This window comes from Pseudomonas sp. TH34, assembly GCF_016650865.1.
Lineage (GTDB): Bacteria > Pseudomonadota > Gammaproteobacteria > Pseudomonadales > Pseudomonadaceae > Aquipseudomonas > Aquipseudomonas yamanorum.
This window is the reverse complement of the sequence record NZ_JAEKFB010000022.1, coordinates 230202-285648: the sequence shown is the minus strand read 5'-3', so window position 1 is coordinate 285648 and position 55447 is coordinate 230202. Positions and strand designations below refer to the sequence as shown.

General features: G+C 62.3%; 55 protein-coding genes (2 of these 55 only partly in view). 24 read left to right on the top strand and 31 right to left on the bottom strand.

The genetic code is table 11. The features are described from left to right. The 10 genes from sctQ to JFU58_RS18050 form a co-directional block, all read right to left on the bottom strand. On the bottom strand, positions 1-259 hold the start of the coding sequence (gene sctQ / locus JFU58_RS18095) for a type III secretion system cytoplasmic ring protein SctQ (RefSeq protein WP_093208147.1). It extends 743 nt beyond the left edge of the window; 259 of the gene's 1002 nt are visible here — the first part of the coding sequence; the start codon lies at positions 257-259; its stop codon lies beyond the left edge, outside the window. After that, the gene (locus tag JFU58_RS18090; RefSeq protein ID WP_017477027.1) at positions 256-705 is read right to left on the bottom strand and encodes a hypothetical protein; all 450 of its coding nucleotides are present in this window, start codon (positions 703-705) and stop codon (positions 256-258) included. Before JFU58_RS18090 ends, sctQ begins: the two co-directional genes overlap by 4 nt. Further along, a complete protein-coding gene (locus JFU58_RS18085) occupies positions 695-1249 on the bottom strand; it encodes a hypothetical protein (RefSeq protein ID WP_201141466.1) in 555 nt (184 codons plus the stop codon). Before JFU58_RS18085 ends, JFU58_RS18090 begins: the two co-directional genes overlap by 11 nt. A 533-nt stretch (positions 1250-1782) precedes the next feature. Next, a complete protein-coding gene (locus JFU58_RS18080) occupies positions 1783-3105 on the bottom strand; it encodes a FliI/YscN family ATPase (protein ID WP_201141464.1) in 1323 nt (440 codons plus the stop codon). Then, positions 3102-3680, bottom strand: a complete 579-nt coding sequence (locus JFU58_RS18075) for a FliH/SctL family protein (RefSeq protein WP_201141462.1) — start codon at positions 3678-3680, stop codon at positions 3102-3104. Before JFU58_RS18075 ends, JFU58_RS18080 begins: the two co-directional genes overlap by 4 nt. Beyond that, a complete protein-coding gene (locus tag JFU58_RS18070) occupies positions 3673-4290 on the bottom strand; it encodes a type III secretion protein (protein ID WP_201141460.1) in 618 nt (205 codons plus the stop codon). The genes JFU58_RS18075 and JFU58_RS18070 overlap by 8 nt, the downstream gene beginning before the upstream one ends. After that, positions 4287-5069, bottom strand: coding sequence for a type III secretion system inner membrane ring lipoprotein SctJ (sctJ, locus tag JFU58_RS18065; RefSeq protein ID WP_177026133.1), 783 nt, complete (start codon positions 5067-5069; stop codon positions 4287-4289). The genes JFU58_RS18070 and sctJ overlap by 4 nt, the downstream gene beginning before the upstream one ends. A 4-nt stretch (positions 5070-5073) precedes the next feature. Next, complete coding sequence (locus tag JFU58_RS18060; RefSeq protein WP_093208136.1) at positions 5074-5511, bottom strand: hypothetical protein; 438 nt, start codon at positions 5509-5511, stop codon at positions 5074-5076. Between the two features lie 9 nt (positions 5512-5520). Continuing rightward, positions 5521-5751 carry a hypothetical protein gene (locus JFU58_RS18055; protein ID WP_003208330.1) on the bottom strand — a complete coding sequence of 77 codons (231 nt, stop codon included), beginning with the start codon at positions 5749-5751 and terminating at the stop codon, positions 5521-5523. A gap of 31 nt (positions 5752-5782) precedes the next feature. Continuing rightward, on the bottom strand, positions 5783-6349 hold the full coding sequence (locus tag JFU58_RS18050) for a type III secretion protein (protein ID WP_201141458.1): 567 nt from the start codon (positions 6347-6349) through the stop codon (positions 5783-5785). A 48-nt stretch (positions 6350-6397) separates the two neighbouring features. Between JFU58_RS18050 and JFU58_RS18045 the strand changes: the two genes are divergently transcribed. Continuing rightward, a complete protein-coding gene (locus JFU58_RS18045; RefSeq protein WP_201141456.1) occupies positions 6398-7162 on the top strand; it encodes a tetratricopeptide repeat protein in 765 nt (254 codons plus the stop codon). Positions 7163-7770: 608 nt separating this feature from the next. Here the strand turns inward: JFU58_RS18045 and JFU58_RS18040 are convergent. The 7 genes from JFU58_RS18040 to JFU58_RS18010 form a co-directional block, all read right to left on the bottom strand. Next, complete coding sequence (locus tag JFU58_RS18040) at positions 7771-8151, bottom strand: hypothetical protein (protein ID WP_063033936.1); 381 nt, start codon at positions 8149-8151, stop codon at positions 7771-7773. A gap of 14 nt (positions 8152-8165) precedes the next feature. After that, positions 8166-9446 (bottom strand): type II and III secretion system protein family protein, encoded by a 1281-nt coding sequence (locus JFU58_RS18035; RefSeq protein ID WP_063028749.1) that lies wholly within the window; start codon positions 9444-9446, stop codon positions 8166-8168. Further along, a complete protein-coding gene (sctV, locus tag JFU58_RS18030; protein WP_201141453.1) occupies positions 9443-11581 on the bottom strand; it encodes a type III secretion system export apparatus subunit SctV in 2139 nt (712 codons plus the stop codon). The genes JFU58_RS18035 and sctV overlap by 4 nt, the downstream gene beginning before the upstream one ends. Next, complete coding sequence (locus tag JFU58_RS18025) at positions 11578-11913, bottom strand: tetratricopeptide repeat protein (protein WP_017477037.1); 336 nt, start codon at positions 11911-11913, stop codon at positions 11578-11580. The genes sctV and JFU58_RS18025 overlap by 4 nt, the downstream gene beginning before the upstream one ends. After that, positions 11913-12269 carry a hypothetical protein gene (locus tag JFU58_RS18020; protein ID WP_017477038.1) on the bottom strand — a complete coding sequence of 119 codons (357 nt, stop codon included), beginning with the start codon at positions 12267-12269 and terminating at the stop codon, positions 11913-11915. Before JFU58_RS18020 ends, JFU58_RS18025 begins: the two co-directional genes overlap by 1 nt. Before the next feature lie 28 nt (positions 12270-12297). Further along, the gene (locus JFU58_RS18015) at positions 12298-13191 is read right to left on the bottom strand and encodes a SctD/MshK family protein (RefSeq protein ID WP_177070382.1); all 894 of its coding nucleotides are present in this window, start codon (positions 13189-13191) and stop codon (positions 12298-12300) included. Between the two features lie 115 nt (positions 13192-13306). Continuing rightward, entirely contained in the window at positions 13307-13468 is a 162-nt protein-coding gene (locus JFU58_RS18010; RefSeq protein ID WP_003207273.1) for a hypothetical protein, read from the bottom strand. A 563-nt stretch (positions 13469-14031) separates the two neighbouring features. Between JFU58_RS18010 and JFU58_RS18005 the strand changes: the two genes are divergently transcribed. Together JFU58_RS18005 and JFU58_RS18000 are read left to right on the top strand one after the other, a co-directional pair. Further along, on the top strand, positions 14032-17250 hold the full coding sequence (locus JFU58_RS18005; protein WP_201141451.1) for a type III effector HrpK domain-containing protein: 3219 nt from the start codon (positions 14032-14034) through the stop codon (positions 17248-17250). A gap of 72 nt (positions 17251-17322) precedes the next feature. After that, positions 17323-17760, top strand: coding sequence for a winged helix-turn-helix domain-containing protein (locus JFU58_RS18000; protein WP_242488273.1), 438 nt, complete (start codon positions 17323-17325; stop codon positions 17758-17760). Positions 17761-18572: 812 nt separating this feature from the next. On the opposite strand, the gene JFU58_RS17995 is transcribed toward JFU58_RS18000, so the two are convergent. Continuing rightward, positions 18573-19433 carry a Dyp-type peroxidase gene (locus JFU58_RS17995; protein WP_093208115.1) on the bottom strand — a complete coding sequence of 287 codons (861 nt, stop codon included), beginning with the start codon at positions 19431-19433 and terminating at the stop codon, positions 18573-18575. Between the two features lie 159 nt (positions 19434-19592). On the opposite strand from JFU58_RS17995, the gene JFU58_RS17990 reads away from it, so the two are divergent. After that, complete coding sequence (locus JFU58_RS17990; RefSeq protein WP_093208112.1) at positions 19593-21218, top strand: NADP-dependent glyceraldehyde-3-phosphate dehydrogenase; 1626 nt, start codon at positions 19593-19595, stop codon at positions 21216-21218. A gap of 154 nt (positions 21219-21372) precedes the next feature. Then, positions 21373-22434, top strand: coding sequence for an FUSC family protein (locus JFU58_RS17985; protein WP_201141449.1), 1062 nt, complete (start codon positions 21373-21375; stop codon positions 22432-22434). Here JFU58_RS17985 and JFU58_RS17980 read toward each other — a convergent pair whose 3' ends face one another. Next, positions 22435-23298 carry a LysR family transcriptional regulator gene (locus JFU58_RS17980; protein WP_063028735.1) on the bottom strand — a complete coding sequence of 288 codons (864 nt, stop codon included), beginning with the start codon at positions 23296-23298 and terminating at the stop codon, positions 22435-22437. Positions 23299-23404: 106 nt separating this feature from the next. Between JFU58_RS17980 and JFU58_RS17975 the strand changes: the two genes are divergently transcribed. Beyond that, positions 23405-24250, top strand: a complete 846-nt coding sequence (locus JFU58_RS17975) for an alpha/beta fold hydrolase (protein WP_201141447.1) — start codon at positions 23405-23407, stop codon at positions 24248-24250. A 230-nt stretch (positions 24251-24480) separates the two neighbouring features. On the opposite strand, the gene JFU58_RS17970 is transcribed toward JFU58_RS17975, so the two are convergent. After that, positions 24481-25233: a TetR/AcrR family transcriptional regulator gene (locus tag JFU58_RS17970; protein ID WP_063028731.1), complete on the bottom strand. Its 753-nt coding sequence runs from the start codon at positions 25231-25233 to the stop codon at positions 24481-24483. 363 nt (positions 25234-25596) lie between these two features. Between JFU58_RS17970 and JFU58_RS17965 the strand changes: the two genes are divergently transcribed. The 4 genes from JFU58_RS17965 to JFU58_RS17950 are packed head-to-tail and all read left to right on the top strand — an operon-like array spanning position 25597 to position 30229. After that, on the top strand, positions 25597-26304 hold the full coding sequence (locus JFU58_RS17965; protein WP_063028729.1) for an ABC transporter ATP-binding protein: 708 nt from the start codon (positions 25597-25599) through the stop codon (positions 26302-26304). Continuing rightward, on the top strand, positions 26301-27500 hold the full coding sequence (locus JFU58_RS17960; protein WP_201141445.1) for an ABC transporter permease: 1200 nt from the start codon (positions 26301-26303) through the stop codon (positions 27498-27500). Before JFU58_RS17965 ends, JFU58_RS17960 begins: the two co-directional genes overlap by 4 nt. Next, positions 27493-28974, top strand: coding sequence for a TolC family protein (locus tag JFU58_RS17955; RefSeq protein ID WP_177027188.1), 1482 nt, complete (start codon positions 27493-27495; stop codon positions 28972-28974). Before JFU58_RS17960 ends, JFU58_RS17955 begins: the two co-directional genes overlap by 8 nt. Continuing rightward, complete coding sequence (locus tag JFU58_RS17950) at positions 28964-30229, top strand: efflux RND transporter periplasmic adaptor subunit (RefSeq protein ID WP_201141443.1); 1266 nt, start codon at positions 28964-28966, stop codon at positions 30227-30229. The genes JFU58_RS17955 and JFU58_RS17950 overlap by 11 nt, the downstream gene beginning before the upstream one ends. A gap of 122 nt (positions 30230-30351) precedes the next feature. Here JFU58_RS17950 and JFU58_RS17945 read toward each other — a convergent pair whose 3' ends face one another. The 6 genes from JFU58_RS17945 to JFU58_RS17920 all read right to left on the bottom strand — a co-directional run bounded on the left by JFU58_RS17945 (position 30352) and on the right by JFU58_RS17920 (position 36275). After that, positions 30352-31770, bottom strand: a complete 1419-nt coding sequence (locus tag JFU58_RS17945) for an FAD/NAD(P)-binding protein (protein ID WP_201141441.1) — start codon at positions 31768-31770, stop codon at positions 30352-30354. Between the two features lie 86 nt (positions 31771-31856). Continuing rightward, entirely contained in the window at positions 31857-32444 is a 588-nt protein-coding gene (locus tag JFU58_RS17940; protein ID WP_063028719.1) for an AMP-binding protein, read from the bottom strand. 183 nt (positions 32445-32627) lie between these two features. Continuing rightward, positions 32628-34007, bottom strand: coding sequence for an LLM class flavin-dependent oxidoreductase (locus JFU58_RS17935; protein ID WP_201141439.1), 1380 nt, complete (start codon positions 34005-34007; stop codon positions 32628-32630). Next, positions 34007-34348 carry an acyl-CoA dehydrogenase gene (locus JFU58_RS17930; RefSeq protein WP_017477002.1) on the bottom strand — a complete coding sequence of 114 codons (342 nt, stop codon included), beginning with the start codon at positions 34346-34348 and terminating at the stop codon, positions 34007-34009. Before JFU58_RS17930 ends, JFU58_RS17935 begins: the two co-directional genes overlap by 1 nt. Before the next feature lie 12 nt (positions 34349-34360). Next, positions 34361-35557, bottom strand: coding sequence for an SfnB family sulfur acquisition oxidoreductase (locus tag JFU58_RS17925; RefSeq protein ID WP_201141437.1), 1197 nt, complete (start codon positions 35555-35557; stop codon positions 34361-34363). 154 nt (positions 35558-35711) lie between these two features. After that, positions 35712-36275, bottom strand: coding sequence for a helix-turn-helix domain-containing protein (locus JFU58_RS17920; protein ID WP_201141435.1), 564 nt, complete (start codon positions 36273-36275; stop codon positions 35712-35714). 92 nt (positions 36276-36367) lie between these two features. Between JFU58_RS17920 and JFU58_RS17915 the strand changes: the two genes are divergently transcribed. Further along, positions 36368-37288 carry a DMT family transporter gene (locus JFU58_RS17915; RefSeq protein WP_063028709.1) on the top strand — a complete coding sequence of 307 codons (921 nt, stop codon included), beginning with the start codon at positions 36368-36370 and terminating at the stop codon, positions 37286-37288. A gap of 5 nt (positions 37289-37293) precedes the next feature. Here the strand turns inward: JFU58_RS17915 and JFU58_RS17910 are convergent, their stop codons facing one another. After that, positions 37294-38871 carry an ATP-binding cassette domain-containing protein gene (locus JFU58_RS17910; protein WP_201141432.1) on the bottom strand — a complete coding sequence of 526 codons (1578 nt, stop codon included), beginning with the start codon at positions 38869-38871 and terminating at the stop codon, positions 37294-37296. A 187-nt stretch (positions 38872-39058) separates the two neighbouring features. Here JFU58_RS17910 and JFU58_RS17905 point away from each other — a divergent pair, with 187 nt between their 5' ends. The 10 genes from JFU58_RS17905 to JFU58_RS17860 all read left to right on the top strand — a co-directional run bounded on the left by JFU58_RS17905 (position 39059) and on the right by JFU58_RS17860 (position 48720). Further along, positions 39059-41980 (top strand): monovalent cation/H+ antiporter subunit A, encoded by a 2922-nt coding sequence (locus tag JFU58_RS17905; RefSeq protein WP_063028706.1) that lies wholly within the window; start codon positions 39059-39061, stop codon positions 41978-41980. Continuing rightward, positions 41980-42324, top strand: a complete 345-nt coding sequence (locus JFU58_RS17900; RefSeq protein ID WP_003192163.1) for a Na+/H+ antiporter subunit C — start codon at positions 41980-41982, stop codon at positions 42322-42324. The genes JFU58_RS17905 and JFU58_RS17900 overlap by 1 nt, the downstream gene beginning before the upstream one ends. Beyond that, positions 42321-44003, top strand: a complete 1683-nt coding sequence (locus JFU58_RS17895) for a monovalent cation/H+ antiporter subunit D (RefSeq protein ID WP_177071034.1) — start codon at positions 42321-42323, stop codon at positions 44001-44003. Before JFU58_RS17900 ends, JFU58_RS17895 begins: the two co-directional genes overlap by 4 nt. Beyond that, positions 44000-44488, top strand: a complete 489-nt coding sequence (locus tag JFU58_RS17890; RefSeq protein WP_177071035.1) for a Na+/H+ antiporter subunit E — start codon at positions 44000-44002, stop codon at positions 44486-44488. The genes JFU58_RS17895 and JFU58_RS17890 overlap by 4 nt, the downstream gene beginning before the upstream one ends. Then, positions 44485-44763, top strand: coding sequence for a K+/H+ antiporter subunit F (locus JFU58_RS17885; RefSeq protein ID WP_003211751.1), 279 nt, complete (start codon positions 44485-44487; stop codon positions 44761-44763). Before JFU58_RS17890 ends, JFU58_RS17885 begins: the two co-directional genes overlap by 4 nt. Beyond that, on the top strand, positions 44760-45128 hold the full coding sequence (locus tag JFU58_RS17880; RefSeq protein WP_003211753.1) for a Na+/H+ antiporter subunit G: 369 nt from the start codon (positions 44760-44762) through the stop codon (positions 45126-45128). The genes JFU58_RS17885 and JFU58_RS17880 overlap by 4 nt, the downstream gene beginning before the upstream one ends. Positions 45129-45234: 106 nt before the next feature. After that, entirely contained in the window at positions 45235-46170 is a 936-nt protein-coding gene (locus tag JFU58_RS17875; RefSeq protein ID WP_201141430.1) for an alpha/beta hydrolase, read from the top strand. 115 nt (positions 46171-46285) lie between these two features. Continuing rightward, positions 46286-47215 carry a tetratricopeptide repeat protein gene (locus JFU58_RS17870; RefSeq protein ID WP_063028698.1) on the top strand — a complete coding sequence of 310 codons (930 nt, stop codon included), beginning with the start codon at positions 46286-46288 and terminating at the stop codon, positions 47213-47215. 134 nt (positions 47216-47349) lie between these two features. Then, positions 47350-48102, top strand: coding sequence for a 3-oxoacyl-ACP reductase family protein (locus JFU58_RS17865; protein WP_177071038.1), 753 nt, complete (start codon positions 47350-47352; stop codon positions 48100-48102). Between the two features lie 30 nt (positions 48103-48132). Continuing rightward, entirely contained in the window at positions 48133-48720 is a 588-nt protein-coding gene (locus tag JFU58_RS17860) for a TetR/AcrR family transcriptional regulator (protein WP_201141428.1), read from the top strand. Positions 48721-48728: 8 nt separating this feature from the next. Here the strand turns inward: JFU58_RS17860 and lepB are convergent, their stop codons facing one another. Then, complete coding sequence (gene lepB / locus JFU58_RS17855) at positions 48729-49397, bottom strand: signal peptidase I (RefSeq protein WP_063028692.1); 669 nt, start codon at positions 49395-49397, stop codon at positions 48729-48731. A 160-nt stretch (positions 49398-49557) separates the two neighbouring features. Between lepB and JFU58_RS17850 the strand changes: the two genes are divergently transcribed. After that, on the top strand, positions 49558-50109 hold the full coding sequence (locus JFU58_RS17850) for a dihydrofolate reductase family protein (RefSeq protein ID WP_201141426.1): 552 nt from the start codon (positions 49558-49560) through the stop codon (positions 50107-50109). Positions 50110-50363: 254 nt separating this feature from the next. Here the strand turns inward: JFU58_RS17850 and cysS are convergent, their stop codons facing one another. Further along, positions 50364-51752, bottom strand: coding sequence for a cysteine--tRNA ligase (gene cysS / locus JFU58_RS17845; RefSeq protein ID WP_008432427.1), 1389 nt, complete (start codon positions 51750-51752; stop codon positions 50364-50366). A 20-nt stretch (positions 51753-51772) separates the two neighbouring features. Further along, on the bottom strand, positions 51773-53473 hold the full coding sequence (locus tag JFU58_RS17840; RefSeq protein ID WP_201141425.1) for a glutamine--tRNA ligase/YqeY domain fusion protein: 1701 nt from the start codon (positions 53471-53473) through the stop codon (positions 51773-51775). A 246-nt stretch (positions 53474-53719) separates the two neighbouring features. Here JFU58_RS17840 and JFU58_RS17835 point away from each other — a divergent pair, with 246 nt between their 5' ends. Together JFU58_RS17835 and lpxH are read left to right on the top strand one after the other, a co-directional pair. Next, positions 53720-54223 carry a peptidylprolyl isomerase gene (locus JFU58_RS17835; protein WP_017476987.1) on the top strand — a complete coding sequence of 168 codons (504 nt, stop codon included), beginning with the start codon at positions 53720-53722 and terminating at the stop codon, positions 54221-54223. Next, positions 54220-54969, top strand: a complete 750-nt coding sequence (gene lpxH, locus JFU58_RS17830) for a UDP-2,3-diacylglucosamine diphosphatase (protein WP_201141422.1) — start codon at positions 54220-54222, stop codon at positions 54967-54969. The genes JFU58_RS17835 and lpxH overlap by 4 nt, the downstream gene beginning before the upstream one ends. A gap of 130 nt (positions 54970-55099) precedes the next feature. On the opposite strand, the gene JFU58_RS17825 is transcribed toward lpxH, so the two are convergent. Beyond that, on the bottom strand, positions 55100-55447 hold the end of the coding sequence (locus JFU58_RS17825; RefSeq protein ID WP_017476985.1) for a DHA2 family efflux MFS transporter permease subunit. It continues 1182 nt past the right edge of the window; the window shows 348 of its 1530 coding nt (coding positions 1183-1530); its start codon lies off the right edge, out of view; the stop codon is at positions 55100-55102.

Below are 55447 nucleotides of genomic sequence, written 5' to 3'. Positions count from 1 at the left end.
ACGCCAGCGGCACCAGCACTTGCTCCACAGCGGCGGCGGACAGACGCAGGCGCACCGGTGATTGCCCGAGCAGCAGCTGCACATCCCGAGGCGATTTCAGCGGCTGGGGATCGGCGGCCCAGGCGACACTCAAGTCCTGCCCGGCACAACGGCCCTGCCACGCATGGCGCCGGCGGTGCAGTTGGTTATGCACCGTGAGCAGCGCCGGGTCGAAGTGTTCAAGCCAGGGTGCCAAGGGATCGGCAAGGGCCACGATCATGTGCCGAGTCCTTGTTCTTCAAGCAGCTCACCGGCGACCCGCTCGCAGCTTTCGCGCCCGTCCAGCAGGCTTTGCCAGGCGTCGGACTGGCGCTGGCGGCTCAGGCGCTCCTGGCGAAACAGCTCACGCTCGCGCTCCTGGGTTTGCAGGGTGCTGGAGACGTGGCTGACGTCGCCTTCAAGCAAGCGCTCATCGTCGGACAAGCCTCGCAGGCGATCCTGGGCGGCCTGCCAACTGGCCACCGACAAGCCCTCTGTGAGTGAGGCGTAAATCTCGCCGGCTTCACGGGCAACGGCTTCACGGTGCAAGCGCAATTGCTCCTTGGCATCAGTCAGGGCGCCGTGGGTTTGCGCGCAACGTTGCTGTTGCGCCGCCAACTGGCTCGCCGCCCGTTGTTCCCGCAGCACCCGCAGAGTTTGCAGGGTGCGCAGTTGTTCAGTCTTCATCGGTTCTTTTCTCCATCGTCATACCAACAGCGCACTCACTGAGTGCATGAAGATCGAATGTGGGAGCTGTAGAGCCCCGGCAACACTGCAACATCGATGTCAGCAGTGCTGCCGCCATCGCAGCCTCGCTAAAGCTCGACAGCTCCCACACTGGACCTTGCTGCGCTTTCGGGCTCATGCCAGCACCTGCCGCATGCGGATCAAGGAGTGCATGAAGATCAAATGTGGGAGCTGTCGAGCCCCGGCGAAGCTGCGATAGCGGAGGGTCAGGCAACATCGATGTCGGCTGTGCTGACGCCATCGCAGCCTCGCTAAAGCTCGACAGCTCCCACACTGGATCTTGCTGTGCTTTCAGGCTCATGCGAGCACCTGGCGCATGCGGGTCAAGGTGTGCATGCAGATCAAATGTGGGAGCTGTCGAGCCCCGGCGAGGCTGCGAAAGCGGTGGGTCAGGCAACATTGATGTTGGCTGCACTGACGCCATCGCAGCCTCGCTAAAGCTCGACAGCTCCCACACTGGATCTTGCTGTGCTTTCAGGCTCATGCCAGCACCTGCCGCATGCGGGTCACGGTGTGCATGCAGATCAAATGTGGGAGCTGTCGAGCCCCGGCGAGGCTGCGAAAGCGGTGGGTCAGGCAACATTGATGGTGGCAGTGCTGCCGCCATCGCAGCCTCGCTGAAGCTCGACAGCTCCCACACTGGACCTTGCTGTGCGTTCGGGCTCATGCCAGCACCTGCCGCATGCGGATCAAGGTGTGCATGAAGATCAAATGTGGGAGCTGTCGAGCCCCGGCGAGGCTGCGATAGCGGTGGGTCAGGCAACATCGATGTCGGCTGTGCTGACGCTATCGCAGCCTCGCTGAAGCTCGACAGCTCCCACACTGGATCGCGCTGTGCTTTCGGGCTCATGCGAGCACCTGGCCCATGCGGATCAAGGAGTGCATGAAGATCAGTCGAGCCCCGGCGAGGCTGCGATAGCGGTGGGTCAGGCAACATCGATGTCGGCTGTGCTGCCGCCATCGCAGCCTCGCTGAAGCTCGACAGCTCCCACACTGGACCTTGCTGCGCGTTCGGGCTCATGCCAGCACCTGCCGCATGCGGATCAAGGTGTGTTCGGGGCTGCTGGGTTCGTCGGCGTTCTGGCGCAGGAAGGCTTCGATCGCGCCATGGCGGGTGATTGCTTCGTCGGCCAGCGGGTCGCTGCCGGCGGAGTACTCGCCGACGCGGATCAGCATTTCGATTTCGCCGTAACGCGCCATCAGTTCTCGGATACGCATTGCCAGACGTTTATGTTCCTCACCCGCCACCTGCTCCATCAACCGGCTGCGACTGCGCAGCACGTCCACCGCCGGGAAGTAGTTGCGCTGGGCCAGTTCGGCACTGAGGGCGATGTGCCCGTCGAGGATCGAACGCGCTTCCTCGGCCACCGGATCGCTGGCGGCGTCGCCTTCGGTAAGCACGGTGTACAGCGCGGTGATACTGCCGGTGGGCCCCGGGCCGGCGCGTTCCAGCAACTTGGGCAAGGTGGCGAAAAACGACGGTGGATAGCCGCGACGTGTCGGTGGCTCACCCACGGCCAAGCCGATTTCACGCTGGGCCCGGGCGAATCGTGTGAGGCTGTCCATCAACAGCAATACATTGCGGCCCTGGTCGCGGTGGTACTCGGCCAGGGTGGTGGCGACAAACGCCGCACGCACCCGCTCGGCCGCCGGGCGGTCGGAGGTGGCGACGACAGCAACGGTGCGTGCGCGGGCCGTGGCGTCCAGTTGCACGTCCAGCAGTTCGCGCACTTCCCTGCCCCGCTCGCCGATCAAACCGATGACAATCACATCGGCCTCGCTGTTGCGGATGATGCTCGCCAACAACGAAGATTTGCCCACACCGGGCTCGCCGAAGATGCCCATGCGCTGGCCCTGGGCGAGAGTCAGCAAGCCGTCGATGGAGCGAATGCCCAACGCCATGGAGCGCACGATCAATTGCCGGGAGAACGGTGCCGGTGGCTCGGCATGCAAGGGGTAGGTCTGCAAGTTCAGGGTTGGCGGTACACCGTCGCCGTCGAGAAACTCGCCCATGGGGCTGATCACTCGTCCGAGTTGCGCATCACCTACCGCCACACCCAGGCTTTCGCCGGTGGCAATGATTTGCGTGCGGGTCGACAGGCCTTCCATGGAGCCGATGGGCGACAGGATCGCTTCGTCGCCATCAAACCCAATCACTTCGGCACTGAGGCTGCGGCCACTCACCGGGTCGCGCAAATGGCACAGCTCACCGATGCTCGCCCCCGCCACGCTGGCCCGCAGCAACACCCCGCGAATGCTCAGCACCGTGCCCTGCATCGGACGCAAGCGGGCCTGGGACAGCCGCTCGGTCAGACGCGGCAGCAGTTGACCGAGGTTCATGCCACGCCCTCTTCGGCAAAGGGCAGCAGGCTGCGGCGCAGGGTTTGCAGCTGCGCTTCCAGCCCCAACTCAACCGAGCCCGCCGGGCTGCTGAGGCGGGCCTGCCCGGCGCCCAGTTGCGCATCGGCCTCCACGGCGATGCCGTCCTTGAGCAACTGTGGGCGCAGGGCATTCACTTCGGCCGGTGGCACCCATAAGGTCAGCGCCTGGCCTTGGCGAAACGCGCTCAACGCCTGGCGTGTACAACGCACCACGCGGTCGGTGTCGTCCAGCTCGCCGAGCACTTCACGCACGATACCCAGGGCCAGGTCCGCCAGCGACGCCTCAAGCCCGGCCAGGTAATGCTGGACCTTGGCCTGGGTCTCCAGCAGCAGCTGCGCGACCTGTTCGGCGCCTTCCCGGCGGGCGCTCTCAAAGCCTTCGGCACGTGCGGTGTGCAGCCACTGGTCGCTGTCGGCCTTGATCTGCTCGGCGTGTTCCTTGGCAGCTTGCACGAAGGCGAAACCATCGGTCCACAAGGCCGCTTCGTCGGCACGCAAAATCCGTACGGCGGGACGGTTGGGTAATTCACTCATGAGCAAGCTCCTCGGCGAGCAACTGGGCGGCGACGGTCTGGACAATTTCCAGGTCGCGGGGCAGGCGCCCGCTATAGCCTTTGGGTGCGACAAAACGCAGGGGCAACCAGCCTTGCAACTCGGCGGGCTGGGCTTGCAGCCAGGCGGCGACACAGGTGAGGCCATCGCGGTCGATGGCGTCGATCAACTCGGCGGGCTCGCGCAGCAGGTCGGCCGCGCCGCCCAACTGCCGGTTCGCCAGGGCCAGGGCAAAGGCTTCCTGACCGAGGCCTTCGCGCAGTTCATTGACCACTTCGCGGCGGATCTCCCGGCTCAAGGTCGAGGCATGCCAGATCGCGCCACACAGCCTGGGCAATCGCTCAAATTGCCCCGGGCTCAGCAGCAACACCGGCAAATCGGCGGCGGGTGGCGTGACCAGATGCGCCAGCGGCGCCAACTGATAATGGCTGGCCAGCAACTGCTCCAGGCGCGACCGAAAACGCGGCTGCCCGTGCAAGGCTTGCAGCACCTCGAACGGCAGGCCTTCGCCGAAACACTCGCCGAGGCTTTGCTCGCGCACAAACTGCAACGGCTGGGCGATCAGGCCCTGCCAACGCTCAACCAGGCTCATTCACCCTCCTTCAGCACATACAACGCCTGGGACTGGCGCCGCGCCCAGTGCTGACGGGCCAACACACCGCACGCGCCGAGAGCGACCAGCAGCAAACCGCCGAACAGCAACCGCGCCTGATTGAGGTTGTCTTCCAACAGCCACAGGCCCATGAAGCGCGTCAATCGCGGTTGCGCGGGGTTCTGGCTGATGGACACGGCGGCCTTGATCGCCGTCACCGACACGCCGTCATAGCTCAGCCCGGAAATACCGTTGGCCACCAGGGTCTTGATCTGCGGGATCAACGTATTGATATCGGTGCCCGGGTCGTAGCGCACCAGCACCGAGGCTGACGACGGCGAAATCACCCGCTTGAGCAGGTCATTGTCCGGCAACACCACGTGTACCCGCGCCGAGACGATGCCGTCGATCTGCGACACCGAGTGGGACAGTTCTTCGCTCAAGGCGTAAATCATCTGCGCCCGCTCCTGCACCGGCGACGACACCAGGCCGTTGCCCTTGAACACCTCTCCCATGTTGGAAAAGCTCTGCTGCGGCAGGCCGGCGTTGTCCAGCAGGGTCATGGCTTCGGCGAAGCGCTGTTCGTCGACCACCACTTTCAGCTGGCCGTTGTCCTGCACCTTGCGCGTCGCCGGGATGCCGTCGCGCAGCAGCACCGCGACCATGGCGTTGGCGTCGCGCTCGCTGAGGTTGGTGTAGAGGTCCATGTCGCAGGCCTGCAAGAGGCTGGCGAGCATGCCGATCAGCAGCAGGCGCAGGGCACGATTCGGGCTTGGCATGGCGTTATTGACCCTTGAGCAGCGTGTTGGCGGAACCGGAAATCTGCGTCGCACCGCGCACCACCATCTGGGTTTCGATGGAGTAGTCGAACATCTTGCCCAGTGAATGGACGATCTGGTCGACCTGCTGCTCGGCGACTTTCTTGCCCGGCTCTGCGGAGGGAGAGGCACCCGTGGTGCGAATATCCGCAGCGGCCACTTGGGGCGGCGCCGACGGGTTATTGGTGAGCAAATCGGCGCGCTCGGAAAAGGTCCGGGAGCGGTCGATAAAACTGTTCAAGCGCTCCATCAGGCCCGAGCCGATCTGATGGGGGCTGGCGCCCTCGGGCATGCCCTTGGCCGTATTGGCCATGTGCTCGAACAGATTCTGCGAGGCCCCGGCGGGCCCCGCGCCGGCGGACGGCGGCAAGGCCGTGGCGCTGGCAGCGAGACTGATGGTCATGGGTGCGCCCTACTCTTCGTCGTCATCGGACATGGCGTCATTCAGCATTTCCTGCGCCTTGGGCATGATGATGAATTGACCGCCGATGGTGACCGCCTGGGTGATCAGGGCATCGGTGAATTCGGCGTCGGTCATCTCCGGTTTGTCGGCGCTCTTGGCGTTATCCACCGCGGCGTTGAACTTGGCTTCAGGGCTGGCGCCACCGGGGGCGAGGTTGCTGTCTACGGCGGTTACGGACATGGTCATGCTCCTTTACTGGGGTTGGGGTGAATCAAGGGGTTTCGGTGCTCACCTGGGCACCGCGAAACACCCGCACGCCGTGCTCGCGCGCCACGACAGGCGGGTTGGCCTTGGGTTGCAGGTGATCCACATGCTGCTGGACCAGCGCCAGGTACGGCGGCGGCCCGGACACGAATACCTCATCGCCCTCGGGGCCGTTGCGCATCGACAACTGCTGGCCGAACACATCGAGGTTATTCAGATACGCCTGCAACTGGTCCAGGTTCAGCGCACTGGCCTTGAACAGCTTGGTGGTGATTTCGTCGCTGGCATTGAGGTACAGCAGGTTGCCGTCGAAGTACCAGGTCAGGCCGTTGGTGCTGCACAACGTCTGCAGGAACTCCCCGGCGGTGGCTGCGCGCACGGTGCTGCGGGCCTTGCCACGCACCTTGTCCGAGAGCACCAGCGGGATGTCGAGGTTGTGGCCGAACTCTTCGAGGGCGGCGCGTACGTCCTGGTCCACCAGCACGTAGGCGTAGGGTTTGGCAAACCATTCGGGCTCTTCGTCGGCGTGGGCGATCGAGGCGCCAAACAGCACCGACAGACATAGGAGCACCATGGAAAATATGCTTACATGACGTCCGCCTTCGCCCAACGAGTTGTGACGATGACCAAACACTTTTTGCTTGCCGGCAGCCTGTTGCTCGCCGCCTGTTCCAGTACTGTGCCGAGCGATTCCGACCGCTCGGTAAAGCTGGCCAACGACCTGAACAAACGCGGCGACTACGCCAGCGCGGCGGCGCTGTACGAACGTGCGGCCCAGCAACCGGGCGCCGGCATCGACCTGTGGCTCAAACTCGGCCAGGCGCGGCTCGACGGCAACGACGCATCCGGTGCCGAGCGCGCCTACCAACAAGCCCTCGGCCTCCAGGCGCACAACGCCGACGCCTTGCTGGGCCTGGGCACCGCGCAACTGCGACTGGGAAAAACCCAACGCGCCGTGACGGCCCTGGGGCAAGCCGCAGAGGCCAGCCAGTCGCCGGTCGCGTACACCCGATTGGGCATCGCCCACGTGCTGAACGGCCAGGCGGTGACGGCACAAACCGCCTTCGCCAAAGCCCTGAGCCTGCAACCCGACGACCTCGACAGCCGCTGCAACCTGGCCCTGGCCTACGCCCTTGGCGGCCAGTCGCAACAGGCGTTGGACACCATCGCCCCCGTCACCCAATCGCCCCGCGCGTTGCCACGGCATCAACGTAATGAGTTGTTGGTGCTGGTATTGGCGGGATACGAACAGCGAGTGGCCAGCTTGCCGCTGGACGATATTCCGGCCGCTAAGCGCGCACGCCTGATCACCGAAGCCAACCGCATCAAAGGCATCAGCGACCCGGTTGCGCAAGCGCGCGAGTTGGGGCTGGTGGATACGCACTAAAGGGTAACCTTGCTGTTGCCCTGCTTTTGATCTTGCTTTTGATCTATCAGGCCCCGTTAACCACGATGGCCGCAAGCAGGCACGGTGGAGCGGGTAAACCGGCAAGGATGCCGGTTTAGCTGCGCTGGGCCAGGGATGGCCCATCGCAGCGACCCGCGGAGCCGGGCCGGAGTGCGGGCATGCCGAGCCTCGGCGAGGCACCGAGTGGTGGGGCAAAGACCTTTTGGTTACTTTTGGGGCGTTTGCCAAAAGTGACCCGCTGTAAGAGCGGAACCCTAAGTGGCCGTTACCGCAGGAATGGATATGTACGCGGTAAGCTTCAAGATCCCGGTCGCCTATCAGTCCGCTTTCGCGAGCAAGCCCGCTCCCACATTTGGATGGTGGTGTGGCAGATGGATCTGCTGGGTCTGGAATACCGCTATCGCAGGCAAGCCAGCTCCCACAGTTGGACTGTGGTGTGACAGATGGATCTGCTGGGGCTGGAATACCGCTATCGCAGGCAAGCCAGCTCCCACAGTTGGACTGTGGTGTGACAGATAGATCTGCTGGGGCTGGAATACTGCTATCGCAGGCAAGCCAGCTCCCAAAGGGGGAATGTGCATGACGGATCATTTCTCCGCTCCCGGAGCGCCCGCCTTGGCCTCTTGCTGAGCCTGACGCCGCTGCAACTGCTCCCGATCAAACCCCTCGATATACACCTGCGCCGCCCGCCCAACCGGCGCCGCCATCGCCGGGCCGGTGGCCCGCCCCTGATTCAAATCCTGCCGCTGCTCCACCATCTGCATCAAATTCAAATTGTTGGCACACCCCAACGGCAAGGTCGCCTTGAAATCCTCATCCAGCCCGATCTCATCCTTGGCCGGCGGCTGCTGGCACTGGCTCGGCAACCCGTCCGCCTGATACTGCGGTGAGTAATACACCGGCGCCAAATGCGTCTTGCACCCCACCACCAACAGGGGCAAACACATCAACAAACGCGAAACTTTCATGCCATGCCCCCTCATCAATTCATGTAGAAACCAAACGCCCCACCACTGCGCGGCCCCGCCGCTGCGGCGGTTGCGGGCTGCGCATCCAGCGGCGTGGCCAGGGTGCGACTGCGCACCGGCTCCACCAGGTACGGCGTGATCAAAATCACCAGCTCGGTTTCATTGCGCTGGAAACGCTTGGAGCGAAACAGGTTGCCCAGGATCGGCAGGTCCCCCAGCAACGGCAGCTTCTCGATGTCCTGGCTGCTCTCACGCTGGAACAGCCCGGCAATCGCAAACGTCTGCCCGCTGCCCACTTCCACCCGTGTATCGGCCCGGCGCACGCTGAACGACGGCACATGGAAATTGCCGAAATCCACCGTTCCGCCACTCACCACACTGCTGACCTCCGGACGCACTTGCAGGGCGATCCGGCCGTTGGGCAGCAGGGTCGGATTGAACAGCAGCGACACGCCGAACGACTTGTATTCAATCCCCACCAGATCCCGATTCACCGGTACCGGAATCGCCACTTCGCCGCCCGCCAGGAAGCTCGCGGTCTGCCCGGTCATGGCGGTGATATTCGGCTCGGCCAGAATTTGCAGAATCCCGTTGGCCTGCAACGCATCGAGCATGCCGTCGATATTGGTGTTGCCCGAACCGCTGCCCGCCGCCGCCAGTCCGCCCGCCGTCGCCGCAGCCAGCGGCCCACCGGTGATCAGGCCGAAGGAAAACGTGCCGTTGCTGAACATGGCGTTCCAGTTCACGCCGTAGTGCAACAGTTCCGAGCGGGACACTTCAGCGAACCGCACCCGCAAATTGACCTGGGCCGCACCGGCGTATTCAGTGGTGTTGACCGCGCTCTGAAAACCCTGGCCCTGTGGGTTGAGCAAGGCATTCAAATCCGTCGCCTCGCCCACGCTGCGCACCGTGCCCTTGGCGATCAAGCGGTTGCCGGCGCCGCTGATCTGCGCGCCATTGCCGGGATGCAATTCCTGCATCGGCGCAGTCACCGCCTGGGTGGCGCTGCTGACGGCCAGGGACAGGCTGGCGAGCTGTTTGCCGTCGCTGCCGAGGGCAATCAGGCTGGTATTGCCCGGGGCCTTGCCGAAGATGTAGATCACACCGGGCGACACCACTTGCAGGTCGGCAATCCCCGGCTCGGCTACCAGCACCGATTCCACCGGCGCGACGAAGTGCAGGATCCGGCCTTCTCCGGAGGCGAGGCTGATGGAGCCCTGCGCACCGTTGGCAATGTCCTGGGCGCTGCAAAAAAACGAGGTCAACGTCAGCAATAACAAACCAAAACGAATCATGAGGCAGACGCCAGGGAAGTGACGGAAGCCGCGGCAGGTGCACGGCGGTTGGAGATATCGGTGAGGCTGATGGTCACCAGCGCTTGCAGGTTGTATTCGGTGGCCAGCTCGCGAAACGACAGCACCGCCAGTTCCAGCTCGCCGCGCAGCACCAAACGGCGCAGGCTGCGGCGCAATTCCGGATGCACCAGCAATACCGCGCTGTTGGCCTCGAGGGTTTTGTCGCAGGCCTGGCGCAACTGGGCGAGCAAGGCGCGGTTGACCTCCTCGGGGATCACTTCGCGGCTGGGCTCCTGGCGACGCAGGGACGCGCGCAGTTGGTCTTCCAATCCCGGCGCCAGCACCAGAGCGCCAATTACCCGATTGCGATCGGCGTATTGATGACTGATCTGCCGCGCCAACGCGGCGCGCAGGTGTTCGGCGAGGCGACTGGCGTCGGTTTCCCGAGCGCCCCACTCCACCATGGCTTCTAGCAAGGCCCGTTGATTACGGATCGACACGCCCTCGCCCACCAGCAGGCGCAGGGTCTCGGCCACCCGCTGCAACGGCACCAGGCGCAAGGCTTCCTTGACCAGTTCGCCGTAGGTAGCTTCGGTGCGTTCAAGCAGCAGGCGGGTTTCCTGGATCCCGAGGAAGTCCGCGGCATAGCGGCGCAGGCTGCGTTCCAGCACGCCGCGCAGCACCTCATCCGGTAGCAGGAAACCGATGCCGGCGGTGCGCAACGCGTCTTCGTGCTGGCGCTCGATCCAGTGTGCGGCGCGGCCATTGAGGGGCGAATCGGCTTGCAGGGTGGCGATGTCCAGCAGTTGCACGTGCACCGGATCGTCCTGCAACAACAGGCAGTTGATCGGCATCTCGCCTTCGCTGACCGGCACGCCTTCCAGGGACACCCGAAAGCTGCCCGGCGTGGCCTTGGCGTCCATGTGAATGCCCGGCACCGGCATGTCGACGCCGAGGTCGCTGCGAATGTCGTGACACAGCGCTTCGATGCGCTGGCTCAACAGCTGGCGCGGTGCGCTGAGGGCCAAGGCGCTGCCGAGGGTCAGCAACACCCGCGTGTCGGGGGCCACGCCATAATCCTGCTCGGCCTGCACCTCCACCACCGGCTCCAGGGTCTCGATCAGCGCCTCGGGTTCCACCAGGTGTTCACGGGTATGACGGCGGTACATCACGAACGCCGCGCCGCCGAACACCAGCGACAACCCGAGGAACACCCAGGTCGGAAAACCCGGGATCACGCTGACGCCCACCATGATCAATGCGGTCAACCCGAGGGCCCGGTAGCTGGCACCCAACTGCTTGAGAATCTCGCTGCCGAGGTCACCCGCCTCGCCGTCGCTGTTGACCCGCGTCACCACGGTGCCCGCCGCTACCGAGATCAGCAGCGCCGGGATCTGTGCGATCAAGCCGTCGCCCACGGTCAGCAGCGAATAGGTGTGCACCGCCGCGCCGAAGGCCATGTCGCGCTCGATCATGCCGATCAGCATGCCGCCCAGCAGGTTGACCGCGAGGATCACCAACCCGGCAATCGCATCGCCCTTGACGAACTTCATCGCCCCGTCCATCGCGCCGAACATCTGGCTCTCGCGCTCCAGGCGGGAACGCCGGCGCCGGGCTTCGGCCTGGTCGATATCACCATTGCGCAGGTCGTTGTCGATGCTCATCTGTTTGCCGGGCATCGCATCCAGGGTGAAGCGCGCCGCCACTTCCGCGACCCGCTCGGCGCCCTTGGTGATCACCACGAACTGCGCCACGGTGATGATCAGGAACACCACCATGCCCACCACCACCTGGCCGGCAATCACGAAGTCGCCGAAGGCCTTGACGATATGGCCTGCGTCGCCGTGCAGCAGAATCAAGCGGGTGGTGGTGATGGACAGCGACAGGCGAAACAGGGTGCTGAGCAGAATCAGCGGTGGCAGCGCGGAGAATTCCACCGAGTGGCCGATGTAGAAGGCGACGATCAGGATCAGGATGCTCAGGGCAATGTTCAGGCCGATCAGCATATCCACCAGGTAGGTGGGCAGCGGGATGATCATCATCACAATCGCCATCAGCATGAACGCGACAATGATCACGTCGGTACGCTGGGCGGCTATGCGTGCGATGCCGTTCAGGCGGTTGAGCAGGTTCATGGCGCCACTCTCCGTGCAGCCAGGTAGCGTTTGAAGCACTGGCGCGCTTCGTCCTTGCGCTCCCCGTACCACAGCGCCCGGGCGCGCAGCAGCAACAGGCTGGCGGATTCGCCTTCCAGCGCCACCAGGCGGTCCAGGGCCGCGAGTGCGCGGGTGAAGTCGCCGCTGTCGGTGAACGCTAGCACCAGCGAGCGCAGCAGCAGGCCGTCGTCGGGTGCCACGCTCACGGCAATCAGCAGCATCACCAGCGCACGCTGGGACTGGCCGTTGCGCCGGTACAGCTCGCCAATGCCCTTGAGCAATTGCACCGCGTCGTCGTTATTCCGGGACATCAGGCCTGGACCTCCGAGCGTTGTTGTTCGAGGGTGCGGCGCATCTCGATTTCCTCGCTGATCAGGTCATGGGCCAGCGCCTTGATCTGCGGCTCGGCGTCGAGGTTCGGCAACAGGTGCTGCATCACGTGATCCAGCAACTCCAGGGACCGTGCGCTGCCGAACAGCAGCGAGTCGACGCCGGCGGCGCTGGTGAGCTCTTCCAGGTCACTGCGCAAGGAGCGACGGGACTGGACCTTGCGGGTTTTCAGCACGGCCTCGAAGGCGGTGGCCTGGCGCGAATTGACCGGGCGGATCGCCTCCACCGGCGCGCTGCGCACATCACTGGGAATCAACGGACGGGGTTCGACTTTCATCCCGGGGCCTTAGCTGAAAAAAGCAGCGTCATAGGGTGAAGGTGAAGCGTTCTTCGCCACGGGCGAGGATCACCTGGTTGTTCTCGATGCGTTCCAGTACCCAGTTGTCGGCCAAGGCCGCGCCGGGGTACAGGCGCTTGCCGCTGTCGTTGATCACATAGGGATGGGTGCCGAACCACACCGCCTGGAAGCGCACCCGTGGCCGGGCCGCATCCGCACGCACCGCGACCCGCGGGTTGAGCACGATCTGCTGGCCATAGCGCTGGTCGAAGGCTTGTTGCAGGGCGACCCACTGAGGCTTTTGCGCCCGCTCGAAGGAGCCGACGGCGTTGAGCTGGCCGTCGATGTCGTTGACCGTCACGGCGTCCAGGTGGGCGGCCTGTAATTGCCGTTCGAACCAGGCCTTGGCGTCGGCGCGGGAAGGCTTGGCCACGGCTTTTTCGGCGACCGGCAGTACGGCCTCCGCTTGCGGTGGATCGTTGCGAAAGGCCAAGGCACCTGCGCACACGAACAGCAAGGCAGTGGCGATGATCCACGGGGTAAAGGTGCGTGTGGCTACAGGTGGTTTTTCAGGGCTGCCCGGCAGCGCCAAGCTCACACCCGCCGTGCCGATGCGCAGTTGCAACGGCAGCCGCGCGCGATGGCCGCTGCCTTGGGGAATGCGGATATCACCGGCAGTACCGGTGATCAGTACATCGCCGCCGAGGGCCTCGACGGCCACCTGGGCCCCTTCAAAACGCAGGCGCAGGTGCAGTTCGGCGATTCCGGGATCGCTGAGCTGAAGGTCGGCAGCCAAGGCGGCGCCAAGGGTGTAGACCGGCTGGTCGAGCATCAGGGAACTGCCCTGGTGCAAACCGTGGGTCACGAGCAGGGTCGGCGCGCCGTTCGCGGCGGGCAGGCCCAGGGAAATCAAGGCTGTCATGGTTGGGTTTGCCCCCTTGAGAATCACAGGCAGCAACCACACCTGTGCCGATCAACAACGGTGCAACGGGGTCAGGCAGGTATACGGGCAGCGCCGGCGCTGCCCGTATGGCGAATCAGTTCTGCGGACGCTGTTTGGTGGCGTCGAGCTCTGCTTTTTTCGCGGTGCTGATCTCGGTGATCTTGGCCGACTTCTCGATGGCCATATTGAAAGTTGCTTCCATCTTCGCGATAGCGTCGTCGGCGCCGCCTGCACTTACTGGTGGAGTAGTAGCCATGTTCAATCTCCTTGCATCGATAGGGAAGTTAAGCAGTATGCAAACCGAACCGAACTCCCCGCGTCAGACAGTGAGTTGGCAATGCAGCCGTCGGTTTGCATGGGAACCATACTACTCACGAATAAAACGCCTTCGCTGTGAAAGCTTGTGAAACGTTCAGGGTGGGGGCTGTGAAAAATCCGGCTCAACCTGCCGTTGAGAAAATCTCATCCCCAGGCAGGCGTGGAACTTTTGTTGAAAATCCAATACATGACGAAACCCAATGATTACGGGGCACTTCGCTTAAGCATGAACGGTTTTGAACAATGTAGAGGCCAATAACGCCTGGGCAAAAACGTTGACTACCCAACAATTTTTGAAAATAACGCAGACAACTTCACACTTTTAACTAATAGCCAATTGCCCAACTTTGCAGATATTGCCATTTGTAACAAAAGCGACTTGATCATCGCGTTTGATAGCTCGGCGCGGGCTTGTTCAATAACACTTCGCAACTTTCGCCCGCCCCAGTTAGTGCACTTGCACTAAATATCGATTGATATAAGACAACTTCCAGGTGATCTATGACTGCGATCCCGAATGGCCTTGATCCTGCCGATAACAAGGGCCCGGATGGCGCCCGGAGCACATTTGAAAAAGCCCTGTTCACGGCGGTCGACCGGCCGGTATTCGACCCCTCGAAAATCCGCGGCCCGTCCATCCCGCTGCCGTACCAGAACGTACAGGCACCGGTGAACAACAGCATCACCTACACCCCGCTGGGCAGCGACAAACCGGTGACCCTCAAGCAGATCGACAACCCCAGGCTGTTTGAGCAATTGGTCAACCAGTACAACGCGCAGCAAAGCGACGCGACCCTTGAGAAGAATCTGGCTGACAGCAAAAGCGCCGGCTACAAGGAGGCCGACGCCAGCACCGTGGCGCCCGGCTTGGGCAACTACAAGGCGATCGGCAGCACCACCGAATTGGGCCCGGGGCTGATCCGCTACGAGACCAGTGCCGGCGACAAAGTCGTGGTCAGCCAGAAGGAAACGCCCGCGCTGTTCGCTCAGGTCAGCGGCGATTCGGCCAAGCTGTTCGCGATCAACGCCAGCCAGGCCGAGGGCTATCGCCTGGCCGGTCCCACCGAAACCATGGACCCGGCAGCGAAGATCGGCCCACCCGAGGAAGTCGGCCCGGGGTTGATTCGCTATACCACTGCTTCGGGCGACAAGGTGATCGTGTCCCAGGACATCACCCCCGCGCTGTACGACCAGGTGGCCAAACTGTATGCCGGTAGCACCGGCGCCGCGGGGGCCTCGGACACGTCCTGGATCGACACCTCGTCGTTCGGCGTTTCCGGCGCCAAGGACTGGGACACGATCACCGGCAACACCAGCGGCACGCCGACCAAGGAAGAACTGGACCTGAACCGGCCGAAGGCGGCCGCGCAATTGCTCTCGCAAAACTGGGATGCCTGGGGCCTGCACGGTGCGCCGATCGACTTCGCCAACCCGCCCACGACCCTGCCGCCCGAGGCCCAGGCCGTGCTCAAGTACGTCGCCAGCAGCCCGAGCCTGATGGCCGCGCTGGACACCGGCGGGCGCGGCAAGGCCGACAACGTGATCACCCATTCGGACGTTGACCATTTCATCGACAACGCCGGCAAGGACCTCGGCGCTGCGTCGAAATCCTATGGCAGCTTCCTCGGCAGCAATCCGGGAGACCTGGCCAAGGCCAATGCCAAGTCGGCGGCAATCCTGATGGCCAACGAGAGCCTGGCCGCCGGCGCAGGTTCGGCGATGCGCCCCGGTGACGCCAACCAGCGCAGCAACGACGGCATGCTGCGCACCGACAACCTGCAAGCGTTGGGCAGCGATTCAGCCCTGAGCACCGAGCTGACCGGCGCGGCGGCCATGTGGTCCAGACCCGGGATGTTCCATGCCCTGGAAACCGGTGGTGACAACCCGGCCACCGGCAAGTCGGACGGCATCGGCACCCGCGACAACATCGGCGCCTGGCTGGAGAAACAGGCGCCGAAAACCGACAGCGACACCCTGACTTTCCTCGACGGCGCCGCCACCCGTGATGCCGTCGCCGGCGTCGACACCTCGGGCCTGACCGCCGACATCCTGGCCAACCCGCAGAACTACAGCGGCGAGCAAAAAGCCGCAGTGCTGGTGCAACTCACCGACGCGCAAACCCGCCTGCTGGTGAGCGACTACGTGCCCCACGCCGGGCTGATGGACAAGTACACCTCGCCCCACTACGGCCTCAACCCCAACGAAGACAAGATCAAGGCGCAGCTGCAAAGCGGCATCGAAACCCTCTCGGCCGACCCGGACGTACAAGGCTTCCTGCAAAACAATCGCGGCCCGGCACTGGCTGATATCGTCGACAGCAACCCGACGATGAAAGTCGCGATGCAGAACTACTACACCAGCGACATCGAGACCGGCAAAAACCTCAACGACAACCTCAACGCCAAGGACCAGAACGGCAAGCAGATCGACATGGGCATGGGCCTGCAAAACGCCGCCAACGATACGACCATCGCCAATCTGGCGCTGGGAGGCAACGGCCATGTGGACCTGACCGGCATCGCCGACAAGGCCGGGCAAAGCGACAATATCCAGCAGTACTACAAAACCGAACTGGTGACCGGCAAGGCCTTTACCGACGCGGTGGCCGGCGGCATGGACCCCACCGTGGCCGCCAGCAGCTTCGCCGCCAGCACTGCCTCGGCCCAGGCCTTCCTCGGCGACAAAGCCTCAGCGGATGACGCCGCCACCTTGCAGGTGAATTTCAACGAAGCCCTGGGCGACGCCCTGCTCGGCGGCGCCACCACCGACACCCTGAACATCACCCTGGGGGACGGCAAGGGCAACTTCGACGAAGCCAAGGTCACCGCGGCGATCAACGACGCCCAGCAAAAAGATCCAGAGATGTTCGTCACTTCGGACGGCGGCAAGATCGATCCGGCGCAAGTGGTGTCGATGCTGCGTTCGGTATGGGACATCGGGCGCCAGGGCGACAAGATCGCCGACGCACTGCCCAAGGCCATCGAAGGCATGAAGTTCGGCGACGTCAGCCCGGCGTTCAAGCAAGGCCTGCTGCACATCGGCAGTGCGGTGTTGATGAGCGGCGTGCTGATGGCCCGTTCGGCCAGCGGCAGCAACACGCCGGTGGCGGACGCAAACCGGGTATCCGCCGGGCTGCAATTTGCCGGGTTGTTGATGGAAGGCGGCACCAAATATGCCAAGGAAGCGGGTTACGGCATCACCTGGGTCAACCGCCCGGATGGCGGCACCATTGGTGACTTCCCCGGCAAGGTACCGGTGGGCAAGGGCCCGCTCAGTCCGCAGCAAATCGCCAACCTCGGCGCGGCCGGCAAGATCATCGGCTCGGCGGGCGGGATTATCGGCGGCGTGATCGGGGTGATTGGCGGTGTCGACTCGTTGAAAAAAGGTGATTACCTGAGCGGCAGTTTCTCGGTGGCCACCGGTGTGCTGGGCACGGGTGCGGCGGTGGCCGGGTTGGTGGAAGCCGGGGCCGGGTTGTACGGCGCGACGGAAATCGGCGCGGTGGCCGGGACCATCAGCGGCATTCTTGGCGGGGCTACGGCGATTCTTGGCGGGATCGGCAGCGCCTTTCTGCCCTTCGCCCTGGCCGATGCTCATGGCAAGGCGCAGGACGCGTTCTACGGCGAGCTTGTGCCGGTGCTCAAGCAATACGGTTTGACTGGCGGGCCTACGGAGCCGGGTGATTATCCGGAAGATCCGATCCCGGCGATTAACACCTGACCGTCTCTTGCAGCCTTGCGCGAAGGGAGCCGCGCGGGGTTGTGTTTTTGAACATGCACAAAGGTTAATCACATGACGTATTCACAACGCAGCCCTCTTGAAGACAGCGCTTTTGAAATTCACTTTGGGCCTTATCGACTGTTGCCCAGGCGTCATCTGCTGCTGAAAAACGGTGAGCCGGTGAGCCTGGGTAGTCGGGCCCTGACGTTGCTGATTGCTCTCGCCTCCCGGCCTGGTGAGCTGTTGGAGAAGACCCAATTGCTGGACATCGCCTGGCCACGGTTGGTGGTGGAAGAGTGCAACCTGCGGGCGCAGATCAAGGCGATCCGCCGGGCGTTGGGGGTGATGATGCGGTCTATATCTCGACCGCGATGGGCCAGGGGTATCGGTTTGTTGCGCCGACCTGGGTTGAGCGTGGGGCGCGGAAAAAGCCGGTGGTGTTGGGGGTTTATAGTTGTCGGCGTTGTTTGGGGGGGATTTGGATCGGGGGCATATCCATTATTTGGGTAACGGCTGAAATGGGTTCCGCTCTTACAGCGGGTCACTTTTGAAAGGAGCCCAAAAGTAACCAAAAGGCTCTTGCCCCACCACTCGGCACCTCGCCCAGGCTCGGTGTGCCCTCACTCCGGCTTTGGACCGTGGGCCGCCGTCATGGGCCATCCTTGGCCTAGGACGGCTAACCCGGCGTCCTGCCGGGTTACCCACGCTCCAAAGCCTGCGTTCGGCCAGCGTGGTTTAACGGGGCGCCTAAGATCAAGATCAAAAGCAGATCAAGAGCACAGCGGCCTACCGGCCGGCTTGAGTGTGGTGAAGCAAAGGCACAAGCCAAATCAAGAGCGGGCACGGTCAAATGTGGGAGCAGGCTTGCCTGCGATGGCATCACCTCGGTGTATCTGAAAAACCGAGTTGTCTGCATCGCAGGCAAGCCAGCTCCCACAGAAAAGCAGAGCTGCATCAGCTTCAGATTTGGCTTTCGCTCTGGATTTAGTCTTTGCTTTTAACACTCAAGCCGGCCGGGAGGCCGCTGTGCTCTTGCTTTTGATTTTGATCTGACTGCCCCAATAAGCCAGAGGCCGAACGCAGGCAGTGCGGAGCGGGTAAACCGGCAGGACGCCGGTTTAGCCGCGCCGGGCCATGGATGGCCCGTCGCGGCGGCCCGCGGAGCAGTGCCGGAGTGAGGGAACACCGAGCCTAGGCGAGGTGCCGACAGGCGGGGCAGAGCGCTTTGGTTACTTTGCCGCTTCTGCAAAGTGACTCGCTGTAAGAGCGAAACCATAAGTGGCCGTTACCTAAATAACGGATATGTCCCCAAAACAAAAACCTCAGAGCACCAAGCTCAAATCCACCCGCCCATCACGCACCGGCGGACACCAGTAATACCCCCCAGTCAACGGCTTACTAATGCGATACAACCCATCAACAATCCCATCCTCAAGCCCACTCATCCGCCGCAGTTGCGCTTCAAACGCATCAAACGAATGCCCAAACGCCAGGAACATCAACCCCGCCTGCCCATTCTCCGCCCAAGGCATCGACCGGCGCACCACAAACGCCTCCGGGGTAAAACTCTCCTGGGCCGTACGCTTGGTGTGCGCCGACTCCGGCGCGTCCTCCAGCTCCTCGTTATCACCATGGCGCCGACCAATAATGTGATCCCGCTCCAGAGCCGGCAACGCCGCAAACCCATCCAGATCATGCTGCCACTGCTGGATCGCCGCAAAGCTCGCACCACCCTGCGCCACCGCCGCGTCCACCGCCGCATCATCATGCGGATTCTCAGTGCCATCCTCATAGTCGGTCAGATCAAACCCGGTCTTGTAGCGAAACCCCTCGGTCATCTGCACCAGACCAAACCCCGGCGCCAGGGCCTTCTCGAACGCCCGGCTGCGCAACAGCAGCTCACCACGATCCACACCGTGCAACCAGACCCACAGCGCCTGCTGGGTCGACGGATTCTCCGCCCCCGGCCCGCTCACATGAGGGAACGCCCGCAACCCGTCAATCCGGGCACCAAGGGCATTCACCAGCGGCTCACCAAAACCGACCACCGCATTGGCGTCCACCAACTGCACCAGCGCATCCAGTGCGGCAGGTACAGCGTCCAGGGACTCAATGGCAAAAAACAGATGGCGTGCCTGCAACGGCACCGGTGCGGCAAGAATGCCCGGCTGGTACTGACTCATGTGAACTCCTTCAAGAAAGCCGCGCAGTTTACCCGGCGAGCTCACGGTTGTGCTCAAGGTTTTCCAAGGTTCGCGGGTTAATGCGTCTAGCCCTTGCCACACGGGGCGTTGATGGGTGAATCTCTAGTCACGTTTTGCAACCATTCCAGGGGTAGCGACATGACCACCGACAACCTGCTCGCCCAGCTGTTTCCCACTGCCGCAGAGATTCCCGAGCAATTCCGGCTCGCGGCGCCCATTGAACAACGCGATTACCTGGTCGGCGGCCAGTTGCATGTGTGGAACGGCCCCTTGGCCGAAGTGCGCAGCCCGGTGCAGTTGCGCGGTGCCGACGGTGACACGCCGGTGATCATCGGCAGCACCCCGCTGCTGGACGCCGACACGGCTTTGACCGCCCTCGACGCCGCCGTAGCCGCTTACGACCGTGGCCAGGGCGCGTGGCCGACCATGCGCGTGGTGGATCGCATCCAGCATGTAGAAGCGTTTTTGCGGCGCATGCGTGAACAGCGCGAGGCGGTGGTCAAGCTGCTGATGTGGGAGATTGGCAAGAACCTCAAGGACTCGCAGAAAGAGTTCGACCGCACCTGCGACTACATCACCGACACCATCAATGCCCTCAAGGAACTCGACCGCCGCTCCAGCCGCTTCGAGCTGGAACAGGACACCCTCGGGCAAATCCGCCGCGTACCGCTGGGCGTGGCGTTGTGCATGGGCCCCTACAACTACCCGCTGAACGAGACCTTCACCACGCTGATCCCGGCGCTGATCATGGGCAATACCGTGGTGTTCAAGCCGGCCAAGCTTGGCGTACTGCTGATTCGCCCGTTACTGGAGGCGTTCCGCGACAGCTTCCCGGCCGGCGTGATCAACGTGATCTACGGCAGCGGCCGCGAGACCGTCAGCGCGCTGATGGCCAGCGGCAAGATCGATATCTTTGCGTTTATCGGCACCAACAAGGCCGCCAGTGACTTGAAGAAACTGCACCCGAAACCCCACCGCCTACGCGCGGCGCTGGGCCTGGATGCGAAGAACCCCGGGATCGTGCTGCCGCAGGTCGACCTGGACAATGCGGTCAACGAAGCCGTCACCGGTTCGCTCTCGTTCAACGGCCAGCGTTGCACCGCGTTGAAGATCCTGTTTGTGCATGAAGACGTGGTCGACAGCTTTATCGAAAAATTCAACCGCAAGCTGGCGACCCTCAAGCCTGGCATGCCGTGGGAAGACGGTGTGTCGCTAACGCCGCTGCCCGAGCAGGGCAAGGTCGATTACCTCGGCGGCCTGGTCACCGACGCACTGGCCCATGGCGCCAAGGTGGTGAACGAAAATGGCGGCGCCAGCCGTGGCTCGTTCTTCTACCCGGCGGTGCTGTACCCGGTGAACCCGCAGATGCGCGTGTACCACGAGGAGCAGTTTGGCCCGGTGGTGCCGATCGTGCCTTACCGCGACCTGGAGACGGTGATCGACTATGTGCTGGAATCGGACTTCGGCCAGCAACTGAGTATCTTCGGCACCAGCCCGAGGGAAGTCGGGCGCCTGGTGGACGCGTTCGCCAACCAGGTGGGCCGGATCAATATCAATGCCCAGTGCCAGCGCGGACCGGACAGTTTCCCGTTCAACGGGCGCAAGAACTCGGCCGAGGGCACGCTGTCGGTGCATGATGCGCTGCGGGTGTTTTCGATCCGTACCCTGGTGGCGACCAAGTTCCAGGCAAGCAACAAGGAACTGGTCAGCGATATCCTGCAGGAGCGCACATCGAGCTTTCTGACCACTGACTATATTTTCTGAGCCCGACACCGATCTAAAAATGTGGGAGCGGGCTTGCTCGCGAAAGCGGTGGTTCAGTCGCCGGATGTATTGACTGACACGCCGCCTTCGCGAGCAAGCCCGCTCCCACATTGGAACTGAGTGAAGCCTGAACAACGAGGTTACCCTGATACCAATGAATCTCCCTCTCTTCGCCCGCCGCTTGCTGCGTCCGTTGCTGGACCCGTATCGGCGCTACCGTCATGCCAAATTGATCCACGCGGTGCGGGTTTCCATTGGGTTGCTGGCCACGATCCTGCTGACCACCGGCATCAATCTGCCCCACGGTGAGTGGGCCTCGGTGACGATGTTGATCGTGATCGGCGGTTTGCAGCACCACGGCAATATCGGCAAGAAAGCCGTCGAGCGCGCCTACGGCACGTTGATCGGCGCCAGCGTCGGTTTGCTGCTGGTGCTGCAACAGGCGTATCTGGGGCAGCCGCTGTTGACCTATTTGCTGATGTCGGTGGTGTGCGGGTTCTTTTCCTATCACGCCATCGGCAAGGGCGGCTACATCGCGTTGCTGTCGGCGATCACCGTATTTATCGTCGCGGGCCATGGCGATAATCCGATATCGGACGGGCTGTGGCGCACGGTCGACATCCTGATCGGTATCGTCCTGGCCCTGGCGTTTTCCTTCGCTCTGCCGCTGTATGCGGTGTATTCCTGGCGCTACAACCTGGCCAGTGCCTTGCGCGATTGCGCGGCGATTTATAGCCGGATCATCAGCGGCCAGTCGGTCACTGACGATGAGCACCTGAAACTGCTCAACCGCTTGAATGCGGCAATGCTGCAACTGCGCTCATTGATGCCATCGGTGTCCAAGGAAGTGCGGATTTCCATGACCGACCTGGACACCCTGCAGCGGCATTTGCGGATGTGCATCAGCACCCTGGAGATCCTCGGCAACACTCGGCCCGATCCACGGGACAAGGAAGCGTTGGCGCGTATGCAAGTGGCGTTGAAGGCCGAGCATCGTCAGATCCGGGTGCAGTTGATCGGGATGGCGCGGGCGTTGCAATCCGGGGCCACCGACCGGCTGGAACGGCCGAGCAATACGCCGACCCACGAGCAGACATTTGAAGTGCCGGTGGTCAACGCCCTGGACGGTTACCGGTTATTGACCCTGCAACTGGCGGCGAACATTGATGGCATGCGCCAGCGCCTGGCCAAGAGCGCCAGCCACTGGAAAATCTGATCAGCCCCGGTGCAGCGCCTGTACCAGCAGTTGCTGCAACGCCTGTAACCGGGGCTCGGGGCTGTCCTCGGCAAAGCGCAACACATTCGCCACTTCGGGCAGCGGCATCTGCTGCTCGAAAGGGCGGTACACCTCCACGCGCTTGTCGAGATGGTCACTGCTGAGCAGGCCGATGCCCAACCCGGCGGCGATGGCCGATACCACACCCTCCACCGACCCACACTCCACCACCACCTGCCAGCGAATGCCCAAGGCGCTCAGGCGTTCCTGGGCCAGTTGCCGGTAAAAACAGCCTGGGCCGAAGGTGATCAGCCGCACGCTTTCGTCAGGCGCTGCCTGCCAGCCGGGCCGGGCGCACCAGTGCACCTGTTCGGTCCACAGCAAGTGGTCACGCGTTTCGATACGCGGGATGAAATCCTGGTGCAGCGCCAGGTCCAGCTCGCGGTCCACCAGGGCCTGGCGAAGCACGTGGCTCTGCTCCACCACGATCCGCACATCCAGCTGACGGTGCTGCCGGGAAAACTGGCCGAGCAAGTTCGACAGCTCGGCCATCGGCACCTGTTCGGTGGCGCCCAGGCGGATGGAGCCTTGCAACTGCACCGGATTGAAATGCGCCAACGCCGCGTCGTGGGCCTCGATGATGCGCCGGGCGTGGACCAGCAGCTGCGCGCCGTCATCACTGGCCACCAGGCGCTGCCCCTCGCGCTGGATCAATGGCCGTTCGAGTTGTTTCTCCAGGCGCTTGATCTTCCAGCTGACCGCCGACTGGCTGAGGTTCAGGCGCTCGGCCGCGCGGGTGACACTGCCGGTTTCGACCACGGTTTGCAGGGCACGCAGCACATCGATGGGCAGTCGCTGGTTCATGATCAACACCTATGACAAAAACAGGATAGGTAGAGAGTAAGTTGTCATTGGCGTCATGACCAGCCGAGCTTTAGGGTAAAGCCTTCATTCACTGCGAGGATCTGTCATGACTGCCCTGCTTAACGAAACCGCACTGATCAACGGTTGGCGCATTGCCGCTGGCCGCCATGGTGAGGGGCTACCAGTGTTGTTGCTGCACGGCACGCCCGCCCATTCCATCATCTGGCGCAAAGTGGTGCCGCGCCTGACTGCCGCCGGCATGCAGGTCCATTTGTTCGACCTGCTGGGTTTTGGCGCTTCGGAGCGCCCACTCCAGGCCGATACGTCGGTGGCCGCACAAAGCCGCTTGATCGGCGATTTGCTGGACCACTGGGGGCTTGAGCGGGTGCACCTGGTGGGCCATGACATCGGCGGCGTCAACGCGCTGCTGTTTGCCCTTGACCATCCGCAGCGGGTGCACTCATTGACGGTCGCCGACGCCCCCAGCTATGACTCGTGGCCATCGCCCACCTGGCGCGGGATTCATCAGCGATTTGCCGAACATGCGCGCATGGCGCCGGATGAACACCGCGCGTTGATGATCCGACAGCTGGCCATGGCCGTGTTCGACAAGAGGGTGATGCAGGGCGCGCTGCTGGAGGAATACCTGGCGCCGATCAGTGGCGTGATCGGCCAGCCGGCGTTCTACCAGCATCAGGTGGCGCATTACGACTCGCGGTATACCGCCGATTTTGCGGAGCGCCTGCCGGGCATGGATTTGCCGGTGCAGATTTTGTGGGGCGCTGAAGATGAATGGCAGCCCCTGGCGTATGCACATCGCCTGCAAAACGACATTCGTGGAGCAGTGCTGCAGGTGGTGGAAAACGCCGGGCATTTTCTGATGGAGGATGCGCCGGAAAGGGTGAGTGAGTACCTTTTGGACTTTATTGGCCGGGTTCACAGTCAACGCTGACTGCCATTTGTCGGGTTTACACAAGCCACTAGACTTCACACTTTCTCTTACATATTTTTCACGTTTTATTCACATCCGGAGACGTAGGGTGAAGCCTCATCCGTTACAAACGCTGTAGTTAAAAACCCGCCGCCCCAGCGGGTTTTTTTTGCCCGGGATTTGAGTGTTCACTCGGTTTCCTCAGAGAGGAGTCGAAGCAAACCGGCTCATTGCGAGCCGGTCTTGATGGATCAGCGAGCAATCTTGTCGACAGGCGACGCCGCTTGCTCACGGATCGCGCGCTGGGTATCGAGCACCCGCGCCAGGGCCGTTTCGGCTTCAGGACTTTGCTGCGGCACACGAATCGCTGCCGACACCAGGGTAATCAGCTTGGCCATGACCTCGGCATCCGTGGCCGGGCGTCCCAGGCTCATGGAGTTCATCAGCAAGCGCAGCTCGGTACCGGCCATCACCCCGGAGATTGCCTTGAGGGCAAATTGCAAACGCACCCCCAGTTCGTTGCGCGGCAGGTCTGGCAATGCCAGGGCGAACGCTTCAAAAAAGCGTTGGAACACCGGCTGGTAATGCACCTTGAGGTATTCCTGGATAAACGGCGAGGTGTCGCTGTACACCCGCCCCAGGAAACGGATGAAGGAACGCCCTTCCCCACTGGCAGGATCACTGCGCTCCAGGCCCATGGCCGGGGCAAACAGCACGCCAAGCAAGGTGTCGCAGTCCAGCGGGCCGTCGGATTCGGCCTCGCACCTGGCCAGCAACTCCAGGCGCTGCTCGTTGAGCGGCTCCAGGCGTTGCATCAGCAGGGTTTTCATCAGGGAATCCTTGTCCCCGAAGTGGTAATTCACCGCAGCGAGATTGACCTGGGCCCTCTCGGTAATCTGCCGCAACAAAACAGCGTCATAGCCGTATTTGATGAAAAGAGCCTCTGTCGCATCCAGCAATCGAGTCTTGGTAACGTTTGGAGCGCTGAGTTTCTTCGCGACCATAGGGGGTGGGGTTCCACTGCGGAAATATTGTTTTAAAAATTAATTTGATTTTTTATACCGGGGCCGCTGCCCGAAAGCAAGTAGTGACACTGCGCCATACTATTCAAACCCAACAGAGCCGGGCTTATTGAGGGTAGCTGATGGACTTTTCAGGCGCCTGAAATGCCCCGTAGACGAATCGTTTCAAAGGGTAAAACCGCTCTATATCCATGGCTGGCGGAACGGCAGGATCGCGGTTAGTATTCAAACAATATTTTAAAAACAAGAAATAAAACCAGTCCGTGACGTGTACCAGGCGGCCCCTGAACTTGTTACAAGAATTTTCGGGGGAAGCACGGCGCTGTCGAGGCTGCAGGCGTAGTCATGATGACAGATACCCCCGCGCTCCCAGGCTTTATCTCCCTGCAAGGCATCGGCAAAAGCTATCAGCTGGCCGGTCAGCACCTGTCGATTCTCAATGATGTATGCCTGGCCATCGAAACCGGTGACAGCTGCGGCATCCTCGGCGCATCCGGCTCCGGCAAAAGCACCCTGCTCAATATCCTCGGCCTGCTCGACCTGCCCGACTGCGGCCAGTACCGTTTTGCCGGCCATGACATTTTCAGCGCCAGCCCCGATCAACTGGCGGCGATCCGTAATCAGCAGATCGGTTTCGTCTTTCAAAGCTTCAACCTGCTGCCGCGCCTCAGCGCCCTGGATAACGTCGCCCTGCCCCTGAGCTATCGCGGTGTGTCCCGGCATGACTCGCTGGAACAGGCAATGCGCATGCTCGACCAGGTGGGCCTGGCCGAACGCGCCCACCATCGCCCGGCCGACCTTTCCGGCGGCCAGCGCCAACGGGTCGCCATCGCCCGCGCGTTGGTGGGCAACCCCTCGGTGATCCTCGCCGACGAGCCCACCGGCAACCTCGACAGCACCACCGCCCAGGAGATCATGGACCTGTTGCTGGCGCTCAATCGCGAGCAGCAGGTGACGCTGATCATCGTCACCCATGACCCGCACATTGCCGAACGCCTGAACCGCAAGATCCTGGTGCGCAATGGCGTGGTGCAAGAGGCCGAGCGCCTATGAGCCTGCGGGTCGAACAAAGCCTGAGCCAATTGCTGCATGAGGCATTTGTCAGCCTGCGCACCCTGGGCAAGCGCTCGATCCTGGCTTTGCTGGGCATCGTCATCGGCAGTTCCTCGGTGGTGGCGCTGATCAATATCGGGCACAACGCCGCCGAAGACGCTGCGATGATTTTCAAGGACATGGGCACCGACACGCTGGTGGCACAGTTCCCGCCCAAGGGCGCCAGTATTGCCCCTATGCCGGCCAGCCTGGACCTGGAGGCGGTGCGCCGCAGCGTGCCCGGCATCGCCCATATTGGCGCGATTTCGATGTTCAGCGGTCCGGTGGTGTTCCATGGCCGCACCTTTAATGGCAGCTTTGTCGGCAGTACGCCGGACCTCAAGGACGCCATGCGCCTGTCGGTGCGCGAGGGGCGTTTCCTGTCGACCTTCGACGCGGGGGAAACCTACGCGGTCGTCGGCGAACAGGTCGTCCAGGCCTTGAGTGCTCCCGGCGACCCGCTGCAACTGGGGGACCGGGTGCGCATCAATGACTATCTGTACCTGGTGGTGGGCATTCTTCAAAACCAGCCCCGGGCCATGCTGATCCCTGTACAGGCCAACGAATCGCTGTTCGTCCCCGCCCCGGGCATGCGTCGGATCTACTTCAGCCCACAAATCGGCAATGTGGTGATCCGCGCCACTCCCGGCCAGGACATGGAGCGTGTCGCCCGGGACGCAGCCGTGGCGTTGCGAGCCCAGCTCACCGACCACGATGTCGACATCCAGGTGCCCCAGCAAATGATCGACGGCATGACCCGCCAAAGCCGTACCTTCGCTTACCTGCTGCTGGCCCTGGGCGCGATTTCCCTGGTGGGCGGCGGCGTGGGGGTGATGAACGTGATGCTGATGAACGTCTCGGAGCGGCGTCGGGAAATCGGGATCCGCATGGCACTCGGTGCGCGCCAGCGGGACATTCGCAACCTGTTCCTGCTGGAAGCCGTCACCCTGACCGCCGTCGGCGCGTTATGCGGCGCGGTCGTAGGCATGACCGCCGCCTATCTGTATGCCTGGATGTCCGGCTGGCAGTTTTCCCTGGCGGTTGCCGCGCTGCCGCTCGGGGTCGGTAGCACGTTGCTGGTGGGGCTGTTTTTCGGGATCTACCCGGCCGTGTCGGCCTCGCGGCTGCAGCCGGTGGAGGCCCTGCGCGATGAATAAACGGCTGCTGTTGTTGACCGCCCTGGTGAGCCTGCACAGCGTGGCCGCCGACGTGGTGATTCGCCCGTCGGCGCCCAGCACCACCCGCAGCGGCTATGACCGCGGCGTGTCGTTGAATGCCCAGTCCACCACCCTGACCCTGGGCGACGCGGTCTACCTGGGCCTGCGCAACAACCCGGCGATTCGCAGCGCGTACCTGCAACGGGTGGCGCAGAAATTCGACCTGCGGGTGGCCGAAGACACGTTCAACCCCAAGCTGACCCTGAACAGCTACTACCGCGCCACCAAGGGCACCGACGACAGCGCCCGCAACGCCAACCTGGCGCCCAATGCCACCTTGCTCGGTGAGTACGGCACGCGCCTGAGCATGAACTGGACCCAGCAACTGAACAACGCCGATCGCGCCGGGCGCTACCGCAGCGACGGTCTCGACCTGTCAGTGATCCAGCCCCTGATGCGCGGTGCCGGCTGGGACGCCACCACCGCCCCGCTGCGCCTGTCACGCCTGTCGGAGCAGGCCAACCGCCTGAACCTCAAGGCCAACGTGGCGCAGACCATCAGCAACATCATCGCCACCTACCGCGAATTGCTGCGGGCCCAGGAGCAGTTGACCATCGTGCAGGACGCCCTCAAGCGCTCCGGTACCCTGCTGGAAGTGAACAAGGCACTGATCAGTGCCGGGCGCATGGCCGAGTTCGAGATTGTGCAGACCGAAGCCGATATTGCCACCCAGCAACTGGGGGTGGAAGAAGCCCAGAACCAACTGGACACCAGCCGCCTGGCCCTGCTGCGCCTGCTGGCCCTTGACCTGTCGACGCCGATCCGCGCCACCGAGGCCCTGGAAGCCAAACCCATGGACATCGATAAACGCCAGGCCTTCATCCTGGCGCAGAACCAGCAGCCGGAATACCTCGCCACCCTGCTCGGCAGCCAGCAGGCCGACCTCAACCTGGTGATCGCCAAGGACTCCGGACGCTGGCAAGTGGACCTGGTGGCCGGCGCCAACCAGATTCGGGCCGCCACCGACAACGACAACGGCTCTTCGAACAACCGGCGCTGGGACAGTTACGCCGGCGTGCAGGTGCAGATTCCCATCGGTGATATCAGCACCCGCCAGGCCGAGGTGCACGCGCGGGTTGATGTGGAAAACCAGGAGATCATCATCGCCGACGCCCGCCAGCAACTGGAGCGCAGCGTCAACGATGTGGTGCGCGACCTGGGCACCCGCTGGCGCCAGTATGAAATTTCCCAGCGGGCGGTGGAGCTGTCCAAGCGCAAGATCGAAATCGAACGGGAAAAACTCAGCGCCGGGCGCTCCACGAACTTTCAGGTATTGAGTTTCGAAACCGACCTGCGCAACGCCGAGAACTCACGGCTCAATGCGCTGATTGCCTATTTGAACGCCCAGACTCAGCTCGACTTGACTCTGGGCATGACGCTGGAAAGTTGGGAAATCGCCCTCAATGACTACTAATAAGAAGCGCCTGTTGGGTGCCGTGTTGATTGTGCTGGTGGCCGGTGTCGGTATCACGCTGCTCAGCCGTCAAAGCCCGGCCGCCAATCAACCCGGCAATGCCGAACAATGGCTGGAGGTGAAGGTCGACCCGCTGGTGCATCAGATCGGCCTGGTGGGCAAGATCGAGCCTGACACCACCGTCACCCTCACCGCGCCGTTCGACGGCAATGTGCAGGCCAACCTGGTGGAACAGGGCCAACGGGTGGAGGCCGGCCAGGTGCTGCTGCGCATGGACCCGGCCACCCTCGAAGTACAACTGCGCGACGCCCTCTCCGCCCAGCTCAAGGCCCGGCGCACCGTGCAGGAAATGCAGGACTGGGACAGCGGCCAACAAGTCGGTCGCGCCCGGCGCGGCCTGCGCACCGCCGAAATGACCGCCAGCAATACCCAGCGCAAACTCACCGAAAGCGAAAACCTGTTCAAGCGCGGCATCATCCCGCGCAACGAACTCGACGACCTCAAGCAACAGGCCACCCAGCAACAGCTGGACCTGATAGCGGCCCGCGGCGAACTGCAACAGGCGATTGAACAAGGCAAAGGCGAATACCGACAGATCGCCGATATGGAGCTGACCAATGCCACGGTGAAATATGAAGCCCTTCGCACCTTGCTCGATGGCAAGGAGGTCAAGGCACCGTTCTCCGGCATCGTAGTGCCGGCGCCGGGCAGTACCTCATCGGCCCAGGGCGGCGGGAACAATAACGCGCCGGTGCAGGCCGGGAGCAAGGTCAGTCAGGGTCAGGTGCTGTTTGGACTGGCGAATATCGAGAAGCTGAAAATCGTCGCCAAGGTCTCGGAGCTGGATATCAACCAGTTGCATCAGGGCCAGGCCGTGGAGGTGCTGGGCGACGGGTTTGACGGGGAACGATTGACGGGGTCGGTCAGCGTGGTCAGTGGCTTGGCGATTGCCAGCGACAGCCAGGGCAGCGCGCAGTTTCCGGTGACCCTGTCGATTCCCAAGCTGACCCCGCAACAGTTGCAACGGGTAAGGTTGGGGATGAGTGCGCGGTTGACCATCGTGACCTACAACAATGACCAGGCGATTGTCGTACCGGCGCAGGCGATCAGTCGCGGGGATGGTGTGATGACGGTGGAATATCGGGCCGCGATGGACAAGCCGGTGGAGCGGGTGACCGTGACAACCGGGCAGTCGACGGCGCAGGGGGTGGAGGTGTTTGGGTTGAAGCCAGGGTTTGTGAAGGTCGGCTCCTGAATCGGCCCAAAGGCGAATGAAGATCAAAATGTGGGAGCGGGCTTGCTCGCGAATACGGAGTGTCCGTCAACCTATCAGTCGACTGATCCACCGCCTTCGCGAGCAAGCCCGCTCCCACATTATTAGATGCGTGCCAACCTTGCGGCGAGTGCCTTGGCCTGAATCGCCACATCCGTCACTGCGGTACTTTCCCACCACATCCCGCGCAACGGTGGGCCCATGGCAAACAGCCGCCGGCTGACCTGGCCGTTGGCATCCAGCACCGCCCCCGACACATCCGCCGCAATCCCCAAGGCCAGCGGCCCGGGCTGAATCAACCCACGCTTGAGCAACTGCCGAGGCAACGGCCGGGCCACCCGCCGCCAGTCGTATTCAATCCCGCTGGAGTTGATCAGCGCCGCCCCTGAAACCTGGACGACTTCCTGTTCGCCACGAGGACGCAGGCGAATCGTGACATCAACCTGCGACGGCACCAGCCCCTTGTACGAAGCTGCGCGGATCCGCAATCGCCCTTCCCCGTGCAACCGCACCACCAACTCGGCACTCAAGGGCGGCGAGCGGTGGTGATGGCTTTCCCACCAGGGCCGAATATGCCGCACGAACTGGCGTTTCTCGGCCTCGCTGGCCTGGCTCCACAAACGCCCGATATGGGCGCGCACGGTGTCCAGCGGCGCTTGCCAGTCGATCCCCTGCTCCAGCGCCAGCTTGCATTGGCGGCGTACTTCCCGCAGCAATTGCCGAGGACTGCGCAGGCTGTGGTCTTCCCCCAGAAAGTCGACCCAGGCCGGTGGCTGCCGGCGCACGTGGGGCAGCAGGCCGTGGCGCGAAAAAATCTCGACGGGCCCGCGATGACCGGCCTGTTCCAGGGACACCACGGCGTCCACCATGGTCAGCCCGGAACCAATGATCAGCACCGTGGATTGCGGGTCCAGTTGGGTCATGGCCTGCACATCCCACGGGTCGACTGCTGCGGCATTCAAGCCGCTGGATTCGGTCTGTGGTGTACGCGCTGCCGGGAACATGCCGGTGGCTAATACGGCAAACGTACCGCGCAGTTGCTGGCCGTCGCTCAAGGTCAATAGTGTGGAGTGTTCGTCCACCTCGAGGTCTACCACTTCGGCGCGGACATGCTCGACGGTCGACGCCGATAACGCCTTGGCCTCCGCCAGCCGTTGTTGCGCGTACAAGCCAAAGATCCCACGGGGCGGGAACAGTTCGCTGATGGGCACGTGCTGCTGGTCCGACTCGGGCCAACCGCCGTCGGCGATGTAGGCGGTCAGCCACTGGGTCAGATCATCGGCATTATCCGGGTCGACGCTCATGCGGGCGGCGTTGCCGTTCAAGGTGTGGCCGAGTTCCACCGCACTGTAGGCCTCGCCGCGCCCCAGTTCCTGGCGCGGTTCGATCACCAGGATCTGCCGCTTGCCCGGCAGGCGCAGCAATTGCACCGCCAGCATCGTCCCGCTCAGGCCGCCGCCGACAATCAACACATCAGCGTTGCGAATGGCGCTCGTCGCCTGTCCGCGTTCGGTTTCACTCATGAAATTGCGCCCTTACTGTCTGCCTGAATGGTTGTGGTAAAAATCGCCCCGTGCAGTATCCAGCACATCGACACGAGACGCCTAGTTCAGCTCGACTGTGGGAAGCCCAGGCTTTGGCCGCTCTTCAGCCATTGCTCAAGCACCGCCGCCAGGCCACCTTGCCAATGGGTGCTCTCCTCGCTCCACAATTCGGTCTTGCCGGAAGGCTGCCACCAGCGGCAGAGCCGTTGGGAAGTGTCCACGGGGTCGATCCGTTGCACGACCGCCAACGGCTGGAACCCAGGGACATACGCATGGGTAGGCCGGATGCGCCACACCTGTTGCTGCAAGGCCGCGGGCTCGAGGTCATCCGCCAGGGTCAGGATCTGGCCACCGATCACCTGGGCGGCCAGGGCCAGCAGTAACAGACCGGGTTCGAAGGCACCGCTGAGGGCCAGCCGCGACTGTTCGGTAAAGCCCTGCTGACGCAAGCCATCAGCCAGGCGCTCGACATCCCGCAACGCATCAATCCAGCGCCAGGCGTACCACTGGCCGTCACGCTTGTGGCGCAGGGCGCTGTGCAACGGGGTCACTTGTGCCCAATGGCGCAATTGCGCCAACGCCTCGGGCAGCACCGTGACCCGTTCGGCGGGCCATTCCACATCCAGCGGAAGTTCGAGTTCATGCACGCTCATAGGGTGATGCTCCTATTGGTGAAACAAGCATGCGGTGGTCCGCTGGCTGAAATCGTTGGATCGATGAAGATAAAATGTGGGAGCTGGCTTGCCTGCGATGGCGTTGAGTCAGCTTGCATCTCTACCGGCTGATACGCCGCTATCGCAGGCAAGCCAGCTCCCACATTGATTCAGTTTCTCCCGTTAGATCGCGGTGGCCTTCAGGTCACGATAGCTGGCCCCGGGATGGTTGTCCGCCAAGCGCGCACCGTCTCCAAACAACTTCTCCCGCAGGGTGCCCTTGGCGTATTCAGTCTTGTACACGCCACGCTTCTGCAGCTCCGGCACCAGCAGCTCGACCGCATCGATAAAGGTCTCGTGGGTCAGTGCATAGGCCAGGTTGAAGCCGTCCACATCGGTCTCTTCAACCCATTCCTGCAACAGATCGGCCACGGTTTCCGGGCCGCCGACGAACAACGGGCCGAAACCACCAATGCCGACCCAGTCTGCCAGTTCATTCGGGGTCCAGACCTTGTTCGGGTCGGCGGTGGAGAACGCTTCCACCGCCGATTGAATGGCGTTGGTGTGCACATGCTTGAGGGGGTCATCGGGCTTGAACTGGCTGAAATCGATACCGGTCCAGCCGGAGATCAGCGCCATCGCGCCTTCGTAGCTGACGTAGGATTTGTATTCGTCGAACTTGGCCTTGGCCTTGGCGTCGGTCTCGCCAACGATCACCGTCTGCAGGTTGAAGATCAGGATTTTCTTCGGATCACGGCCTGCCTCCGCCGCACGCCGACGGATGTCAGCGACGGTTTTCTTCAGCAGCACTTTCGACGGCGCGGCGACGAACACGCACTCGGCCTGCTCGGCGGCGAACTGCTTGCCCCGGCTGGAAGCGCCGGCCTGGTAGAGCACCGGGGTGCGTTGTGGCGAAGGTTCACACAGGTGAATGCCGGGCACCTGGAAGTGTTTGCCGACGTGGCGGATCTCGTGGATTTTGCTCGGGTCACTGAAGATCCGCCGCTCGCGGTCGCGCAACACGGCGCCCTCCTCCCAGCTGCCTTCCCAGAGTTTGTAGCAAACCTCCAGGTATTCCTCGGCGTAGTCGTAGCGCGCATCGTGTTCGGTCTGGGCTTTCTGGCCAAGGTTCTTGGCGCCGCTTTCCAGGTACGAGGTGACGATGTTCCAGCCGACGCGGCCCTTGGTCAGGTGATCGAGGGTGGAAAGGCGCCGGGCGAACGGATACGGGTGTTCGAAGGACAGCGACGCCGTCAGGCCAAAGCCCAGGTGCTCGGTTACCAGCGCCATGGGGGCGATCAGCGACAGTGGGTCATTGACCGGCACTTGGGTGGCCTGGCGAATCGCCGCGTCACCGTTGCCGTTGTAGACGTCGTAGATGCCCAGCACGTCGGCAATGAACAGGCCGTCGAACTTGCCGCGTTCGAGGATTTTCGCCAGGTCGGTCCAGTACTCCAGGTCCTTGTACTGCCACGAGCGGTCACGCGGGTGAGCCCACAGGCCCGGCGACTGGTGGCCGACACAGTTCATGTCGAAGGCATTCAAGCGGATTTCACGAGGCATTAAACAGTACTCCGGGGGGCGACACCGTTGAGGTGGTAGTTGCCGACAATCTGGTATTTCCAGCGCAAGGGATCATCAAGGGTGGGTGGCAGTGCGGTGCGCTGGCCGGTGAGTTCGAATTCGGCGTTGCTGGCGGCGATGAGGGCTTCGGCAGCCGCGATCTGGGCTTCGGTGAGGGCAACCGGGCTCGGGTGGGTTTCGGCACGCTCAAACAAAGCGGCCGCGACCTCCACGCGAATCTGCAAATCGCCGAAGCGGCTGATCACGTAGGGGTCATCACTTTTCTCGACAAAGCGCCGGGTACTTTCCAGCAGTTGGCGCGCCTGATTCAGTGCGGTCATGGATGAAGCTCCTCAGTTCCAGGCGTGGCGTGCGGGCTTGACGCCGTTGAGCACAAAGTTGCCGATCAAGTGGTATTTCCAGCGGGCCGGGTCATGCAGGGTATGGGTGCGCGCGTTGCGCCAGAAACGATCGAGGTTGTGCTTGCCGGACACCGAGCGGGTGCCGGCCAGTTCGAAGAGTTTGCTGCTGGCGAGCAACGCGGTTTCGGCTGACAGCACCTTGGCCTGGGCGACCACCAGCGAGGCATCGGCCACGGTGTCTTCGTTGGGGTTGGCCAGGGCCTGGTCTACGGCAACGCCGGCCTTGGCGAGGATCGCTTCGGTGCCGTGGACCCGCCATTCCAGGTCGCCGATGGCGGCGATGGTGAACGGGTCTTGCCAGCCGTGATCCTGCTGGCTGTCGATCCAGGGCCGGGCCTGGCGTGCATGGATTTTTGCTTGTTCCAGGGCACCGAGGGCGATACCGGTGTCGACGGCCGCCTGGATAATTTGCGAAATCGGGCCGTTGGCGGTGGGTTGGTCGAAGGCCTGGTGGGCGGGAATCACCGCACTCAGCGGCACCTTCACACCGTCGAGGGTCACGCCGCCGCTGGCGGTGGTGCGCTGGCCGAAGCCGTCCCAACTGTCGACCACTTGCAGCCCCGGCGCGTCCCGCTCGACAAAGGCGATGAAGGCCTGGTCTTTTTCATTCACGCCCACCGCGGGCACGATATGGGCGAACAAGGCGCCGGTGCAGTAGAACTTCTCACCGTTGATGTACGCGCTGTCGCCGTCAAAGCGCACTTGGGTATCAAAGGTGCCGGCGTTCTTGCTCTTGGCCTCGGAGAAGGCGTTGCCGAAACGGTAGCCCTGCAAGACCTTGGCGAAGTAGTGCTGCTTTTGTTCCTCGCTGGCGGTTTGCAGGAGGATGTCGACAACGCCCAAGTGGTTCTGCGGAATTTGCCCCAGGGACGGATCGGCGGCGGAGATCAGCTTGATCACCTCGGCCACCGTCACATAGGACACCCCGGCGCCACCGTAGGCCTTGGGAATGGTGATGCCCCACAGGCCGCTGGCGGAGAATTCATCCAGCTCGGCCACCGGCAGGCGTCGTTCGCGGTCACGCACGCCGGCCTCGACGGCAAAACGCTTGGCCAGCTCGGTGGCGACGGCAATGGCTTCGGCGTCTGAACGAATGATGTGGGCAGGTTGCAGGGGTTGGGCTGACATGGGCCGACTCCAGGCTCCAGAGAGATACTGGGGTAATTGCAGGAGTCGTGCCTGAATCTAATGCTCAATAAAATCAGAGGGTTGCTTGTAAAACGGGGAAGTCGTCAGCGGTTCAAACCAGCAAAGTGTCCAACCACTGTTGCGCTGCCAACAGTTAGATCACCACATTGCGTACAAACCGCACCGCCACGTCGCCGTCATTGCGATAGGCGTGAAGGTAGCGACTGGCGAACATCAGGAACTCACCGGCGGCGACGTGTTTTTCCTCGTCACCCAGCACCAGCGTCAGCGTGCCTTCGAACACAAACAACTGCACGCTCCAGCCCTCGGGGTCCGGCTCGGGCATGTAGCGATCACCGGGCTCCAGGCGCATCTCCCATAATTCCACCTCGCGGCGAGCGGTGGCTTTGGCCAGCAGCACGGCTTTACTGCCGGGGATCTCGCCGGCCCAGGCCAGTTCGTTGATGCGGCTGTGGTCGGGGGCATCCGGGGCCTGGATCAGGTCGCTGAAGGCCACGTCCAGGGCTTCGGCCACCCGATCGAGGGTCGACAGGCTGACGTTCTTCTCCCCCGCCTCGATCGCCACCAGCATGCGCCGGCTGACGCCGGATTTTTCGGACAACGCCGTCTGGCTCAACTCTGCTGCATGACGCAGGCGTCGAACGTTCTGGCTGACGTGTTGCAGGACCGAAGCCCGTTGCGGATTTTCTTTGTGCACTATATTGCTCACAGGGTGGGGTTGCGCAGTATACTGCCCAGCTTGCGGCGCATTGTGCGGTCCGCGCCCCTACTGTGCAAGACCGAGCCGCCATGACCACCTCCCCGTTGTTTTCCCGTTTCAGCAAAGCCGAATGTGTATTGGTGGTGATCACCATGTTTTGGGGTGGCACCTTTTTGCTGGTGCAGCACGCCATGGCCGTGAGCGGCCCGATGTTTTTTGTCGGCCTGCGTTTTGCGGCGGCGGCGCTGATCGTCGGGGCGTTCTCGTTACGCAGTCTGCGAGGCCTAACTTTCTTTGAGTTGAAAGCCGGGTGCTTTATCGGTGTAGCGATCATGTTCGGCTACGGTTTGCAGACCATTGGCTTGCAGACAATCCTGAGCAGCCAGTCGGCATTCATCACCGCGCTGTATGTGCCATTCGTGCCGCTGCTGCAATGGCTGGTGCTGGGACGGCGGCCGGGGTTGATGCCGAGCATCGGCATTATGCTGGCGTTTACCGGGTTGATGCTGCTGACCGGCCCGGCCGGAGCATCGCTGAATTTCAGCCCCGGTGAAATCGCCACGCTGATCGGTGCGGTGGCGATTGCCGCCGAGATCATCCTGATCAGCGCCTTTGCCGGGCAGGTGGATGTACGTCGGGTGACGGTGGTGCAACTGGCCACGGCCTCAGTGCTGTCGTTCCTGATGGTGGTGCCGATGGGCGAGGCGCTGCCGGCGTTTTCCTGGTTGCTACTGTTCAGCGCGGTGGGCTTGGGGCTGACCAGCGCGGTGATTCAGGTGGCGATGAACTGGGCGCAGAAAAGCGTCTCGCCGACTCGCGCCACGCTGATTTATGCCGGGGAGCCGGTGTGGGCCGGCGTGGTCGGGCGGATTGCCGGCGAGCGCTTCCCGCCGATTGCCATGGTGGGCGCAGCGTTGATTGTGGCGGCGGTGATTGTCAGCGAAATGAAAACCCGTCGGCAGCGGCTCGCCGAACCCGAGATCGAACTGGAACACGAAAACCAGGGTTAAACGCCTCAGAGGCGCAACTCGCCGTCCAGGTTAATGGACTGTAGAAACGCCTCGTCATGGGACACCACGATCAATGCACCCTGGTATTGATTGAGCATTTGCTCCAGGGCAATCCGGCTGGGCAAGTCCAGATGGTTATCGGGTTCGTCCAACAACAGCAATTGCGGCGGACGCTGGGCGTAGAGCTGCGCGGCCAGGGCAATTTTCAGGCGCTCGCCACCGCTCAGTTGGCAGGTGTCGAGCATCGCGCGGTCAGCATCAATGCCCATTTGCGCCAGCCGGGTACGCGCTTCGCTTTCCGCCAGTAGCGGATTACTTTCGTAAAGCCATTGCACCGCCGTGCGCTCGGGGTGCTCCAATCCGGCGTGTTGATCCAGCCAGCCGATGTGGCAACTGCGCGCCAACTCGCCGGCGGCCACCGGCAACTGGCCGGCGATCACCCGCAACAGGCTCGACTTGCCGCTGCCATTGGCCCCCACGATCGCCATGCGCATCGGGCCGGTCAGGGTCAGATTGATCGGTGCGCGGCTGCCAAACGGCAGCACCACCTCGTTGAGTTGCAACACCAGCTTGCCCTGGGGCACCACGCTTTCCGGCGACAGCATCATGCGCTGGATCTCGGGCGCACACCGTGCACGCGCCTCGGCGATCCGCTGCTGTTGCTGCTCACGCGCCAGCTGCTGATTGAGGCGCAACTTGCCCTGGCTGTTTTCACTGCGCTCTTTCTGGGCGTTGGTGATCAGTTTGGTCTGATTGCCATCCCGGGCCTGGCGGTCGCCCCGGGCATTACGGCGCTGCTGACGCTCCATCTGGATGACCGCTTCACGCTGCTCACGTTTGGCGTGCGCGCGCTCCCCCTGCAACGCCGACTGGAACGCTTGCTGCTCCTGCTCCCGTGTCGCCGCATAGTGGCTGTAATTACCGCCGTACACCGCCAAGCCCGTGGGCGACAGTTCGACAATCTCGTCCATGTGCTCGAGCAATCCACGATCATGGCTGATCAGCACCAGGCCGCCGGACCAGCGATCAATCTGCTGGGCAAGCTTGTGTTGCTGATCAATGTCCAAGTGGTTGCTGGGCTCATCGAGGATCAACCAGTCTGCCCTGGACAACCAGGCGCCCAGCAAAGCGACGCGCTGGCGTTCGCCGCCACTGAGGGCTGCGGTGGGCGAGTCGGCAGTCAAGTGCCCCAGGCCGATGTGTTCCAGGGCAGCCACCAGTCGAGGCGCGCAATCCCATTGATCAACCGCCAGTGCATGGTCGTGTTCGTCCAGACTGCCCTCGGTGATACGCGCCAACGCTCCCAGCACTTGGTCGACACCTGCCAGCGCCGCTACGGTGGGATAGCGCTCGGGCTCCAGCAGTTGCGTCACCGCGTACACACTGCCCTCACGGCGCACATGCCCGCGGGTGGGCTGCAGGGTGCCCGCGAGCATTGCGCCCAACAAGGACTTGCCAGTCCCATTGGCCCCCACGAGGCCGGTCGCCCGGGCGCTGAAGGCATGGTTCAGGTTGTCGAACAGGCTGCGTCCGTCCGGCAGGCTGTAGGCGACATGGTCAAGGTGGAGCAATCGCTGGGTCATCACACGTCCTTATGTAACAGGCTGAAAAAAAGCCTTTGAACAGCATACCTGCCCTGAATACAGGCATTGAAACAATGCCAAACAGTCTTTTTCAGCCTACCTTGTAGGATCCTGCCACATCTTGCCGTTTGGTGATCAAGATTCCGGCACGTATGATGCATCCCAAACTCCCGCAGATTAGAAGCCTATGTCCCTGATAGTTCTACTGCTTCTGCCCTTTATCGGCAGCTGTCTCGCGGCCTTGCTGCCGCACAACGCACGTAATACAGAGTCCCTGCTGGCCGGCCTCGTTGCCCTGGTCGGGACGGTTCAAGTCGCCCTGCTCTACCCCCAGATCGCCCACGGTGGCGTGATACGTGAAGAATTCATGTGGTTGCCCAGCCTCGGGCTGAACTTCGTATTGCGCATGGACGGTTTTGCCTGGCTGTTCTCGATGCTGGTACTGGGCATCGGGACTTTGGTGTCGCTGTACGCCCGTTATTACATGTCGCCGGAAGACCCGGTGCCGCGTTTCTTCGCGTTTTTCCTGGCGTTTATGGGCGCCATGCTTGGCCTGGTGATTTCCGGCAACCTGATCCAGATCGTGTTTTTCTGGGAACTCACCAGCCTGTTCTCGTTCCTGTTGATCGGCTACTGGCACCACCGTGCCGATGCCCGGCGCGGCGCCTATATGGCGCTGATGGTCACCGGCGCGGGCGGTTTGTGCCTGCTGGCGGGGGTGATGCTGCTCGGGCATATCGTCGGCAGCTACGACCTGGACCAGGTCCTGGCTGCCGGTGATCAGATCCGTGCCCATTCGCTGTACCCGATCATGCTCGCCCTGGTGCTGATCGGCGCCCTGAGCAAAAGCGCACAATTCCCCTTCCACTTCTGGCTGCCCCACGCCATGGCTGCACCGACGCCGGTGTCGGCCTACCTGCACTCGGCAACGATGGTGAAGGCCGGCGTGTTCCTGCTGGCCCGCCTGTGGCCGTCGCTGTCCGGCAGCGAAGAGTGGTTCTGGATTGTCGGCGGTGCCGGCGCCATTACCCTGCTGCTCGGCGCTTATTGCGCCATGTTCCAGAACGATCTCAAGGGCCTGCTGGCCTACTCCACCATCAGCCACCTCGGGCTGATCACCTTGCTGCTGGGCCTCAACAGCCCGCTGGCCGCCGTCGCCGCGGTATTCCATATCCTCAACCACGCCACCTTCAAGGCATCGCTGTTCATGGCGGCGGGGATCATCGACCACGAAAGCGGCACCCGTGACATTCGCAAGCTCAGCGGCTTGGTGAAGCTGATTCCGTTCACTGCGACGCTGGCGATGGTCGCCAGTGCGTCCATGGCCGGCGTGCCGCTGCTCAACGGCTTCCTGTCCAAGGAAATGTTCTTCGCCGAAACCGTGTTCATCTCCGCCACCGCCTGGGTGGAAATCGCCCTGCCGGTCATCGCAACCATCGCCGGCACCTTCAGCGTGGCCTATGCCCTGCGCTTTACCGTGGATGTGTTCTTCGGCCCTAAAGCCACCAACCTGCCTCACACTCCGCACGAGCCACCACGCTGGATGCGTGCACCGGTGGAGTTGCTGGTGTTTACCTGCCTGCTGGTGGGGATTTTCCCGGCCCAGGTGGTGGGTTCGATCCTCGCTGCAGCCGCCCTGCCCGTGGTCGGCGGCGAGTTGCCGGAATACAGCCTGGCGATCTGGCATGGCTGGAACGCGCCGATGATCATGAGCCTGGTGGCCATGTCCGGCGGCGTGGTGCTCTACCTGCTGCTGCGCAAGCAACTCAAGCTGGGCCGCTTCAAATACCCGCCGATCATCAGCTACTTCAACGGCAAGCGCGGCTTCGAGCGCTGCCTGGTGGTGATGATGCGCGGGGTGCGCAAGATCGAAAAACGCATCAGCACCAAACGCCTGCAAACCCAGCTGTTCCTACTGGTGCTGGCGGCGGTGATCGCCGGGTTGATCCCGATGCTCTACAGCGGCATCAGTTGGGGCGACCGGCCGAAGATCCCGGGTTCCATCGTGTTTGTCACCCTCTGGTTGCTGGCGATCGCCTGTGCCCTGGGCGCCGCCTGGCAAGCCAAGTATCACCGGCTGGCGGCCCTGACCATGGTCAGCGTGTGCGGGATGGTGACCTGCGTGACCTTCGTCTGGTTCTCCGCGCCGGACCTGGCGCTGACCCAACTGGTGGTGGAAGTGGTCACCACGGTGCTGATCCTGCTGGGCCTGCGCTGGCTGCCACGGCGGATCGAAGAAGTCTCGCCACTGCCGAGCTCGTTGCGCAAGGCACGCATCCGCCGCCTGCGGGACTTTCTCCTGTCCACCGTGGTCGGTGGCGGAATGGCGCTGCTCTCCTACGCGATGCTGACCCGCCAGACCCCCAACGACATCTCCTCGTTCTACCTCAGCCGCGCACTGCCCGAAGGCGGCGGCAGCAATGTGGTGAACGTGATGCTCGTGGACTTCCGTGGGTTCGACACCCTGGGCGAAATCACCGTGCTCGGCGCCGTGGCGCTGACCGTCTACGCCCTGCTACGCCGCTTCCGCCCGTCGAAGGAAAGCATGGAATTGCCCGCGCAACAGCGCCAGTTGGCACCCGACGTAGCCACCGACCTGGTCAACCCGCGCCAGGCCAGCGACACCGCCCTGGGCTTCATGATGGTGCCGGCGGTGCTGGTGCGCCTGCTGCTGCCGATTGCCCTGGTTGTCTCCTTCTACCTGTTCATGCGCGGCCACAACCAACCGGGCGGCGGATTTGTCGCCGGGCTGGTGATGTCCGTCGCGTTCATCCTGCAATACATGGTCGCCGGTACCCAGTGGGTCGAGGCACAGATGAGCCTGCGACCGATGCGCTGGATGGGCTTTGGCTTGTTATCCGCAACCCTGACCGGGCTCGGCGCACTGCTCGCCGGTTACCCGTTCCTCACCACCCACACCTGGCACTTCAGCCTGCCGGTGCTGGGGGACATCCACGTCGCCAGCGCACTGTTCTTCGACGTCGGCGTGTACGCCATGGTGGTCGGCTCGACCTTGCTGATGCTCACCGCCCTGGGCCACCAATCGGTGCGTGCCCATAAACCCAGCAACCAGGCGAAAGCCGTTGCCAGCCAAGGAGGAGCCGCCTGATGGAAGAAGTCATCGCAATTGCCATTGGGGTCCTGGCGGCCTCCGGCGTCTGGCTGATCCTGCGGCCACGGACGTTCCAGGTGGTGATGGGCCTGTGCCTGCTGTCCTACGGGGTCAACCTGTTCATCTTCAGCATGGGCAGCCTGTTTATCGGCAAGGAGCCGATCATCAAGGACGGCGTGCCGCAAGACCTGCTCAACTACACCGACCCGCTGCCCCAGGCCCTGGTGCTGACGGCGATCGTGATCAGCTTCGCCATGACTGCGTTGTTCCTGGTGGTGCTGCTGGCGTCCCGGGGCCTGACCGGCACTGACCATGTAGACGGCCGGGAGCCCAAGGAATGACCTGGATGAATCAACTGATCATCGCACCGATCCTGCTGCCGTTGCTGACCGCCGCGCTGATGCTGATGCTCGGCGAGAAACACCGCCCGCTCAAGGCGCGAATCAACCTGTTCTCCAGCATGGTCGGCCTCGGCATCGCCGTGCTGTTGCTGTACTGGACCCAGAAAGGCGGCCCCGGCTCCATCGGCGTGTACCTGCCGGGCAACTGGCAAGTGCCGTTCGGCATCGTGCTGGTGGTGGACCAACTGTCGGCGATGATGCTGGTACTCACCGGGATCATCGGCGTCAGCGCCCTGCTGTTCGCCATGGCCCGTTGGGATCGGGCCGGCACCAGTTTCCATGCGCTGTTCCAGATTCAGTTGATGGGCCTGTATGGCGCCTTCCTGACCGCCGACCTGTTCAACCTGTTCGTGTTTTTCGAGGTGCTGCTGGCGGCCTCCTACGGCCTGATGCTTCACGGCTCCGGCCGGGCGCGGGTGTCGGCGGGGCTGCATTACATCTCGATCAACCTGCTGGCCTCGACCTTGTTCCTGATTGGTGCGGCGCTGATCTATGGCGTCACCGGCACCCTGAACTTTGCCGACCTGGCACTGAAAATCCCCCTGGTACCGGAGGCCGATCGCGGCCTGCTGCACGCCGGTGCAGGTATCCTCGCCGTCGCCTTCCTGGCCAAGGCCGGCATGTGGCCGCTGAACTTCTGGCTGGCACCCGCCTACTCCTCGGCGAGTGCGCCGGTGGCGGCGATGTTTGCGATCATGACCAAGGTCGGCGTGTACACCGTACTGCGCCTGTGGAACCTGCTGTTCTCCGGCCAGGCCGGGGCCTCGGCGCTGTTTGGCGGCGACTGGCTGATCTACGGCGGCATGGCGACCATCGTCTGCGCGGCGCTGGCGATGATCGCCGCGCAACGCCTGGAACGCATGGCCAGCCTGAGCATTCTGGTGTCCGCCGGGATCCTGCTGTCGGCGGTGGGGTTTGCCCAGCCAAGCCTGACGGCCGGGGCGCTGTTTTACCTGGTCAGTTCCACCCTGGCGCTGAGCGCACTGTTCCTGCTGGCCGAGCTGATCGAGCGTTCGCGCTCGGCCAACGACATGCCCCTGGACGACGAAATCGAAGCCCTGCCCAAGGCCATGGAATCCCTGCATCCACCGCCCGGCACCAACCTCGACGATGAGCAGAAAGCCGTCGTAGGCCAGGTCATTCCCTGGACGGTGGCCTTCCTCGGCCTGAGCTTTATCGCCTGTGCCCTGCTGATCATCGGCATGCCGCCGCTGTCCGGGTTTATCGGCAAGCTCAGCCTGCTCAGCGCGTTGATCAACCCGATGGGCCTGGGCAACGCCATCGACGAACCGGTACGCCCGGCGGCGTGGGGCCTGGTGGCGCTGTTGATCTTCTCCGGCCTGGCCTCGCTGATCGCCTTCGCCCGCCTTGGCATCCAGCGCTTCTGGACCCCGGAAGAACGCCCGTCGCCGCTGTTGCGCCGCTTCGAGTGTGTGCCGATTTTCTTCCTGCTGGGCCTGAGCATCGCCCTGACCTTCAAGGCCGAGCCGCTGATGCGCTACACCCAGGCCGCCGCCGAAAGCCTGAACAACCCGGAGCATTACGTGATGGCGGTCATGGCGACGCGCCCGGTGCCGAGCCCTGAAGCCAAGGCCGCCGCATTGGAGATGCAGCCATGAAGCGTCTGTTCCCTGCCCCGTGGCTATCGTTGGCACTGTGGTTGTTGTGGCTGGTGTTGAACCTGTCCGTCAGCCCCGGCAACCTGCTGCTGGGTGCGATTCTCGGTTTTGCCGCACCGCTGATGATGGCGCCATTGCGCCCGTTGCCGATCCGCATCCGCCGCCCGGGGGTGATCATCCGTTTGTTCTTCCTGGTAGGGCGTGACGTGATCATCTCCAACCTTGCCGTGGCCTGGGGCATCCTGACCTGCGGCTCGCGCCCGCCGCGTTCGCGCTTTATCAAGATCCCGCTGGACCTGCGGGATGCAAACGGCCTGGCCGTGCTGGCGATGATTACCAGCGTAACGCCGGGCACCGTGTGGTCGGAACTGGCCCTGGACCGCAGCATCCTGCTGATCCACGTGTTCGACCTGGATGACGAAGCGCAGTTTATCGAGCACTTCAAACACGCCTACGAACGGCCCCTGATGGAGATCTTCGAATGAGCGCCCTGCTCTCCAATGCGATCCTGTTCAGCCTGTTCCTGTTCTCCCTGGCCATGGTGCTGACCCTGGTGCGCCTGTTCAAAGGCCCGTCGGCCCAGGACCGGGTGCTGGCACTGGATTATCTGTACATCCTGGCCATGCTGATGATGCTGGTGCTGGGCATTCGGTATGCCAGTGACACGTATTTTGAAGCGGCGTTGTTGATTGCGCTGTTTGGTTTTGTGGGGTCGTTTGCCCTGGCGAAATTCCTGCTGCGTGGGGAGGTGATCGAATGATCAATGTCGATGTGTTACCGCTGTGGGTTGAAGTGATCGTCGCGGTATTGTTGGTGCTGAGCAGCCTGTTTGCGCTGATTGGGGCGATTGGGTTGTTGCGGATGAAAGACTTCTTCCAGCGCATGCACCCGCCGGCGTTGGCCTCGACCTTGGGCGCCTGGTGTGTGGCGCTGGCCTCGATCATCTATTTTTCGGTGCTCAAGTCCGGGCCGGTGTTGCACGGTTGGTTGATCCCGATTCTGCTATCGATCACGGTGCCGGTGACCACGTTGCTGCTGGCACGCACCGCGTTGTTCCGCAAGCGCATGGCCGGGGATGATGTGCCGGCTGAAGTCAGCAGCCGTCGCACTGACAGCGGCAGCTGATCCCGGCAGGCGCCGCAGTGGTGAAATCCGTTCTCCAATAGAATCCATAAAATAGAACCTCAATCGCTAATCCCGGTATCGGGATCACTTTATGAGGTTCTCCCCCATGGCATTCACTCCCCTTGTCCAGGCCCATCTCGACGCGTGGGTTGCCTGCGCCGCTGACTTTGGCCCATTTCTCTCGGGCCAGGAAACCACCCTCACCCTCAACGAGCAGCGCAAGGCTTATGAGCAGGTGCTTTGTTCCCATCCGATTCCCGCCGGTGTCAGCTTTTGTGACGTCGATATGGGTGGCGTACCGGGCATGATGGTCGTGCCTGATGGGCTTGAGGGTGACCGGGTGCTGCTTTACATCCACGGCGGTGGTTATGTCGGCGGCAGCCCGCGGGGCTACCTGGGCCTTGCCGGCCACTTCGCAAAACTGCTGGGTGCAAAGGTCTACCTGCCCGACTACCGCCTGGCGCCCGAGCATCCGTTCCCCGTGCCTATTGATGACACGTTGCAGGCCTATCGCTGGCTGCTCGACCAAGGCAATGACCCCAGGTCCATCGTGTTCTCGGGCGATTCGGCCGGCGGCGCGATGGTGGTGTCGGTGATGGTCAAGGCCCGCAACGCAGGCCTGCCACTGCCCGCCGGGGGCGCCGCCTTGTCGCCGTGGGCCAACCTGGAACACACCGGCGCCTCAATCGACAACCGTGACGGCCTCGACCCGCAAGCCTCCCGCCTGGGGCTGACGCTGCTTGCAAAAGCGTTTCTCAATGGTGCGCTGCCGAATGATCCCGATGCATCGCCGGTGTTCGCGGACGTCCGGGGATTGCCGCCCATTCTGGTGCAGATCGGCGAAAACGAAGTCATGCTCAGCGACGCCATGCGCCTGGCCACCCATCTGGGGGAAAACCGGGTACGCGTGTCGCTGGAGGTTTGGCCCGGGATGTTTCATGTCTGGCATTTGTTTGCGGCAATCTTGCCCGAAGGCATGCAGGCTGTGGCGAATGCGGCGTTGTTTCTGGACCAGGCAATACGTGGCAGCCGTAGCGCTTGAGTGGTTGCGCAGAGCGCGGGAAAGGCAGCGCTCCTGCCGATAATTATCTGTCACCTGGGTCCCCACCGCCCCACCTACCTTTATCGGACAACGTATCCCGATACAGGTAATGATCATGTATACCCATTCCGATGCACTGACCACGCTGTTTGATTTGCTCAACGCGCTGAATGCGCTGATTTCACATTTGACGAGCCAGCAACAGGCAGCCAAGCAGCGGGGTCTCGAGTTGTATCAACTCGGTGAATTCGAAGAGTGCGAAACCCCTTTGACCATCTCCGCCTCGGCCGGCGATGCGCCGTCCCAATATGCCCTGGGCGAAGCCATCCGGCGCCGGGTCGGCAGTGTCGGCCCCGATGCCCAGGCGTGGTACCGCCTGGCCGCCGCCCAGGATCATGTGTACGCCCTGATGCGCCTGGGTGGCGAAACCAACCTGGCCAAGGCCAAGACCCTCGCCCAGGCAGGCGCCGATGCTGGCGACGGCGAGGCGATGCTGCAGCTGTATGAACTGACCAAAGACCGCTCGTGGCTGAGAAAGGCAGGTGATGCCGGCTGCGCCGAGGCCTATTACATTGCAGCGCTGCTGTATAACAAAAACCCGGAGGCCAGTGACAACCGCGACTCCATGCTCAGGTACGCGGCCTTCAAGGGCTTCCCGCCGGCGATGAAGTGGCTGGCCAACATGCAGACCTATTACCACAACCTCTCCTACCAGCGCATACACCTGGAAAAACGGCTTGCGCTGAATGATCTCGATGGCGTCATGACCTATGCCGGTGCGCTCGGCGGCTTCGATATCGATGAAAATGGCACCAACCGCTATCACTATCCCGAGAACAAAATCCACGCCTATGGGCTGTACTGGCTGGTCATGGACAGTACCCGGCAGAACCCTCGGCACGGCGAAGCCGCAGGCTACCTGCAACAGCTGGGCAGCGCGTTGAATACCGAGGAAATAGACACGGCCAAGGCGTATGGCCGCCAGTGGAAAACCGAGCACCCGGCGCTGTCGGAATTCAGGTTGACCTACAGCGACCTGAAATGACCGGCGACTGATGACGGATTCGAGAGCACATCCGGCAGTTAAAGATTAATTAATCCAAAAACAGCTTGGCTAAGTATTTCCAGGCTGGTACGGTTTAGTGGATTATTTAATCCACTAAACCTCAGGCCTCCCCCATGACAGCTCACACCCCTCGCTTCAACCATAAAGTCGCCCTGGTCACCGGCGGTTCCCGCGGTATCGGCGAAGCGATTGTCCGCCGGCTTGCATCTGAAGGTGCAGCGGTCGCGTTTACTTATTCCTCCTCTGTCGACAAGGCACAAGCGCTGGTTGGCCTGATCGAAAGCAAGGGCGGAAAAGCCTTGGCGATTCAGGCCGACAGCGCCGATGTGGGGGCGATAGAACGGGCGGTCGCGACCACCGTCGAGCATTTCGGCGCCTTGAATATCCTGGTCAACAACGCCGGGATCCTCCTGATGGGCACCGTCGACACCTTCAGCCTGGAAGACTTCGACCGGATGTTTGCGGTCAATGTGCGAGCCACGTTTGCGGCGGCCAAGGCCTGCTCGCCGGTGATGCACAACGGTGACCGGATCATCACCGTGGGCAGCGTGGTCGCTCAACGTTCGGGCTTCCCGGGCTCCAGTGTCTACAGCATGACGAAGTCGGCGATCGCCGGTATGATCCGCGGCCTGGCGATTGATTTCGCCCCGCGCGGCATCACCGTCAACAACGTGCAACCGGGCCCGACCAGCACCGACATGAACCCGGCAGACGGGCCCCATGCGGACATGATCAAAAGCCTGATCCCCTTGGGCCGCGTGGGCACTGCCGACGATGTTGCCGGAATGGTTGCTTATCTCGCGTCCGAAGACGCGGCATTTGTCACCGGCGCCAGCATGACCATCGACGGTGGTTACCTGGCCTGATCCATCAACTGCAATTTCCCCGAGGTAACCATGGCAAGACCCAGAGCATTCGACCGCGACCAGGTGCTGCGCGAGGCCATCCGGGTTTTCTGCGACAAGGGTTTTGCCGCGGCTTCAACGGAAGAATTGATGCAGGCCATGGGGCTGAGCCGCCAGAGCATGTACAACACCTTTGGCGACAAACGCCAGTTGTACCTGCTAGCGATGGCCGAGTATCAGCGCACCGGCGTCGACGACTTGATCGAGCGCCTGAATCAGGGCCCGACCCCGCTGCAGGCGCTGGAGGACACCCTGCAATCCTTCGCCACCCGCGCCCTGCGGGAAGGAACGGCGGGTTGCATGGGGGTCAATGCCATCTGCGAGTTCGGCGTGGGTGATGAAGAAATCAATCAACTCACCGCCCACAGCGCCGGCCGTTTGCGCAATGCGTTCGAACAGACCCTGGAGCGCGCGCAGCAACAAGGTGAATTGGCAGCCGGCACCGATCTCTCGGGCGCGTGTGATTTTCTGATGGCCACCCTCAGCGGCATGAAAATCGCCAGCAAGGGCGGCGCCACTACTGAGCAGCTGGAGTGCATTGCGGGTTTTGCACTGCGGGCGCTGAGCGCAAAAGCGTGATCAGCCCACTAGAGTATCGGCGCGCCAAATCGGCCCAATCGTGGCATCCAATGATCCAGGATCTGCGCTGACGCCAGGACATGGTGCGCATGCCCGATCAACAGCCGACGCGGCACGAACCCGATATAGCGGGAGTCATCGCTGTTATCGCGATTGTCGCCCAGCATGAAGTAACTGTCGGCCGGCACCACCACCGGGCCGAAATCGCGTAACGCCCGTACCGTCGGCATGAACTGAATCGTGCGCTGGCTGTTGTTCGCACGCTCGGTCAGCTTGATCCCCGGGACCGTGTGGCCCGGAGCGATGGGCTCGCTGATGTCCTGCCCATTACTGTAGGTGGCCGGCGTACCGTTGACCCACAACACCTCGTCGCGCATTTCCAGGGTATCGCCGGGGATGCCGACGATGCGTTTGATCAAGCGCGTGCCGTCCTTGGGCGAAGAGAACGTGACGACATCTCCGCGCTGGGGATTATCCAGTCTCGCCAGGGAAATATCGGTGAGGGGCAATTTGAGGTCGTACGCGACGCGGTTGACCAGCACCACATCACCCTCAAGTAACGTCGGGCGCATGGAACCGGAAGGGATGGGATTCCAGTCAGCCAGGGAGGTGCGGAAAACCCCGAAGCACAGCCAGAAAATGATCGCGTAACGGTAGCGGATTAACCAACGGCGCATAGATCCTCGCAATACGAAAAGGGACACCGGCCTGCGCCGGGTACCCACGGTGATTTTTGGCAATGCTCGCTTATTGCATCGGAAGATTAAATTAACATTAGCGTTGCCGACCCATGACAGTCGATATTTTCAAGCACATAGAAAAGGAGTTTCACGCCCCATGGATAGCAAATGTTCGGTCTTTATCGCAGCCAGCGTCGACGGCTTTATTGCCCGGCCAGACGGTGATATCGAGTGGCTTCATCGCCCTGAGTACGAAGGAGCCGAATTGAACGGCGTGACCTATGAACACTTCATCGCCACCGTGGATGCGCTGGTGATGGGCCGCAAGACCCTGGAAAAAGTGTTGTCCTTTCCGGAGTGGCCCTATGAGGGCACGCCGGTCATAGCACTCTCTCATCAATCGGTTGAGCTACCTGCGGAGTTGAAGGGCAAGGTTGAGGTGGTGAGCCAGGATGTCACCAGCCTCGTGGCAGCGTTGGCCGACCGCGGGATGAAACACCTGTATATCGACGGAGGCCAGACGATTCAGGCGTTTCTTGAGGCGGGTTTGATCGACGAGATGATCATCACGCGTATTCCGGTTGTGCTGGGTCAGGGGATCCCCTTGTTCAGCCCGTTGAGTGGCGAGCATGAGCTTCGGCATATCGGCACGTATGCGTCGGATAACGAGTTTGTTCAAAGCCGGTATGAGGTCGGTGGCAAGCGCTGATGCTCATTGAGCGATTGGGTTGAATCGAGGTGTCTGCATCACAGGCAAGCCAGCTCCCACATTAAGCAGCTATTCGCTTGATCTTGAACCGGCCTGATCTGTCCTTGAATGTGTCAACTATGTCCCCGCACAGGCGTCTGGCCCGTGGTCCGCCGCAAGCGCGGTCCCCATAGCAGCCAATACCCGAATAACGGATATATAGGCAAAAAAACGCCCCGAACCAGTCGGGGCGTTTTTCATTCAGCATTCACCAATCAAGCCTGATCAGCCAACCGCCACGTCGTCCCGCCCTTCCCGTCTTCCAACACCACACCCATCGCGGTCAGTTGGTCACGGATACGGTCGGACTCCGCCCAGTCCTTGTTGGCCCGGGCAGTCAAGCGTGCCTGAATCAGCGCATCAACTTCAGCGGCATCCACACGCCCTTCAGCGCCCGCCTGCAGGAAGTCGTCGGCTTCCATCTGCAGCACGCCCAGCACGCTTGCCAGCTCTTTCAAACGTGCGGCAAGCCCCGCCGCTGCGTCGAGATCGCTCTCGCGCAGGCGGTTGATCTCGCGCACCATTTCAAACAGCACCGCGCAGGCTTCAGGCGTACCGAAGTCATCGTTCATCACTTCGGTAAACCGTGCCACGAACGCTTCGCCACCCGCAGGCGCCACGGAGGGCAGGCCTTTCAGCGCGTGGTAGAACCGCTCAAGGGCGCCCTTGGCGTCCTTGAGGTTGTCTTCCGAGTAGTTGATCGCGCTGCGGTAGTGGCTCGATACCAACAGGTAGCGCACCACTTCCGGGTGGTATTTCTCCAGCACGTCGCGAATGGTGAAGAAGTTGTTCAAGGACTTGGACATCTTCTCGCCATTGATGCGAATCATGCCGCAGTGCATCCAGGCATTGGCGTAGGTCTTGCCGGTGGCCGCTTCGCTTTGGGCGATTTCGTTTTCGTGGTGCGGGAACTCAAGGTCGCTGCCGCCGCCATGAATGTCGAAGGTCTCGCCCAGGCAGCAGGTGGACATCACCGAGCATTCGATGTGCCAGCCCGGACGCCCGGCGCCCCATGGCGACTCCCAGCTCGGCTCGCCAGGCTTGGTGCCTTTCCACAGCACGAAGTCCAGCGGGTCTTGCTTGGCTTCGTCGACTTCGATCCGCGCACCGATGCGCAAGTCTTCGATTTTCTTGCGCGACAGTTTGCCGTAGCCCATGAACTTGGCGACGCGATAGTACACGTCGCCATTGCCCGGGGCGTAGGCGTAACCCTTGTCGATCAGGGTCTGGATCATCGCATGCATGCCCGGGATATGGTCCGTGGCGCGCGGTTCCATGTCCGGCTTGAGGATGTTAAGGCGTGCCTCGTCCTCGTGCATCGCAGCAATCATGCGCTCGGTCAGCGCGTCGAACGACTCGCCGTTTTCGTTGGCGCGATTGATGATCTTGTCGTCGATGTCGGTGATGTTGCGCACATACGTCAGGTCATAACCACTGAAACGCAACCAGCGGGTCACCAGGTCGAAGGCAACCATGCTGCGGCCGTGGCCGATGTGGCAGTAGTCGTACACGGTCATGCCGCACACGTACATGCGCACCTTGTTGCCATCCAGCGGCTTGAAGACTTCTTTGGTCTTGCTGAGTGTGTTGTAGATCGTTAGCACGACAGTTCCTTAAAACAGAATCACTGGCCCCACGAATCACGCAAGGTCACGGTACGGTTGAATACCGGAGCACCGGGTTTCGAGTCCTTGATATCCGCGCAGAAGTAACCTTCGCGCTCGAACTGGAAACGGTCTTCCGGCTGTGCGTCGCCAAGCGATGGCTCGGCACGACAACCCGTGAGAACTTGCAGCGAGTCAGGGTTGATGTTGTCCAGGAAACTGGCGCTGTCTTCGGCCTTCTCGGGGTTAGGCGAGCGGAACAGGCGATCGTACAGGCGCACTTCGCATTCGACGCTGGCCGCAGCCGGCACCCAGTGCACCACACCTTTGACCTTGCGGCCTTCCGGGTTCTTGCCCAGGGTTTCCGGGTCGTAGGAGCAACGCAGTTCGACGATGTTGCCATCGGCGTCCTTGATCGCTTCGTCGGCACGGATCACGTAGCTGCCGCGCAGGCGCACTTCGCCGTTCGGCTCCAGGCGCTTGTAGCCTTTTGGCGGCTCTTCCATGAAGTCATCGCGGTCGATGTAGATTTCACGAGCGAACGGCAGCTTGCGCACGCCGAGTTCTTCTTTCTGCGGATGACGCGGCAGTTCGAGGTTTTCGACCTGGTCTTCCGGGTAGTTGGTGATCACGACTTTCAACGGACGCAGCACGCACATGGCGCGCGGGGCGTTCGCGTCGAGGTCCTGACGGATGCTGAACTCGAGCATGCCGTAGTCGACCACGCCGTCGGAGCGGTTGGTGCCGACCATCTCGCAGAAATTGCGGATCGACGCCGGGGTGTAGCCACGGCGGCGGAAACCCGACAGCGTCGACATGCGCGGGTCGTCCCAGCCAAACACGTGCTTTTCATCGACCAGTTGCTTGAGCTTGCGCTTGCTGGTGATGGTGTAGTTCAGGTTCAGGCGGCTGAACTCGTACTGACGCGGGTGCGCCGGTACCGGCAGGCTGTCCAGGAACCATTCGTACAGCGGACGGTGGCTTTCGAACTCCAGGGTGCAGATGGAGTGGGTGATGCCTTCGATGGCGTCCGACTGACCGTGGGTAAAGTCGTAGTTCGGGTAGATGCACCACTTGTCACCGGTCTGGTGGTGATGGGCGTGGCGGATGCGGTACATGATCGGGTCGCGCAGGTTCATGTTCGGCGAGGCCATGTCGATCTTGGCGCGCAGTACGCGGGCGCCGTCCGGGAACTCGCCGGCGCGCATGCGGTTGAACCAGTCCAGGTTCTCTTCCACCGAACGGTCGCGGAACGGGCTGTTCTTGCCCGGCTCGGTCAGGGTGCCACGGAATTCCTTGGCTTGCTCCGGGGTCAGGTCGTCAACGTAGGCCTTGCCGGCCTTGATCAACTCGACAGCCCAGTCGAACAACTGGTCGAAATACTTGGAGGCATAGCGCACTTCACCGGACCATTCGAAGCCCAGCCACTTGATGTCGCTTTCGATGGCGTCGATGTATTCCTGGTCTTCCTTGGCCGGGTTGGTGTCGTCGAAACGCAGGTGCGTGACGCCACCGAACTCCTGGGCCAGGCCGAAGTTCACACAGATCGACTTGGCGTGGCCGATGTGCAGGTAACCGTTGGGCTCAGGCGGGAAGCGGGTGACGATCTGCGTGTGCTTGCCCGAATCCAGGTCCGCCTGGATGATCGGGCGCAGGAAATTGACCGGGACGGCAGGTCCGGCCTTGGAATTCGAGGTAGGGTCGACAGTGGGCTTGCTCATAGGATCCTTGAACAGACGAAGTACTTGGCCGGGTGAGGCCGACAAACAAAGGGCTTATCATAGCCGATGCTGTCAAGGCCCTGACAGAGCGTGGCCAAAAACTGCTGCATTTATTGCACAGGCGGTAAAAAACCACCTCGAAATTCCCGCAGGTCACGCTAAACTGCGCGCCTTGGCTGCCGTTTTTGCCAAGCAGGTAAGGCGCAAAACGCCCAAACCCACGAATTCCTTGAAAGAGTAGTGAACATGACTCAAGTCAAACTGACCACCAACCACGGTGACATCGTCATCGAGCTGAACGCCGAGAAAGCGCCGATCACCGTCGCCAACTTCATCGAGTACGTTAAAGCCGGCCACTACGAAAACACTGTTTTCCACCGTGTCATCGGCAACTTCATGGTCCAGGGCGGCGGTTTCGAGCCTGGCATGAAAGAAAAGAAAGACAAGCGTCCAAGCATCCAGAACGAAGCGGACAACGGCCTTTCCAACGACAAGTACACCGTCGCCATGGCCCGTACCATGGAGCCGCATTCGGCCTCCGCGCAGTTCTTCATCAACGTCGCCGACAACACCTTCCTGAACCACAGCGGCAAGAACGTGCAGGGCTGGGGCTACGCGGTATTCGGTAAAGTCACCGCAGGCACCGACGTTGTCGACAAGATCAAGGGTGTGCAAACCACCGGCAAGGCAGGTCACCAGGACGTACCGGTAGAAGACGTTATCGTCGAGAAAGCCGAGATCGTTGAGTGATATTGCTGATTTCAGATTTGCATCTGGAAGAGGAGCGCCCGGACATAACCCGGGCGTTTCTGGATTTATTGAACGGCCGCGCCCGTTCCGCCCAGGCGTTGTACATTCTGGGGGACTTCTTTGAAGCCTGGATTGGCGACGATGGGATGACGCCCTTCCAGCGTTCGATTTGCCAGGCTCTGCGCGAGCTGAGCGACAGCGGCACCCAGATTTTCATCATGCATGGCAACCGGGATTTCCTGATCGGCAAGGCGTTCTGCAAAGCCGCAGGCGCAACCTTGCTCAAGGACCCGAGTGTGGTGCAGTTTTACGGCGAGCCCGTGCTGTTGATGCACGGCGACAGCCTGTGTACCCGCGACCTTGGCTATATGAAGCTGCGGCGCATCCTGCGTAACCCCATCACCCTGTTCATCCTGCGCCACCTGCCCTTGGGCGCGCGGCACAAGCTGGCGCGCAAGCTGCGCAGTGAAAGCAGCGCCCAGGTGCGGATGAAGGCCAACGATATTGTCGATGTGACACCTGAGGAAGTGCCGAGGGTGATGCAGCAGTTCGGCGTGCGTACGTTGGTGCATGGCCACACCCACCGCCCGGCGATTCACAAGCTGCAGATTGGCGAGCAATCGGCCAAGCGCATTGTGCTGGGGGATTGGGACAAGCAAGGGTGGGCGTTGCAGGTGGATGAGCAAGGGTTTCAACTGGCGGCGTTTGACTTCGTCAATCCGCAGTTGGCACTGCCCGGCGCTTGACCCAGATCGTTCCCACGCTCTGCGTGGGAATGCATCCTGTGACGCTCTGCGTCACGACCTTCAAAAGCGGACGCAGAGCGTCCAAAGCGGCGTTCCCACGCGGAGCGTGGGAACGATCATGGATTGAAGCTTAGTGGCCCGAAGCCTCCGGCCCGGCCTTCGCCGCGAACGGCGGTTTCGCCAGCCATACAATCACGATCAACGCCATGAACATCCACCCCAGCAACGTGAAGTAATCCACGGTGGACATCATGTACGCCTGGCTCGTCAGTATCTGATCAAGCTGCGCATACGCCTTTTGCCCTGCCCCGCCGAGCGCCTGCAAGGCATCCCGAGTGGCCGAGTCGTAGGTGGTCATGTTTTCGCTCATGTAGGCATGGTGCTGGTCCGCCCGGCGAATCCAGATCCAGGTGGTCAACGAGGCTGCAAAGCTGCCGCCCAGGGTCCGCAGGAAGGTCGCCAGGCCCGCGCCGTCGGC

Excerpts from the sequence above, each read along its gene's own strand:
- JFU58_RS17880 (WP_003211753.1), top strand. The coding sequence starts at position 44,760 with ATGATCAATGTCGATGTGTTACCGCTGTGGGTTGAAGTGATCGTCGCG.
- JFU58_RS18015 (WP_177070382.1), bottom strand. The coding sequence starts at position 13,191 with ATGACAGCCTTGATTTCCCTGGGCCTGCCCGCCGCGAACGGCGCGCCG.
- JFU58_RS17955 (WP_177027188.1), top strand. The coding sequence starts at position 27,493 with ATGAATAAACGGCTGCTGTTGTTGACCGCCCTGGTGAGCCTGCACAGC.
- JFU58_RS17995 (WP_093208115.1), bottom strand. The coding sequence starts at position 19,433 with ATGAGTCAGTACCAGCCGGGCATTCTTGCCGCACCGGTGCCGTTGCAG.
- JFU58_RS18055 (WP_003208330.1), bottom strand. The coding sequence starts at position 5,751 with ATGTCCGTAACCGCCGTAGACAGCAACCTCGCCCCCGGTGGCGCCAGC.
- JFU58_RS18060 (WP_093208136.1), bottom strand. The coding sequence starts at position 5,511 with ATGACCATCAGTCTCGCTGCCAGCGCCACGGCCTTGCCGCCGTCCGCC.
- JFU58_RS18075 (WP_201141462.1), bottom strand. The coding sequence starts at position 3,680 with ATGAGTGAATTACCCAACCGTCCCGCCGTACGGATTTTGCGTGCCGAC.
- JFU58_RS18085 (WP_201141466.1), bottom strand. The coding sequence starts at position 1,249 with ATGAGCCTGAAAGCACAGCAAGATCCAGTGTGGGAGCTGTCGAGCTTT.
- JFU58_RS17905 (WP_063028706.1), top strand. The coding sequence starts at position 39,059 with ATGTCCCTGATAGTTCTACTGCTTCTGCCCTTTATCGGCAGCTGTCTC.
- JFU58_RS17850 (WP_201141426.1), top strand. The coding sequence starts at position 49,558 with ATGGATAGCAAATGTTCGGTCTTTATCGCAGCCAGCGTCGACGGCTTT.
- JFU58_RS17985 (WP_201141449.1), top strand. The coding sequence starts at position 21,373 with ATGAATCTCCCTCTCTTCGCCCGCCGCTTGCTGCGTCCGTTGCTGGAC.
- JFU58_RS18070 (WP_201141460.1), bottom strand. The coding sequence starts at position 4,290 with ATGAGCCTGGTTGAGCGTTGGCAGGGCCTGATCGCCCAGCCGTTGCAG.
- JFU58_RS18010 (WP_003207273.1), bottom strand. The coding sequence starts at position 13,468 with ATGGCTACTACTCCACCAGTAAGTGCAGGCGGCGCCGACGACGCTATC.
- JFU58_RS17915 (WP_063028709.1), top strand. The coding sequence starts at position 36,368 with ATGACCACCTCCCCGTTGTTTTCCCGTTTCAGCAAAGCCGAATGTGTA.
- JFU58_RS17940 (WP_063028719.1), bottom strand. The coding sequence starts at position 32,444 with ATGAGCGTGCATGAACTCGAACTTCCGCTGGATGTGGAATGGCCCGCC.
- JFU58_RS17860 (WP_201141428.1), top strand. The coding sequence starts at position 48,133 with ATGGCAAGACCCAGAGCATTCGACCGCGACCAGGTGCTGCGCGAGGCC.
- JFU58_RS17980 (WP_063028735.1), bottom strand. The coding sequence starts at position 23,298 with ATGAACCAGCGACTGCCCATCGATGTGCTGCGTGCCCTGCAAACCGTG.
- JFU58_RS18090 (WP_017477027.1), bottom strand. The coding sequence starts at position 705 with ATGAAGACTGAACAACTGCGCACCCTGCAAACTCTGCGGGTGCTGCGG.
- JFU58_RS17950 (WP_201141443.1), top strand. The coding sequence starts at position 28,964 with ATGACTACTAATAAGAAGCGCCTGTTGGGTGCCGTGTTGATTGTGCTG.
- JFU58_RS17840 (WP_201141425.1), bottom strand. The coding sequence starts at position 53,473 with ATGAGCAAGCCCACTGTCGACCCTACCTCGAATTCCAAGGCCGGACCT.
- JFU58_RS17930 (WP_017477002.1), bottom strand. The coding sequence starts at position 34,348 with ATGACCGCACTGAATCAGGCGCGCCAACTGCTGGAAAGTACCCGGCGC.
- JFU58_RS17895 (WP_177071034.1), top strand. The coding sequence starts at position 42,321 with ATGACCTGGATGAATCAACTGATCATCGCACCGATCCTGCTGCCGTTG.
- JFU58_RS17910 (WP_201141432.1), bottom strand. The coding sequence starts at position 38,871 with ATGACCCAGCGATTGCTCCACCTTGACCATGTCGCCTACAGCCTGCCG.
- JFU58_RS18050 (WP_201141458.1), bottom strand. The coding sequence starts at position 6,349 with ATGGTGCTCCTATGTCTGTCGGTGCTGTTTGGCGCCTCGATCGCCCAC.
- JFU58_RS18080 (WP_201141464.1), bottom strand. The coding sequence starts at position 3,105 with ATGAACCTCGGTCAACTGCTGCCGCGTCTGACCGAGCGGCTGTCCCAG.
- JFU58_RS18020 (WP_017477038.1), bottom strand. The coding sequence starts at position 12,269 with ATGAAAGTCGAACCCCGTCCGTTGATTCCCAGTGATGTGCGCAGCGCG.
- JFU58_RS18000 (WP_242488273.1), top strand. The coding sequence starts at position 17,323 with ATGACGTATTCACAACGCAGCCCTCTTGAAGACAGCGCTTTTGAAATT.
- JFU58_RS17965 (WP_063028729.1), top strand. The coding sequence starts at position 25,597 with ATGATGACAGATACCCCCGCGCTCCCAGGCTTTATCTCCCTGCAAGGC.
- JFU58_RS17925 (WP_201141437.1), bottom strand. The coding sequence starts at position 35,557 with ATGTCAGCCCAACCCCTGCAACCTGCCCACATCATTCGTTCAGACGCC.
- lepB (WP_063028692.1), bottom strand. The coding sequence starts at position 49,397 with ATGCGCCGTTGGTTAATCCGCTACCGTTACGCGATCATTTTCTGGCTG.
- JFU58_RS17870 (WP_063028698.1), top strand. The coding sequence starts at position 46,286 with ATGTATACCCATTCCGATGCACTGACCACGCTGTTTGATTTGCTCAAC.
- JFU58_RS17960 (WP_201141445.1), top strand. The coding sequence starts at position 26,301 with ATGAGCCTGCGGGTCGAACAAAGCCTGAGCCAATTGCTGCATGAGGCA.
- JFU58_RS17875 (WP_201141430.1), top strand. The coding sequence starts at position 45,235 with ATGGCATTCACTCCCCTTGTCCAGGCCCATCTCGACGCGTGGGTTGCC.
- JFU58_RS18045 (WP_201141456.1), top strand. The coding sequence starts at position 6,398 with ATGACCAAACACTTTTTGCTTGCCGGCAGCCTGTTGCTCGCCGCCTGT.
- JFU58_RS18005 (WP_201141451.1), top strand. The coding sequence starts at position 14,032 with ATGACTGCGATCCCGAATGGCCTTGATCCTGCCGATAACAAGGGCCCG.
- JFU58_RS17865 (WP_177071038.1), top strand. The coding sequence starts at position 47,350 with ATGACAGCTCACACCCCTCGCTTCAACCATAAAGTCGCCCTGGTCACC.
- JFU58_RS17975 (WP_201141447.1), top strand. The coding sequence starts at position 23,405 with ATGACTGCCCTGCTTAACGAAACCGCACTGATCAACGGTTGGCGCATT.
- JFU58_RS18025 (WP_017477037.1), bottom strand. The coding sequence starts at position 11,913 with ATGTCCCGGAATAACGACGACGCGGTGCAATTGCTCAAGGGCATTGGC.
- sctV (WP_201141453.1), bottom strand. The coding sequence starts at position 11,581 with ATGAACCTGCTCAACCGCCTGAACGGCATCGCACGCATAGCCGCCCAG.
- JFU58_RS17935 (WP_201141439.1), bottom strand. The coding sequence starts at position 34,007 with ATGCCTCGTGAAATCCGCTTGAATGCCTTCGACATGAACTGTGTCGGC.
- JFU58_RS17835 (WP_017476987.1), top strand. The coding sequence starts at position 53,720 with ATGACTCAAGTCAAACTGACCACCAACCACGGTGACATCGTCATCGAG.
- JFU58_RS17885 (WP_003211751.1), top strand. The coding sequence starts at position 44,485 with ATGAGCGCCCTGCTCTCCAATGCGATCCTGTTCAGCCTGTTCCTGTTC.
- JFU58_RS18035 (WP_063028749.1), bottom strand. The coding sequence starts at position 9,446 with ATGATTCGTTTTGGTTTGTTATTGCTGACGTTGACCTCGTTTTTTTGC.
- JFU58_RS18040 (WP_063033936.1), bottom strand. The coding sequence starts at position 8,151 with ATGAAAGTTTCGCGTTTGTTGATGTGTTTGCCCCTGTTGGTGGTGGGG.
- sctJ (WP_177026133.1), bottom strand. The coding sequence starts at position 5,069 with ATGCCAAGCCCGAATCGTGCCCTGCGCCTGCTGCTGATCGGCATGCTC.
- JFU58_RS17945 (WP_201141441.1), bottom strand. The coding sequence starts at position 31,770 with ATGAGTGAAACCGAACGCGGACAGGCGACGAGCGCCATTCGCAACGCT.
- JFU58_RS17970 (WP_063028731.1), bottom strand. The coding sequence starts at position 25,233 with ATGGTCGCGAAGAAACTCAGCGCTCCAAACGTTACCAAGACTCGATTG.
- JFU58_RS17990 (WP_093208112.1), top strand. The coding sequence starts at position 19,593 with ATGACCACCGACAACCTGCTCGCCCAGCTGTTTCCCACTGCCGCAGAG.
- JFU58_RS17900 (WP_003192163.1), top strand. The coding sequence starts at position 41,980 with ATGGAAGAAGTCATCGCAATTGCCATTGGGGTCCTGGCGGCCTCCGGC.
- JFU58_RS17890 (WP_177071035.1), top strand. The coding sequence starts at position 44,000 with ATGAAGCGTCTGTTCCCTGCCCCGTGGCTATCGTTGGCACTGTGGTTG.